The organism is Bradyrhizobium sp. CFUWI (genome assembly GCF_056429085.1).
On record NZ_JBWJZE010000004.1, the window covers coordinates 57,502 to 114,225 of the forward strand.

54 protein-coding genes (2 of these 54 cut by a window edge) are annotated in these 56,724 nt (G+C 65.7%); 29 read left to right on the forward strand and 25 right to left on the reverse strand.

Annotation, left to right across the window (positions count from 1 at the left end; genetic code table 11):
- Positions 1-210 carry the final stretch of a bifunctional helix-turn-helix transcriptional regulator/GNAT family N-acetyltransferase gene (locus AC066S_RS10725; protein WP_478269627.1) on the forward strand. Its footprint begins 720 nt before the window's first position, so 210 of the gene's 930 nt are visible here — the last part of the coding sequence; its start codon lies off the left edge, out of view; its stop codon occupies positions 208-210.
- Between the two features lie 289 nt (positions 211-499).
- On the opposite strand, the gene moaB is transcribed toward AC066S_RS10725, so the two are convergent.
- Together moaB and ypfJ are read right to left on the reverse strand one after the other, a co-directional pair.
- On the reverse strand, positions 500-1,063 hold the full coding sequence (gene moaB / locus AC066S_RS10730; RefSeq protein ID WP_126260441.1) for a molybdenum cofactor biosynthesis protein B: 564 nt from the start codon (positions 1,061-1,063) through the stop codon (positions 500-502).
- Positions 1,064-1,283: 220 nt separating this feature from the next.
- On the reverse strand, positions 1,284-2,225 hold the full coding sequence (ypfJ, locus tag AC066S_RS10735; protein ID WP_135167771.1) for a KPN_02809 family neutral zinc metallopeptidase: 942 nt from the start codon (positions 2,223-2,225) through the stop codon (positions 1,284-1,286).
- A 424-nt stretch (positions 2,226-2,649) separates the two neighbouring features.
- Here ypfJ and AC066S_RS10740 point away from each other — a divergent pair, with 424 nt between their 5' ends.
- From AC066S_RS10740 to AC066S_RS10750, 3 genes are all read left to right on the forward strand, one after another.
- Positions 2,650-3,780, forward strand: coding sequence for a DNA methyltransferase (locus AC066S_RS10740; protein WP_478269628.1), 1,131 nt, complete (start codon positions 2,650-2,652; stop codon positions 3,778-3,780).
- 189 nt (positions 3,781-3,969) lie between these two features.
- Positions 3,970-4,296 carry a hypothetical protein gene (locus AC066S_RS10745; RefSeq protein WP_126260444.1) on the forward strand — a complete coding sequence of 109 codons (327 nt, stop codon included), beginning with the start codon at positions 3,970-3,972 and terminating at the stop codon, positions 4,294-4,296.
- A gap of 125 nt (positions 4,297-4,421) precedes the next feature.
- The gene (locus AC066S_RS10750) at positions 4,422-5,108 is read left to right on the forward strand and encodes a glutathione S-transferase family protein (protein ID WP_126260445.1); all 687 of its coding nucleotides are present in this window, start codon (positions 4,422-4,424) and stop codon (positions 5,106-5,108) included.
- Between the two features lie 56 nt (positions 5,109-5,164).
- Here the strand turns inward: AC066S_RS10750 and AC066S_RS10755 are convergent, their stop codons facing one another.
- The 3 genes from AC066S_RS10755 to AC066S_RS10765 form a co-directional block, all read right to left on the reverse strand.
- Entirely contained in the window at positions 5,165-7,174 is a 2,010-nt protein-coding gene (locus AC066S_RS10755; RefSeq protein ID WP_164718937.1) for a HAMP domain-containing methyl-accepting chemotaxis protein, read from the reverse strand.
- A 327-nt stretch (positions 7,175-7,501) separates the two neighbouring features.
- Positions 7,502-7,636 (reverse strand): YjiS-like domain-containing protein, encoded by a 135-nt coding sequence (locus AC066S_RS10760; RefSeq protein ID WP_126260573.1) that lies wholly within the window; start codon positions 7,634-7,636, stop codon positions 7,502-7,504.
- A gap of 86 nt (positions 7,637-7,722) precedes the next feature.
- On the reverse strand, positions 7,723-8,166 hold the full coding sequence (locus AC066S_RS10765; RefSeq protein WP_126260447.1) for a nuclear transport factor 2 family protein: 444 nt from the start codon (positions 8,164-8,166) through the stop codon (positions 7,723-7,725).
- Between the two features lie 91 nt (positions 8,167-8,257).
- On the opposite strand from AC066S_RS10765, the gene AC066S_RS10770 reads away from it, so the two are divergent.
- On the forward strand, positions 8,258-9,181 hold the full coding sequence (locus tag AC066S_RS10770; protein WP_126260448.1) for a LysR family transcriptional regulator: 924 nt from the start codon (positions 8,258-8,260) through the stop codon (positions 9,179-9,181).
- Positions 9,182-9,281: 100 nt separating this feature from the next.
- Here the strand turns inward: AC066S_RS10770 and AC066S_RS10775 are convergent, their stop codons facing one another.
- Complete coding sequence (locus tag AC066S_RS10775; RefSeq protein ID WP_126260449.1) at positions 9,282-9,902, reverse strand: glutathione S-transferase family protein; 621 nt, start codon at positions 9,900-9,902, stop codon at positions 9,282-9,284.
- Positions 9,903-10,025: 123 nt separating this feature from the next.
- Between AC066S_RS10775 and AC066S_RS10780 the strand changes: the two genes are divergently transcribed.
- Complete coding sequence (locus AC066S_RS10780; protein WP_478269629.1) at positions 10,026-11,303, forward strand: flavin-dependent oxidoreductase; 1,278 nt, start codon at positions 10,026-10,028, stop codon at positions 11,301-11,303.
- 181 nt (positions 11,304-11,484) lie between these two features.
- Here AC066S_RS10780 and AC066S_RS10785 read toward each other — a convergent pair whose 3' ends face one another.
- Complete coding sequence (locus AC066S_RS10785) at positions 11,485-11,904, reverse strand: PaaI family thioesterase (RefSeq protein ID WP_126260451.1); 420 nt, start codon at positions 11,902-11,904, stop codon at positions 11,485-11,487.
- Positions 11,905-11,957: 53 nt separating this feature from the next.
- Complete coding sequence (mutY, locus tag AC066S_RS10790; protein ID WP_126260452.1) at positions 11,958-13,076, reverse strand: A/G-specific adenine glycosylase; 1,119 nt, start codon at positions 13,074-13,076, stop codon at positions 11,958-11,960.
- Positions 13,077-13,238: 162 nt separating this feature from the next.
- Between mutY and AC066S_RS10795 the strand changes: the two genes are divergently transcribed.
- The 9 genes from AC066S_RS10795 to AC066S_RS10835 all read left to right on the forward strand — a co-directional run bounded on the left by AC066S_RS10795 (position 13,239) and on the right by AC066S_RS10835 (position 23,513).
- Positions 13,239-13,736: a DUF721 domain-containing protein gene (locus AC066S_RS10795; protein ID WP_478269630.1), complete on the forward strand. Its 498-nt coding sequence runs from the start codon at positions 13,239-13,241 to the stop codon at positions 13,734-13,736.
- 134 nt (positions 13,737-13,870) lie between these two features.
- Positions 13,871-14,527, forward strand: coding sequence for a DsbA family protein (locus AC066S_RS10800; RefSeq protein WP_478269631.1), 657 nt, complete (start codon positions 13,871-13,873; stop codon positions 14,525-14,527).
- A gap of 218 nt (positions 14,528-14,745) precedes the next feature.
- Positions 14,746-18,210, forward strand: coding sequence for a chromosome segregation protein SMC (smc, locus tag AC066S_RS10805; protein WP_126260455.1), 3,465 nt, complete (start codon positions 14,746-14,748; stop codon positions 18,208-18,210).
- Positions 18,211-18,340: 130 nt separating this feature from the next.
- Positions 18,341-19,324, forward strand: coding sequence for a small ribosomal subunit Rsm22 family protein (locus AC066S_RS10810; RefSeq protein ID WP_478269632.1), 984 nt, complete (start codon positions 18,341-18,343; stop codon positions 19,322-19,324).
- 136 nt (positions 19,325-19,460) lie between these two features.
- The gene (locus AC066S_RS10815) at positions 19,461-20,021 is read left to right on the forward strand and encodes a LemA family protein (protein ID WP_126260457.1); all 561 of its coding nucleotides are present in this window, start codon (positions 19,461-19,463) and stop codon (positions 20,019-20,021) included.
- 145 nt (positions 20,022-20,166) lie between these two features.
- Positions 20,167-21,411 carry a M48 family metallopeptidase gene (locus AC066S_RS10820; protein ID WP_478269633.1) on the forward strand — a complete coding sequence of 415 codons (1,245 nt, stop codon included), beginning with the start codon at positions 20,167-20,169 and terminating at the stop codon, positions 21,409-21,411.
- 204 nt (positions 21,412-21,615) lie between these two features.
- Positions 21,616-22,368 (forward strand): P-loop NTPase family protein, encoded by a 753-nt coding sequence (locus AC066S_RS10825; RefSeq protein ID WP_135167764.1) that lies wholly within the window; start codon positions 21,616-21,618, stop codon positions 22,366-22,368.
- 60 nt (positions 22,369-22,428) lie between these two features.
- Positions 22,429-23,097: a hypothetical protein gene (locus AC066S_RS10830; RefSeq protein WP_135167763.1), complete on the forward strand. Its 669-nt coding sequence runs from the start codon at positions 22,429-22,431 to the stop codon at positions 23,095-23,097.
- Between the two features lie 83 nt (positions 23,098-23,180).
- Positions 23,181-23,513, forward strand: coding sequence for a GIY-YIG nuclease family protein (locus AC066S_RS10835; protein WP_478269634.1), 333 nt, complete (start codon positions 23,181-23,183; stop codon positions 23,511-23,513).
- 14 nt (positions 23,514-23,527) lie between these two features.
- Here the strand turns inward: AC066S_RS10835 and AC066S_RS10840 are convergent, their stop codons facing one another.
- From AC066S_RS10840 to petA, 6 genes are all read right to left on the reverse strand, one after another.
- Positions 23,528-24,067 carry an adenine phosphoribosyltransferase gene (locus AC066S_RS10840; protein ID WP_018323310.1) on the reverse strand — a complete coding sequence of 180 codons (540 nt, stop codon included), beginning with the start codon at positions 24,065-24,067 and terminating at the stop codon, positions 23,528-23,530.
- Positions 24,068-24,182: 115 nt separating this feature from the next.
- Entirely contained in the window at positions 24,183-26,351 is a 2,169-nt protein-coding gene (locus tag AC066S_RS10845; RefSeq protein ID WP_126260462.1) for an anthranilate synthase component I, read from the reverse strand.
- 262 nt (positions 26,352-26,613) lie between these two features.
- The gene (locus AC066S_RS10850; protein WP_478269635.1) at positions 26,614-27,225 is read right to left on the reverse strand and encodes a hypothetical protein; all 612 of its coding nucleotides are present in this window, start codon (positions 27,223-27,225) and stop codon (positions 26,614-26,616) included.
- A gap of 37 nt (positions 27,226-27,262) precedes the next feature.
- Entirely contained in the window at positions 27,263-27,937 is a 675-nt protein-coding gene (locus AC066S_RS10855; RefSeq protein ID WP_126260463.1) for a dienelactone hydrolase family protein, read from the reverse strand.
- A 246-nt stretch (positions 27,938-28,183) separates the two neighbouring features.
- Positions 28,184-30,256, reverse strand: coding sequence for a cytochrome b/c1 (fbcH, locus tag AC066S_RS10860; protein ID WP_478269636.1), 2,073 nt, complete (start codon positions 30,254-30,256; stop codon positions 28,184-28,186).
- Positions 30,257-30,318: 62 nt separating this feature from the next.
- Positions 30,319-30,849, reverse strand: coding sequence for a ubiquinol-cytochrome c reductase iron-sulfur subunit (gene petA, locus AC066S_RS10865; protein ID WP_028134854.1), 531 nt, complete (start codon positions 30,847-30,849; stop codon positions 30,319-30,321).
- Positions 30,850-31,128: 279 nt separating this feature from the next.
- On the opposite strand from petA, the gene AC066S_RS10870 reads away from it, so the two are divergent.
- The 5 genes from AC066S_RS10870 to AC066S_RS10890 all read left to right on the forward strand — a co-directional run bounded on the left by AC066S_RS10870 (position 31,129) and on the right by AC066S_RS10890 (position 34,686).
- Positions 31,129-31,587: a tRNA (cytidine(34)-2'-O)-methyltransferase gene (locus AC066S_RS10870; protein ID WP_126260465.1), complete on the forward strand. Its 459-nt coding sequence runs from the start codon at positions 31,129-31,131 to the stop codon at positions 31,585-31,587.
- Positions 31,588-31,622: 35 nt separating this feature from the next.
- Complete coding sequence (gene queE / locus AC066S_RS10875) at positions 31,623-32,255, forward strand: 7-carboxy-7-deazaguanine synthase (RefSeq protein ID WP_126260466.1); 633 nt, start codon at positions 31,623-31,625, stop codon at positions 32,253-32,255.
- A gap of 131 nt (positions 32,256-32,386) precedes the next feature.
- Positions 32,387-33,274 (forward strand): oxygen-dependent coproporphyrinogen oxidase, encoded by an 888-nt coding sequence (gene hemF, locus AC066S_RS10880; RefSeq protein ID WP_478269637.1) that lies wholly within the window; start codon positions 32,387-32,389, stop codon positions 33,272-33,274.
- Between the two features lie 26 nt (positions 33,275-33,300).
- On the forward strand, positions 33,301-34,011 hold the full coding sequence (locus AC066S_RS10885; RefSeq protein ID WP_164718946.1) for an HAD family hydrolase: 711 nt from the start codon (positions 33,301-33,303) through the stop codon (positions 34,009-34,011).
- 474 nt (positions 34,012-34,485) lie between these two features.
- Positions 34,486-34,686, forward strand: coding sequence for a YodC family protein (locus AC066S_RS10890; RefSeq protein WP_126260469.1), 201 nt, complete (start codon positions 34,486-34,488; stop codon positions 34,684-34,686).
- Between the two features lie 134 nt (positions 34,687-34,820).
- Here AC066S_RS10890 and AC066S_RS10895 read toward each other — a convergent pair whose 3' ends face one another.
- Complete coding sequence (locus AC066S_RS10895) at positions 34,821-35,309, reverse strand: hypothetical protein (RefSeq protein ID WP_126260470.1); 489 nt, start codon at positions 35,307-35,309, stop codon at positions 34,821-34,823.
- An 806-nt stretch (positions 35,310-36,115) separates the two neighbouring features.
- Here AC066S_RS10895 and AC066S_RS10900 point away from each other — a divergent pair.
- Positions 36,116-36,535 carry a RidA family protein gene (locus tag AC066S_RS10900; RefSeq protein ID WP_478269638.1) on the forward strand — a complete coding sequence of 140 codons (420 nt, stop codon included), beginning with the start codon at positions 36,116-36,118 and terminating at the stop codon, positions 36,533-36,535.
- A gap of 130 nt (positions 36,536-36,665) precedes the next feature.
- Here AC066S_RS10900 and AC066S_RS10905 read toward each other — a convergent pair whose 3' ends face one another.
- From AC066S_RS10905 to AC066S_RS10925, 5 genes are read right to left on the reverse strand one after another with little or no spacing between them, the layout of a single operon-like run.
- Positions 36,666-37,439 carry a sulfite exporter TauE/SafE family protein gene (locus AC066S_RS10905; protein ID WP_478269639.1) on the reverse strand — a complete coding sequence of 258 codons (774 nt, stop codon included), beginning with the start codon at positions 37,437-37,439 and terminating at the stop codon, positions 36,666-36,668.
- Positions 37,436-38,704, reverse strand: coding sequence for a CCA tRNA nucleotidyltransferase (locus AC066S_RS10910; RefSeq protein WP_478269640.1), 1,269 nt, complete (start codon positions 38,702-38,704; stop codon positions 37,436-37,438). The genes AC066S_RS10905 and AC066S_RS10910 overlap by 4 nt, the downstream gene beginning before the upstream one ends.
- A gap of 10 nt (positions 38,705-38,714) precedes the next feature.
- Positions 38,715-38,978 (reverse strand): DUF6111 family protein, encoded by a 264-nt coding sequence (locus tag AC066S_RS10915; protein WP_126260473.1) that lies wholly within the window; start codon positions 38,976-38,978, stop codon positions 38,715-38,717.
- Entirely contained in the window at positions 38,975-39,646 is a 672-nt protein-coding gene (locus AC066S_RS10920) for a CoA pyrophosphatase (RefSeq protein WP_135167752.1), read from the reverse strand. Before AC066S_RS10920 ends, AC066S_RS10915 begins: the two co-directional genes overlap by 4 nt.
- On the reverse strand, positions 39,643-40,254 hold the full coding sequence (locus AC066S_RS10925) for a DUF1285 domain-containing protein (protein WP_478269641.1): 612 nt from the start codon (positions 40,252-40,254) through the stop codon (positions 39,643-39,645). Before AC066S_RS10925 ends, AC066S_RS10920 begins: the two co-directional genes overlap by 4 nt.
- Before the next feature lie 256 nt (positions 40,255-40,510).
- On the opposite strand from AC066S_RS10925, the gene AC066S_RS10930 reads away from it, so the two are divergent.
- The 6 genes from AC066S_RS10930 to AC066S_RS10955 all read left to right on the forward strand — a co-directional run bounded on the left by AC066S_RS10930 (position 40,511) and on the right by AC066S_RS10955 (position 50,533).
- Positions 40,511-41,509, forward strand: coding sequence for an AAA family ATPase (locus AC066S_RS10930; protein WP_126260476.1), 999 nt, complete (start codon positions 40,511-40,513; stop codon positions 41,507-41,509).
- Positions 41,509-42,453 (forward strand): DUF58 domain-containing protein, encoded by a 945-nt coding sequence (locus tag AC066S_RS10935; protein WP_478269642.1) that lies wholly within the window; start codon positions 41,509-41,511, stop codon positions 42,451-42,453. Before AC066S_RS10930 ends, AC066S_RS10935 begins: the two co-directional genes overlap by 1 nt.
- Positions 42,450-45,254 carry a DUF4159 domain-containing protein gene (locus tag AC066S_RS10940; RefSeq protein WP_478269643.1) on the forward strand — a complete coding sequence of 935 codons (2,805 nt, stop codon included), beginning with the start codon at positions 42,450-42,452 and terminating at the stop codon, positions 45,252-45,254. The genes AC066S_RS10935 and AC066S_RS10940 overlap by 4 nt, the downstream gene beginning before the upstream one ends.
- A 124-nt stretch (positions 45,255-45,378) precedes the next feature.
- Complete coding sequence (locus tag AC066S_RS10945; protein WP_478269644.1) at positions 45,379-47,442, forward strand: hypothetical protein; 2,064 nt, start codon at positions 45,379-45,381, stop codon at positions 47,440-47,442.
- 149 nt (positions 47,443-47,591) lie between these two features.
- Positions 47,592-48,008, forward strand: coding sequence for a DUF2946 family protein (locus AC066S_RS10950; RefSeq protein ID WP_478269645.1), 417 nt, complete (start codon positions 47,592-47,594; stop codon positions 48,006-48,008).
- Between the two features lie 149 nt (positions 48,009-48,157).
- Entirely contained in the window at positions 48,158-50,533 is a 2,376-nt protein-coding gene (locus AC066S_RS10955; protein WP_478269646.1) for a TonB-dependent receptor, read from the forward strand.
- A gap of 52 nt (positions 50,534-50,585) precedes the next feature.
- On the opposite strand, the gene AC066S_RS10960 is transcribed toward AC066S_RS10955, so the two are convergent.
- Both AC066S_RS10960 and AC066S_RS10965 read right to left on the reverse strand, forming a co-directional pair.
- Positions 50,586-51,101 (reverse strand): GNAT family N-acetyltransferase, encoded by a 516-nt coding sequence (locus AC066S_RS10960; protein WP_478269647.1) that lies wholly within the window; start codon positions 51,099-51,101, stop codon positions 50,586-50,588.
- Positions 51,102-51,251: 150 nt separating this feature from the next.
- Positions 51,252-51,743, reverse strand: a complete 492-nt coding sequence (locus AC066S_RS10965; RefSeq protein ID WP_478269648.1) for an NUDIX domain-containing protein — start codon at positions 51,741-51,743, stop codon at positions 51,252-51,254.
- 107 nt (positions 51,744-51,850) lie between these two features.
- Here AC066S_RS10965 and AC066S_RS10970 point away from each other — a divergent pair, with 107 nt between their 5' ends.
- Positions 51,851-52,732 carry a metallophosphoesterase family protein gene (locus AC066S_RS10970; protein WP_478269826.1) on the forward strand — a complete coding sequence of 294 codons (882 nt, stop codon included), beginning with the start codon at positions 51,851-51,853 and terminating at the stop codon, positions 52,730-52,732.
- A gap of 119 nt (positions 52,733-52,851) precedes the next feature.
- Here AC066S_RS10970 and AC066S_RS10975 read toward each other — a convergent pair whose 3' ends face one another.
- The 3 genes from AC066S_RS10975 to AC066S_RS10985 all read right to left on the reverse strand — a co-directional run bounded on the left by AC066S_RS10975 (position 52,852) and on the right by AC066S_RS10985 (position 55,464).
- Positions 52,852-53,406, reverse strand: a complete 555-nt coding sequence (locus AC066S_RS10975; RefSeq protein ID WP_126260484.1) for a hypothetical protein — start codon at positions 53,404-53,406, stop codon at positions 52,852-52,854.
- Between the two features lie 183 nt (positions 53,407-53,589).
- Positions 53,590-53,799 (reverse strand): DUF4170 domain-containing protein, encoded by a 210-nt coding sequence (locus tag AC066S_RS10980; RefSeq protein ID WP_100176335.1) that lies wholly within the window; start codon positions 53,797-53,799, stop codon positions 53,590-53,592.
- A gap of 30 nt (positions 53,800-53,829) precedes the next feature.
- Positions 53,830-55,464: an isocitrate lyase gene (locus AC066S_RS10985; RefSeq protein WP_478269827.1), complete on the reverse strand. Its 1,635-nt coding sequence runs from the start codon at positions 55,462-55,464 to the stop codon at positions 53,830-53,832.
- A 401-nt stretch (positions 55,465-55,865) separates the two neighbouring features.
- Between AC066S_RS10985 and AC066S_RS10990 the strand changes: the two genes are divergently transcribed.
- On the forward strand, positions 55,866-56,724 hold the 5' portion of the coding sequence (locus AC066S_RS10990) for a helix-turn-helix domain-containing protein (protein WP_478269649.1). Its footprint extends 587 nt past the window's final position; the window shows 859 of its 1,446 coding nt (coding positions 1-859); the start codon lies at positions 55,866-55,868; its stop codon lies beyond the right edge, outside the window.

Here is a 56,724-nt window from a genome sequence, read left to right on the forward strand (position 1 = left end):
CGCGGGCTCGGCGTCGGCCGCGCGCTGGTCGAGCAGTGCATCCAAGGCGCGCGCGAGCGGGGCTACAGCAGGATGACGCTGTGGACGCAGAGCATCCTGGTCGCCGCGCGCGGCATCTACAAGAGCGCAGGCTTCAAGCTCGTGGCCACCGAGCCGCACCACAGCTTCGGGCAGGATCTGATCGGCGAGACCTGGGAGCGTGATCTGTGAGCTTGCTGCGGGCGAAATGCGCATCGTGGCGAGATGCACATTGATGTGCCCTCTCCCCTTGCGGGAGAGGGCGTCTCCGCAGGCTGACACAGATTCGCTTGGGTGATGGGTATGCCTCCGCGAGCGTCAGTGCATGTGGATAGCACCCCTCATCCTGCGCCGTAGCCGAAGCTCCGCTTCGGCGTTCCTAGGAACGGCGGCCGGAGGCTGCCTATGCCACCTTCTCCCACAAGGGGAGAAGGGAAGAAGTCCGTGCCTCGATCAACTGGACATCATCCGCACAACGCACTCACGCCGTCGCGCCCTGGGCCTTCGGCCTTCGCAGATGCTCGTCCAGGCGCGGCATGATCTCGACGAAATTGCAGGGCCGCGTACGGTAGTCGAGCTGGGCCGCAAGGATGCCGTCCCAGCCGTCGCGGCAGGCGCCGGGCGAGCCGGGCAGGCAGAAGATGTAGGTCGCGCCCGCAACGCCCGCGGTGGCGCGGCTCTGGATCGTCGACGTCCCGATCTTGGCGTGGCTGAGCATGTGAAACGCGATCGAGAAACCGTCCATGCGCTTTTCGAACAGCGGCTCGATTGCCTCCGGGGTGACGTCGCGACCGGTGAAGCCGGTGCCCCCGGTGGTGATGACGACGTCGACGCCGGCATCCGCGACCCAGCGGCGAACGACGTCACGGATCGCCTCGACGTCGTCGGTGACGATCTCGCGCGCGGCGAGACGGTGGCCGGCAGCGGTGAGACGATCGGCCAGCGTCTGGCCGGACTTGTCATCCGCCAGCGCACGCGTGTCTGACACCGTGAGCACCGCGATGTTGAGCGGGATGAACTGCTTGGTTTCGTCGATGGAAGCCACGACCTCACTCCTGTTTCCCCAGCCTCCGCCGTCATCCTGAGGTGCGCGCGCTGCGATGCACTTGCATCGCAGGGCGAGCCTCGAAGGATGGGCCAGGGGCTCGTCCTCCTTCGAGGCTCGCCAAAGAGGCGAGCACCTCAGGATGACGCCACTACTTCTGAATCCTAAGATGCACAATCACGCATCATAATTCGTGCTGCGTCGGGGCATGAACTCGTGGCTACAGCGCCCCCGCTCCGAACGTGTTGCAGGCCTGGACCGTGCCCTGCTGATAGCCGGTCATGAACCACTGCTTGCGCTGCGCAGCCGAGCCGTGGGTGAAGGAGTCCGGGACGACGCGGCCCGTCGACTGGCGCTGCAGCGTATCGTCACCGATCGCGCTCGCCGTGCTCAGCGCAGCCTCGATGTCACCCGGCTCGAGGAAGTTCGGACGCTTCTTCGCCTCGCGATTGACCCAGACACCCGACAGGCAGTCGGCCTGCAATTCGACCTTCACCTGGAGCGCATTCGCCTCCGCCTTCGAGCCCGCCTGCTGCTGCAGCCGCGTCACCCGCGGAATGATGCCGAGCAGGTTCTGGATGTGATGGCCGGCCTCGTGCGCGATGATGTAGGCGGTGGTAAAATTGCAGGCGGACTTGCCGGAGCAGCCGCGGAAGCGCGTCTCGACCTCGCGGAAGAAGCCGGTGTCGAGGAAGATGGTGCGGTCCGGCGGACAATAGAACGGGCCCATCGCCGACTGCGCCATGCCGCAGCGCCCGCCATTGGTGGCGTTGCGGAACAGCACGATCTTCGGCCCGGTATAGGACTGGCCCGAGGCCTGGAAGATCTCGGTCCAGCGATCGTCGATCTCGCCGAGAATGCCCGAGATCATGCTGCCCATCTCGTCGGTCGGCGCGCCGCGCTTGCCGGAGGAGGCCTGGCGGTCGGTCTGGTAGCTCGGGGCATGGCCACCGCCGGTGAGGATCTCGGCGCCGCCGATCAGGATGCGCGGATCGATGCCGAAGGCGTAACCGACGAGACCCAGGATGATGATGGTGCCGATGCCGAGCCCGCCGCCGCCGATCGGCAGGCCGAATCCGCCGCCTCCGCCGCCGCCAAAGCCGCCACCTTCGTCGCGACGATCCTCGATGTCGTCGCTGCGGCGGAAGTCATCGTAACGCATGGCGGCCTTCCTTTGGGGTCCCTGATTCAGGTTCGTCGGCTTCGTCGGACGCATGAACGCGAAAGCTCAACGCGCCACACACGTAAAATTTCCGTTGCTTTTATCAATATCGTGGTCGGCAAAAATTGCCTAGTGCGGCAACATGCCGATGCCAGCAATTTTTTCCGAGGGTCGAGCAATTTTTTCCGAGAGAAATTTGCGGCCCCATTGAAGCCATGATTGCTTCCGCGACCCAAGCAAACGCGAAATCCCCTGTAAAACACAGCGAATCCTCACGACAACATGCACGCAGAACGCGACTCGAGGCCTGCTCAGCAAAGCGGCGGGTTAAGTCGATTTTTACTTTGCCGCTTCAATGTAACGGTCAGTCGGTTGTTTGGTCCCGCGTCGCCGACAGCGTCGCCTGAGTCAGAGTTCTTGAGTCATGGTAGAGTCGCGTCGCGGGGCGTCTGCAAGGGCGCCCCGCACAAATTTTGAGTCTCCTTCGCATCGCGTCATCCTCGGCGATTGCGTCGCCGAGATGTCGAAGCTTCAGGCCGGTTCGGTCGATCTCGTATTCGCCGATCCGCCCTACAATCTCCAGCTCAAGGGCGATCTCAAGCGCCCCGACGAATCCCACGTCGACGCCGTCAACGACGACTGGGACAAGTTCGATTCGTTCTCCGCCTATGACGATTTCACCCGCGCCTGGCTGCTTGCCGCCCGCCGCGCGATGAAGCCGTCGGCGACGATCTGGGTGATCGGCTCCTATCACAACATCTTCCGCGTCGGCGCGATCATGCAGGACCTCGGCTTCTGGCTCCTGAACGACATCGTCTGGCGCAAGTCGAACCCGATGCCGAATTTCCGCGGCCGCCGCTTCACCAACGCGCACGAGACCATGATCTGGGCCGCGCGCGACGAGAAGGCCAAGGGCTACACGTTCAATTACGAGGCGCTGAAGGCCGCCAACGAGGACGTGCAGGCACGGTCCGACTGGCTGATTCCGCTCTGCACCGGCGAGGAGCGGCTCAAGGGCGCCGACGGCAAGAAGGTGCATCCGACGCAGAAGCCCGAAGGCCTGCTCGCCCGCGTGCTGTTGTCCTCGTCGAAGCCCGGCGATCTCGTGATCGATCCGTTCAACGGAACCGGCACCACCGGCGCGGTCGCAAAACGTCTCGGCCGCTCCTATATCGGCTTCGAGCGCGACAAGACCTACGCCAAGGCCGCCGAAGCGCGCATCGCCGCGGTCGAACCGTTGCCGGAAGCGAGCCTCGCCCCGTTCATGACCGCGCGCGAGGCGCCGCGGGTCGCGTTCTCCGAGCTGATCGAGCGCGGCATGATCATGCCCGGCACGAAGCTGTTTGACGCCAAGAAGAAGCTCGGCGCCCTGGTGCGGGCCGACGGCGCCATCATGTTCGGCGACAAGGTCGGCTCGATCCACCGCATCGGCGCGGTGGCGCAAGGCGCGCAAGCCTGCAACGGCTGGACCTTCTGGCACGTCGAGACCAAGAAGGGTCTCAAGCTGATCGACGAGCTGCGCGCCGAAATCCGCGCCGGCATGGCCGCGGAATAGCCGCTTCCCCTCCGTCATTCCGGGGCTCGCGAAGCGAGAACCCGGAATCCATCCAACTACAGCACAGGCGGCCCAATGGATTCCGGGCTCGCGCCAAGAGGCGCGCCCCGGAATGACGGCGCGGTTGAAAGCCGCCTCTACGAGGACTAGACTTCCCCGATCAGCCTCCGTCCTGGCCGGCCTGCTCTCATGCGACGACAGTCCGAGACATTGCTGTTGGTGCCGCTGCTGCCGATCTTCCTGGTCGGCATGTTTCCGATGTTCCTGATCGCCCTGCTCGGCTTCTTCGGCCTCGCACTATTCGGCGTGCTCGTGATCTGCGTCGGGCTCGCCAGCAGCAACGAGGCTCACGACAATTTCAATCACGACGTGATCGTGCACGGCTACGCGCGCGGATCGGAGCGCGCCGCGCGGGCCTCCGACATGCATCTCGCCGCGCGCCTCGGGCTGCGCCTGGAGGCGGTCGGCGTGGCGATGATTGTTACGGCGGCAATCGGCCTTTGTTATGCCGGCTGATCTGCGTGGCGCGCAGATACCGCCCGGCAAACTCGCCGGTTGCTCTCTCCGACCCGGTTCGGGCAAGAGAGGCGGCGCGGCAACGACGCTGCATGCGTGCCTGGCAACAAACCCTGGGGAGATCGATGCTCAAATTCTATTTCAACGGATCGCCGAACCCGACCAAGGTCGCGCTCTATTTGGAAGAGAGCGGCCTTGCTTTCGAGCCGGTGAAGATCGACACCCGCAAGGGCGAGCAATTCACGCCCGATTATCTGAAGATCAATCCGAACGGCAAGGTGCCGGCGATCGACGACAATGGGACGATCGTGTTCGACTCGAACGCCATCCTGCTCTATCTCGCCGAGAAGACCGGCAAGTTCCTGCCCGCCGCGAGCCTGCGCGGCGAGACGCTGTCATGGCTGATGTTCGTCGCCACCGGCGTCGGCCCCTATTCGGGCCAGGCGGTGCACTTCAAGCATTTCGCGCCGAAGGACCAGAACCACGACTACGCCCATAACCGCTACCAGTACGAGACCGATCGCCACTACAGGATTCTCGACGCTCACCTCGAAGGCCGCCGCTACATGGTCGGCGACAGCTATTCGATCGTGGACATGGCGCTGTGGGGCTGGGCGCGGATGCTGCCGTTCAAGCTCGGTGACGACGCCTTTGCGCGATACCCGAACGTGAAGCGGCTGGTGGACGAGATCTCGGCGCGGCCCGCCGCAGCGCGCGCGATCGCCTTGAAGGACAAGTTCACCTTCAAGGCCGAGATGGACGACGAGGCGCGCGCCAACATGTTCAAGCACATGACGACCAAGGTCGCCTGATCGCGCGACCTCACCGTCGGGCCACGCGCTTGCGCGCGGCCCTTTGCCTTCAAGACTCAGGCGGCGTGAACCGAGCTCAGGAACTTGGCGACTTCCTGCTTGAGCCGGTTGCTGTCGGCCGACAGCGAGCGCGCCGCGGACAGCACCTGCGACGAGGCCGATCCGGTCTCCGACGCCCCGCGCTGCACGTCGCCGATATTGGTCGAGACGCGCTGCGTGCCATGCGCCGCTTGCTGGACGTTGCGAGAAATCTCCTGCGTCGCCGCGCCCTGCTGCTCCACGGCGGCGGCCACCGTCGACGAAATCTCCGACAGCCGCTCGATGGTGCCGCTGATCTCCCTGATGGCGCCGACCGATTGCTCGGTGGCAGCCTGGATGTTGGAGATCTGCTGGCCGATCTCGCCGGTGGCTTTCGCGGTCTGCTCGGCCAGCGCCTTGACCTCGGAAGCGACCACGGCAAAGCCGCGGCCGGCATCGCCGGCGCGCGCCGCCTCGATGGTGGCATTCAGCGCCAACAGGTTGGTCTGGCCGGCGATGGTGCTGATCAGCTCGACCACGTCGCCGATCCGCGCGGCGGCCTTGGAGAGTTCACCGACATGCGCGTTGGTCCTGCTCGCCTGACCGACGGCCTCGCCGGCGATCCGGGCGGATTCCTGCACCTGGCGGGCGATCTCGGACACCGAGGAGGACAGCTCCTCGGTCGCCGAGGCGACCGCCTGCACATTGGCCGAGGCCTCCTGCGAGGCGCTGGCGACCTCCGTCGACAAATCCTGCGCCCGCGAGGCGGTCGTGGTCAAAGTGCCGGCGGAGGCTTCGAGCTCGTTCGACGCCGACGATACCGTGTTGACGATCTCGCCGACGGCCTGTTCGAACTGGTCAGCCATCCTGACCATGTCCTTCTTGCGGGTTTCGGCCTGCCGCTCCTCGAGCTCGGCCTGCTCGGCGCGCATGCGCTCGGTGTCAATCATGTTGTCCTTGAACACCTGGATCGCCTTGGCCATGTCGCCGATCTCGTCGGCCTTGCCGCGACCGGGGATCTCGACCGCGAGATTTCCGCCGGCAATCAGCCCCATCGCACGCGTCATCGAGGTCAGGGGACCGACGATGCTGCGGGCGATCAGGAAGGCGACGATGCCGCCGAACAGGATGGCCAGACCGCCTGCAATCTCCTGAACGGTTGTCGTGCCGGCGATCACGTCTTCGGCGTGGGTGCGCGAATCCTGATAGTCCTTCTTCAGGGTCGCTTCAGCGACCTTGAGCCGGCCGATGCTGTCAACGATGAGGGGCGCGAGGCTCTTGTGGTAGATCTCGTCGGCCTGGAGCATCGCGGCGGAGGTCGTCTCGAACGCGGATTTGTAGATGCCGAGCGCGGTCTTCACCGGCGCGAGCGTGGTTCGCAATTCGGCTGCCTGCGGGCTCTTTTCGATCGCCGCGAGCCGTTGCGCCGCCCTGTCCACACTGGCCCGGAAGTTGGCCGGCCCCTGGGTGTCGCGCAGCGCCAGGAAACGCCAGTTTGCGACCCGGACAAGGAGGACCCTGGATTCGAGGTCGGCAACGAGGGCTGCGGTGTCTTCGTCGACGGCTGCGCGCGCCGTATCGACCAGCTTGCCCATCTTGACAGCCAGCTCCTCGCCGCTCGGCAGCAACGTCGCCTTGCCCGTCCGCGCCTCGTTGACGGCGTCTCCGAGATTGTCACGCAGGCGTCGCATCTTGGCGACGTCGTCGATGAGGCCGTTGTAGAGCGCGCGCCGCTCCTCCGAGAGCGTGCCCTTGGCGCCGACCCGCAACAGCTCGGTCGCCGCAGTTTCCCGCTCTTGCGCCTCCTTCATCGCGGGTTCGTTGGCATCGTAGACGTAGCGCAGATTGGCGCGCTGGATGGCCTGAAGGTGGGTCGAGATTTCCAGCACCCGCGCCGTGCTGTCCGAGAGCGCGGATTGTCTTGCGACCTGATCCTGCACCACCCGCAAATTCCAGATGGCAACCACGGCCATCACGAGACCAACCGCCACCAGGGCCATGAAGCCTGCGTACAGGCGTCCCCTGATCCGCAAACGAAACTTCGGCATTCCCACTGTCCACCACGATGCATTTCACTTCGAGCGGCCGAACGAGTCCGGCGATCGTCACCGGCCACCCCGGCAGCCGTGAGTCGCGTCCTTGCGACCCACGCTGCACCGCGACACAATGGCGGACACTCGTTAATTGAACCTTCCCATTTTTCGCGCGCGCCAAAGCGGCGCGCACAAAATCTGCTGATTTTGTAGCCAGTTGCGCGACGCCTCGGCGTAAGGCGTGCACCCCCATGCAGATAACCGCATGGGGTTGCCAGAATGCGTGCTTGTTAGATGGTGGCCTCCCGCAATCCGCAGTGCTGAATTCCTGCCTCTTCACCTTCATTTTCGTCGGATGGGCCGCTTCAGCTGAAACTCAATCTCCGAACGAGACGTCCCGCAGTCCTGAAGCTCCCGCTCGCTCATGGCTGCGAGTTGGCAGCGCTGGCGAGAGCGCTGCCGTTGAATCCGGACCATCTCCGCCAGCGATCGGAAGACCGGCACGACCCATGCAAACCGGAGCGGACGCCTCCAGCTGGCGGACCAGATGGCGCTCAACCCGGTCAGCTCGCAGCCCTCATCGCTGCTTGCGGAAACGGGCCCAGCGCCCTCTCCGTCAGGATCGAGTCGCAGTACTCGCGGATCTCCTTGATCTTGCCGTTCTCGAGACGGAACACCAGGCAGTAGTCATTGTCGTAGCGCACGCCCTCAGGCGTGACGTTGTCGCCCTTGGCCTCCACGACGACCACGTCGCCGTCGGCGATGAAGCGGTGCGCGACCGTGCGCGTGCGGTCGCGCAGGCGGGTGCGCACATAGCCGTGCAGATCGTTGAGGATCGCCTCCTTGCCCGAAAAGGTGCGCGACCAGGAATACTGGCCGGTGACGACCCATTTGGCGTCGTCGGCAAGGCTTGCGGTGAACAAGGCGCGATCGCGCGCGGCCGGATCGGGATTGGCGGCAGCGGCGAAAATATCCTGCATCAGTTTCTTGTTGGCGGCAGCGCTCATGGCGGCATCTCCGTTTGGTGAGAACACGGAGATCTTCCGGGAGGGAAGAGAATTCTTCAAATCGATAGAGAATATGATATCTATTCACAGCATGAATTTGACTTCGCTTGACCTCAATTTGCTGACTGCACTCGACGCGCTGCTGCGCGAGGCCAATGTCAGCCGCGCGGCGATGCGGATCGGCCTGTCACAGCCTGCTACCAGCCACGCTTTGCAGCGCCTGCGCGATATCTTCGGCGATCCGCTGCTGGTGCGCACCGGCGCACGGATGGAGCTGACGCCGCGGGCGCAGGCCCTGCGCGCGCCGCTCGCTCAGGCGCTCGACCAGGTGCGCGGGCTGTTCGTGCCTGACGACTTCGATGCCGCGCGCAGCGAGCGGCAATTCCGCCTGATGATGCCGGACTTGGCGGTCGAGCTGCTGATGCCGCCGCTGATGGAGAAGGTGACGCGGGCTGCGCCCAACGTCCGGATCGACGTCGTGCCATGGCGGGGACCTGCGATCTTTCACGCCGAGTTCGCCCGCACCATCGATCTCGTGATCTCGATCGGCAACGCCTTCAAGGGCTTTCACCGCCAATTGCTCTACACTGACAGCGATGCGCTGGCCGTGCGGCGCGGCCATCCCATGACGGCGAAGCTGAAGCGGCGCGAGACGTTCCTCGCCGCGCGTCATGTCGGCGTCATCATTCGCGGCAATGCCGAAGATCTCATCGACACCTGGCTGCGCAGCAAGGGCATCGAGCGGCACATTTCGCTGGTGGTGTCGGGCTATCTCGAAGCGCTGCACGTCGCCGCGCGCACCGACCTCGTCGCCTTCGTGCCACGCCGGCTGATTGCCGCACTGTCGAAGCAACTCGGCCTCGTCACAGTGACGCCGCCGCTCGATCCCGGGATCGACGAGCAGTTCATGTTCCATCCGACCCGGGCGCAGATGGACCCCGGCTCCATCTGGTTGCGACGGCTGATGCTGGAGACGGGACGGGAGCTGGAGCAAGCCAAGCGCAAGTTCTCGTAGGGTGGGCAAAGGCGCAAAGCGCCGTGCCCACCATCTTCCGCGGCAACGAACCGATGGTGGGCACGCTTCGCTCTGCCCACCCTACAAAGCCGGAACGTTGTTACGCCTTCTGCGCTTCCATCACCTTGCGCACCGCGGGGCGCTCCGACATGCGCTTGAAGTGATCGGCGATCTTCGGCGTCGCATTGATGTCGACGCTGTCGCCTTCGAGCCAGGTGGCGATCGTGAACAGATAGGGATCGCAGATCGTGTACTGCTCGCCCATCACCCAGGGTCCCCTGAACATCTTCTGCTCCATCAGCGCGAAGCAGGCCGCCATGGTCTTCGGAACCATCGCCTTCATGTCGGCGAACGAGCTCTCCTGGGTCGCCCAGCGCGCGCCGCGCATCTTGTGGGCATGGTTGATGTGCACGGTCGAGCACAGATAGGAGTTGAACGACTGCACCTGGGCGAAGTCGAAGGGATCGTCGAGCGGCGCGAGCTTCGCCTTCGGGAAGGTCTGGGCGAGATAGGCCAGCATCGCCGGCGTCTCGGTCAGGACGCCGCGATCGGTCACCAGCGCCGGCACGCGGCCCTTCGGGTTGATCTTGAGATAATCAGGGCTGTTCTGCTGGTTGTCCTTGAAGCTCAACCGTTCGGCCGTGTAGTCGGCTCCGGCCTCCTCCAGGGTGATGTAGGTGGCGAGCGCGCAGGTGCCGGTGGCGTAGTAGAGCTTGAGCATGTCGGACCTCGTGGGGAAAATCCGAGGTTAGCGGCCCTCCGCCGCGCCGTCCATAGGCGACCTCTTCGCAGTTGCCCACCGCCGCCCGCCTGTGCCAAGACGCCTTCAATCGGAGGGGATCTCATGACCGTACTCATCGCCGGTGGCGGCATCGGCGGGCTGACGCTTGCGCTCAGCCTGCACCAGATCGGCGTTCCCGTGAAAGTGTTCGAGAGCGTCGCCGAGCTGAGGCCGCTCGGCGTCGGCATCAACGTGCTGCCGCATGCGGTGCGCGAGCTGATCGAGCTCGGGCTGCTGGACAAGCTGGATGCCAGCGGCGTGCGGACGCGCGAGCTCGCCTATTTCTCCAAGCATGGCAAGCCGATCTGGAGCGAGCCGCGCGGGCTGGAGGCCGGCTATAAATGCCCGCAATTCTCGATCCATCGCGGCACGCTGCAACAGCTGCTGCTCGATACCGCGATCGAGCGGCTCGGCCGCGACAACATTCTCACCAGCCATCATCTGACCGGCTGGACCGAGACCGCAGAGGGCGTGCGCGCCGACTTCATCGACCGCGCGACCGGCAAGGCCGCCGGAACCCATGAAGGCGCGATCCTGATCGCCGCCGACGGCATTCATTCCGCCGCGCGAGAAAAGCTCTATCCGAACGAAGGCCCGCCGATCTGGAACGGCCGTATCCTCTGGCGCGGCGTCACTCCGGCGAAGGCCTTCCTCACCGGCCGCACCATGATCATGGCCGGGCATGAGATCCTGAAATTCGTCTGCTATCCGATCAGCAAGGAGCCGGACGCGAACGGCAATCATCTGATCAACTGGGTCGCCGAGCGCCATATGCCGCCGACCTATCGGTGGCGGCGCGAGGACTATAACCGCACCGCGCGCCTGGAGGAGTTCCTGCCCTGGTTCGAGAGCTGGCAGTTCGACTGGCTCGACGTGCCCGGCCTGATCAGAGACTGCCCGCATGCCTATGAATATCCACTGGTCGACCGCGATCCGGTTTCGCAATGGACTTTCGGCAAGGTCACGCTGATGGGGGACGCCGCGCATCCGATGTATCCGATCGGATCGAACGGCGCCTCGCAGGCAATCCTCGATGCCCGCGTCATCACCCGCGAGATTCTCGCGCATGGACCGACCAGCGCGGCGCTGCTCGCCTATGAGGCCGAGCGCCGGCCCGCCACCACCGATCTCGTCCTGCTCAACCGCAAGAACGGCCCCGAGCAGGTGATGCAGCTGGTCGAGGAGCGCGCGCCCGGCGGCTATAAGATCGTCACCGACGTGCTGTCGCAAAAAGAGCTGGAAGACATCGCCGCCAATTACAAGCGCGTCGCGGGGTTTCAGGTCGAGGCGCTGAATGCGAAGCCGCCGATCGTGAGCGCAGGTGCGCGCGCTGGGGTTTGAGCGTTCGCCGCGAGCTCCTGTTCACCTCGCCCCGCTTGCGGGGAGAGGTCGGATTGCATCGAAGATGCAATCCGGGTGAGGGGGCACAGGTCTCACGACAATCTCACCCGGAGAGAGAGACCCCTCACCCCACCCTCTCCCCGTAAGAACGGGGCGAGGGAGCGAAAGAGTGGTGCCCGCCTTACTTCACAGCCCTCGCCGCCTCCAGCAGCCGCTCGCTCGCGCTCGCTGTCGCCAGCACCGTGCCGTCCTCCGCCATCAGCTTCGCCTCGACGAAGGCGATAGTCTTGCCGAGCTGCGTCACCCTGGCTTCGCCAATAATCGTCCCAGGCCGTGCGGGGCTGAGGAAATTCACGGTCATGCTGATGGTGGTCGTGTAGAGCCGGCCTTCGCTCATCACCAGCACCGCCGGCCCCATGGTGTCGTCGAGCATGGCCGAGAGCATGCCGCCCTGAATGAACCCTGCGGGGTTGCAGAACGCCGGCTTGCCTTCGAAGGAGAGCCTGATCCAGCCTTCCTCGGGACGGGCGTCGAGCAGGCGCCATCCCAGCAGCTCGGCACAGGGCGGTCTTGGAAAGTTGTCGAGTGCGGTCTTGACCATTGGCAGCCTCCGGTTCGCAACCCCGATAGCGCAACGCTGCTGCCAGCGTGCTGTCAGGAGGATCGGCGCGGTGGAAGATCCAGCGCGTGTGCGATGACCTTGCGCATGACGTTGGGCAGCGCTTCGCCGGCAAGGGTCGCGGTCGGCACCCAGCGCATGCCCTCGGGCGCGCGCGTGCGCGCCGCCGCCTTCGCCGTATAGACCACGAGCTCCAGCGGAAAATGCGTAAAGACGTGGGTGACCACGCCCACCTTGCGCTGCCAGCGTGACAATCCCTTCAACTCGGGCGCCTGCCGCTTGGCGGTCGCATCGTCCTGGCCGGCGAGCCAATCCGAGCCGGGCACCTCCGTCATGCCACCGAGCAGCCCCTTTTCCGGCCGGCTGCGGACCAGCAGCTCATCGCCACGCGTCACGACGAAAGCGGCCCCGCGCCGCAACGTACCGCTCTTCTTCGGCGCCTTGCGCGGGAAGGTCTCCTGCGTGCCTTGCGCACGCGCGATGCAATCCTCGTTCAGCGGACACAGCGAGCACGCCGGCTTCTTCGGCGTGCAGATCGAGGCGCCGAGATCCATCAGCGCCTGTGCGCTGTCTCCGGCCCGGCTGTCGGCCAGCAGCGTCGCCGCCAGTTGCTGGATCAGCGCCTTGGCCTGAGGCAGCTCTTGCTCGACCGCGAAGAGCCGCGACACCACCCGCTCGATATTGCCGTCGACCGGCATGGTGCGGCGGTCGAAGGCGATCGCCGCAATCGCCGCCGCCGTATACGGCCCGATCCCCGGCAGCGCGCGCAGGCCCTCCTCGGTGTCCGGAAAGATGCCGCCATGCGCGCGCGTCACCGCGACGGCGCAGGCATGGAGGTTGCGTGCGCGGGAGTAATAGCCGAGCCCGGCCCACATCCGCAGCACGTCATCCTGCGAGGCGCTTCCCAGCGCCGTGACATCCGGCCAGCGCACGACGAATTTCTCGAAATAGGGCCCGACCGCCTTAACCGTGGTCTGCTGCAGCATGATCTCCGACAACCAGACGCGATAGGGGTCCGACGCCTGCCCCGGCGCGGCGCGCCAGGGCAACCGGCGGCGGTGGCGGTCGTACCAGGCGAGCAGGAGGTTCGGGCGTGATGTTGCTTTCGACGGCGCGGGTTCCGGCCTGGCCTTGAGGGCAGATCTGGGGCTCATGCTCTTACCCTAACCGACGTTGAGCCGATCTCTCCACGTCATGTCCGCACTTGTCGCGGGCATCCACGTCTTTCTTCGCGGGAGAACGTGGATGGCCGGGACAAAGTCCGGCCATGACGGCGATGCGCATGTGGCCCGCCCGCCAAAATGCTATAAGGCGCCATGTCCAAATCCGGTCCCATCTTCAAACTCGGCCCCATCAGCGCCAAGCCGCTCGGGATCCTGCTCGACGACGTCTTTGCCGAGGCCTATGCCAAGCAGGGGTTCGCGGCGCGCGAGCTGGTGACGCGGTGGGCGCAGATTGCGGGAGCCGAGATCGCCGCCCATGCCGAGCCCTTGAAAATGCAATGGCCGCGGCCGGTCGAGGGGCAGCCGCAGCAGCCGGCGACCCTGGTGCTGCGGGTCGAGGGGCCGATGGCGCTGGAGATCCAGCACTCCGCCGACGTGATCCTGGAGCGGGTCAATCGCTTCTTCGGCTGGAGCGCGGTCGGCAAGCTGGCCTTCCGCCAGGCCCCGCTGTCGCGGCCCCAGGCCCGGAAGCGGCCCGCCCCGCCGGACCCCAAGAGCGTCGCCAAGGTGGCGGAGAGCCTGGGGGAGATTGAAGACGAAGAACTGAAGACGGCGCTGGCCCGGCTCGGGGCCGCCATCAAGCGAAATTGAGCCTCATTTCGCGGCCAATCTGGACCGATCCCTGTCGCGCGCCATTGCCTCAAACCACGTTTCAAGCTAGCGACAGGCCGCCCGGGAACCTTGCCAAACCTCGGGGCGAGACCACGCCAATTCGGGAGCCGACCGTGATCATCACCCGCCGCGCCTTCACCACGATGCTGTCGCTGACCGGGCTTACCGCGCTCGCCGGGCTCTCGCCGCTCCGCTTCATCTCCGACGCGATGGCGCAGTCGGCCGCCGACGTCGCCAAGCCGGTGTCGCTGCCCGACATGGCGCTCGGCCCGAAGGATGCCGCCGTCACCATCACCGAATACGCCTCGATGACGTGCCCGCACTGCGCCGTCTTCAACGAGCAGGTGTTCCCCAAGATCAAGAAGGAATACATCGACACCAACAAGGTGCGTTACATCTTCCGCGAGTTCCCGCTCGACATCAAAGCCGCCGCCGGCTCCATGCTGTCGCGCTGCATCGCCAAGGACGACGCGCCGAAATATTTCGCGGTCACCGACATGCTGTTCCGCCAGCAGAACGACTGGGTGGTGAAGAACACCACCGAGACCCTGACCCGGATCGGCAAGCAGGCCGGCCTCACCCAGCAGCAGGTCGAAGCCTGCCTGAAGGACCAGGCGCTGCTCGACAAGATCGCCGCCGACCAGAAATACGCCAGCGACGTGCTCAAGGTGGATTCGACGCCGACCTTCTTCATCAACGGCGAGAAGATCAAGGGCGAAACCTCGTTCGAGGAGTTCGCCAAGAAGATCAATCCGCTGCTGAAGAGCTGATTCGCACGCGACAGCTCTGATTCGCGCATCCGAAAGCCGTATCTTTCCCGGCATAAATCCCTTGGGAAAAGCGGCTTTCGCCGGTTGCCCTCGCTGCCCACCGCGGCCATTGTCCAGCCGCATGAGGCGCCTCGCGCGACTCGCCCGGATACCGACATTGCCTTCCATGGTATTGTCCCGGCAGGGGGATTCGCGCCTGCCAACAGAGATGCGTGCTTATGAAAATCACCCGCCTGCGCCTTCACGGCTTCAAGTCCTTCGTTGAGCCCACGGACTTCGTCATCGAGCCCGGCCTGACCGGCGTGGTCGGACCCAACGGCTGCGGCAAGTCGAATCTCGTCGAGGCGCTGCGCTGGGCGATGGGCGAAACCTCTTACAAGAGCTTGCGCGCCGCCGACATGGACGCGGTGATCTTCGCCGGCTCCGGCAACCGTCCGGCACGCAACCACGCCGAAGTGACGATGACGATCGACAATGCCGATCGCACCGCGCCGGCGGCGATGAACGACAGCCAGCTGCTCGAAATCTCTCGCCGCATCGAACGCGAGGCCGGCTCGGTCTATCGCATCAACGGCCGCGACGTGCGCGCCCGTGACGTGCAGATCCTGTTCGCCGACGCCGCCACCGGCGCGCGCTCGCCCGCACTCGTCCACCAGGGCAAGATCGGCGAGATCATCCAGGCCAAGCCCGAGCAGCGCCGCCGCGTGCTGGAAGACGCTGCCGGCGTCGCCGGCCTGCACGCCCGCCGCCACGAAGCCGAGCTGCGGCTGAAGGCGGCCGAAACCAACCTCACCCGCGTCGAGGACGTGATCGGCCAGCTCTCCGGCCAGATGGAAGGCCTGAAGAAGCAGGCCCGCCAGGCGGTGCGCTATCGCGAGGTCGCGGCCAAGGTCCGCAAGGCCGAGGCAACGCTGTACCATCTGCGCTGGATCGGCGCCCATGCCGACGTCAATGAGTCCGGCCAGACCCACGACCTCGCCGTCCGCGAGATGGCCGAGCGCACCCAGCACCAGGCCGAGGCCGCCCGCATCCAGGCGATCCGCGCCGCGGAGATGCCTGCACTGCGCGATGCCGAAGCGCGCGCTGCGGCCGGGCTGCAGCGCCTCACCAATGCCCGCGAGCTGCTCGACCGCGAGGAAGAGCGCGCCAAGGAGCGCGTCGCCGAGCTCGAGCGCCGCCTCGCCCAGTTCGAGGGCGACATCTCGCGTGCCCAGCAGCAGACCATGGATGCCGACGTCGCGCTGCAGCGGCTCGACACCGAAGACGCCGAGCTGAAGGAAGAGATCAAGTCGCGCGTCGAGAAGCGCTCCGGCGTCGACGAACGCGTCGCCGAGGCCGAGGCGGTGCTGACCGAAACCGAGCAGCAATTCGCCGAGCTCACCACCGCGCTCGCCGACCTCACCGCCAAGCGCAATCAGCTCGAGGCCAACGTCCGCACCCACCGCGACAAGCTCGCCCGGCTCGACCAGGAGATCGCGAACGTCGCCGCGGAAGAGCAGAAGCTCACCGAGGCGACCGGCGGCTTTGGCGATCTCGATGAGCTGACCGCGCTGGTCCAGACTGCGGAAGAGACGCTGGCGGCGTCCGAAGCTGCGGCGCAGGCCAGCGAAGCCGCCCACGTCGCGGCCCGCCAGACGCTGGAATCCTCGCGCTCGCCGCTGGTCGAAGCGGACAAGCGCGTGCAGCGGCTCGAGACCGAGGCGCGCACGATCTCCAAGATCGTCAACGGCGAGACCAAGAATCTGTGGCCGCCGATCATCGACGGCATCACCGTCGACAAGGGCTTTGAAAAGGCGATCGGCGCCGCCCTCGGCGACGATCTCGACGCCCCGATCGACCCGTCGGCGCCGATGCGCTGGACCAATGTCGGCCACACCGAAGGCGATCCGGAGCTGCCCGAAGGCGCCGTGCCGCTCGCCAACCACGTGCAGGCGCCGGCCGAGCTGGCCCGCCGTCTGGCCCAGATCGGCGTGGTGCCGCGCGAGCGCGGCGCCGAGCTGGTCTCGCAGCTGAAGACCGGCCAGCGGCTGGTCTCGCCCGAAGGCGATGTCTGGCGCTGGGACGGTTTTGTCGCCGCCGCGCATGCCCCGACCGGCGCCGCCCGCCGCCTCGCCGAGCGCGCCCGCCTCGTCGACATCGAGAACGAGCTGGAGCAGGCCCGCATCGATGCGCAGATCAAGCGTCAGGCGCTGGAGAACGCCGAGTCCGAGCTGCAGATGGCGGCGAGCACCGAAGGCGCCAGCCGCGAAGCCTGGCGCGCCGCGCAGCGCGAGCTCAACGTCGCGCGTGAGCGTCATGCCAATGCCGAGCGCGAGATCAGCCGCCATGCCGCGCGCAAGGCGACGCTGTCGGAAGCGCACAGCCGTCTCGCCGCCGACCGCGCCGAGGCCGAGGCTGCCTACGAATATGCCGAGGCCGGCATCAGCGAGCTGCCGTCGAGCGAGGACACCGAGACCCGTCTCGCCGCCGTCCGCAGCGACATCGAAGGCCACCGCCGGATCGCCGCCCAGGTCCGCGCCGAAGCGCAGGCGCTGGCGCGCGAAGCCGAGCTCGCCGACCGCCGCGTTCAGGCGATCCTCGCCGAGCGCACCGAGTGGCAGAACCGCAAGGAGAGCGCGGCCTCCCATATCGACACGATCCAGGCCCGCATCGCCGAGCTCACGATCGAGCGCAGCGAGCTCGAAAACGCGCCTGCCGTGTTCGCCGAGAAGCGCAGCGCGCTGATTACCGAGATCGAGTACGCGGAGAACGACCGCCGCATGGCCGCCGACGCGCTCGCCACCGCGGAAAGCGCGATGGCCGAGACCGACCGGGTCGCCAAGCTGACGCTCGAGGCGCTCTCCAGCGCCCGCGAGGCCACCGCCCGCGCCGAGGAGCGCATGGAAGGCGCGCGGCGCCGGCTCGAAGACGTCGAGCGCGAGATCCGCGACATGCTGGAGGTCGAGCCGCAGGCCGTCGCAGGCCTTGCCGAGATCGAGCCCGGCGCCGAGCTGCCGCCGCTGCACGACATCGAGGAAGACCTCGAAAAGATGCGCCGCGACCGCGAGCGTCTCGGTGCGGTCAATCTGCGCGCCGAGGAGGAGCTGCGCGAGGTCGAGACCCAGCACAACGGCCTGGTCACCGAACGCGACGACCTCGTTGAGGCCATCAAGCGGCTGCGCCAGGGCATCCAGAGTCTCAACAAGGAGGCGCGCGAGCGGCTGTTGACCTCGTTCGAGGTTGTCAACAACCACTTCAAGCGCCTGTTCGTCGAACTGTTCGGCGGCGGCGAAGCCGCGCTGCACCTGATCGAGAGCGACGACCCGCTGGAAGCCGGTCTCGAAATCATCGCCAAGCCCCCGGGCAAGAAGCCGCAGACGCTGTCGCTGCTCTCGGGTGGCGAGCAGGCGCTGACCGCGATGGCGCTGATCTTCGCGGTGTTCCTGACCAACCCCTCGCCGATCTGCGTGCTGGACGAAGTCGACGCGCCGCTCGACGACCACAACGTCGAACGCTACTGCAACCTCCTGCACGAGATGACCGGCTCGACCGACACGCGCTTCATCATCATCACGCACAACCCGATCACGATGGCGCGGATGAACCGCCTGTTCGGCGTCACCATGGCCGAGCGCGGCGTCTCCCAGCTGGTGTCGGTGAGCCTACAAGAAGCCGTGGACATTCTCGACCAGAACGTGGCGTGAGGCTGCTCTCGTCCTCCACCCATTGACGTCATCATCCGCGAAGGCGGATGATCCAGTACGCCGTGACATCTCGGTTTACGGCACTGTCTCGGAGTACTGGATGCCCCGCCTTCGCGGGGCATGACCGCGGATGATGATCGCCCCCACCCTCCCCGCCGAACTGAAGGCCGCCCTCGACGCCAAGCTGCAGGGCTTTTCCCGCACCGACGCGGCACAGCGGTCGCAGAAGATCTCGACCACTTATCGCGCCGGCGGCGGCTCCGGCGGCGCGATCAAGTCGGAAGCCGATGCCCTCGCCTACGCGCTGGCGCGCATGCCGGCAACCTATGCGGCGGTGGCTGCGAGCCTGAATGCGCTCACCGAGATCGCGCCCGACTTCGCCCCGGAAACGCTGCTCGACGTCGGCGCGGGCCCGGGCACCGCGAGCTGGGCCGCCGCGGAGGCGTTTCCGTCGCTGCAGGATTTCACGCTTCTCGACGCCAATGCCACGCTGAGCCGCCTCGCGCTCGAGCTGGCGCGCGACAGCTCGCGGCTCGCCGAGTGCCGCTATCTGCCCGGCGATGCCGGCGGAAACCTTGCAGAGGTCTCGCAAGCCGATCTCGTCATCGCCAGCTACGTCATCGGCGAACTCGGTGAGACCGAGCAGCGCGCGCTCACCGAGGCGATGTGGGCGAAAGCGCGCCACGCGCTGGTCGTGATCGAGCCCGGCACGCCCGCCGGCTATGCCCGCATCCTCGCGCTACGCCAGCAACTGATCGCGGCCGGCGCCTACGTCGCCGCGCCCTGCCCGCACGAAAAGCCCTGCCCGCTCATCGCGCCCGATTGGTGCCATTTCAGCCAGCGCCTGCCGCGCTCGCAGGCGCACCGCCAGATCAAGGGCGCCGAGGTGCCGTTCGAGGACGAGCGCTTTATCTACGTCGCCCTGACCCGCACAGCGCCCGCAAGCCGCGCCGCGCGCGTGCTGGCGCCGCCGGACGTCGGCAAGGCCGAGATCACGGCCAAGCTCTGCACAGAAGACGGCGTTGAGCTCGCGACGGTACCTCGGCGCGACAAGGCGGCCTATGCAGCTGCCCGGCGCTGGCGCTGGGGCGACACCGTCATGGCCGAAAGTTAACCTCGTTCCTCGCCTTGCCTTGAACTTGGCCGGCTCTCCGTTCGACCAAGTCTAACCCCCCTCCGCGTCGGGCTCTCATCCTGCACCAATCTGGTCTATCCTAGCGCCCGCCTTCTTTCCCCTTCAGGAGTTCTCCATGTCGACCGGCTGGATCGTTCTCGGCGTCATCGTCGTCCTCGCGCTGTTCGCCTTCAGCGCGTATAACCGCCTCGTGGCGCTGAGCCAGCGCGTCGGCCAGGCCTTTGCCGATATCGACGTGCAGCTCAAGCAGCGCCACGATCTGATCCCGAACCTCGTCGAAACGGTAAAGGGCTATGCCTCGCATGAGCGCGGCACGCTCGACGACGTCATCAAGGCGCGCAATTCGGCAATGTCGGCGCAAGGTCCCGCGCAGGTATCCGCAGCCGAGAACCAGCTGTCCGGCGCGCTCGGCCGGCTGATCGCGCTGTCCGAAGCCTACCCGGACCTCAAGGCCAATGCCAATTTCCAGCAGCTCGCATCCGAGCTCTCCGACCTCGAGAACAAGATCGCGGCGAGCCGCCGCTTCTTCAACAGCGCGGTCCAGGAATACAACACCGGCATCCAGCAGCTGCCGGCTGCGCTGTTCGCCGGCATGTTCGGCTTCACCAAGAAGGACTTCTTCGATCTCGGCGCCAGCCGCACCGAGGTCGAGGCCGTACCCCAGGTGAAGTTCTGATTGCCTGATATGTCGATTGTTCTTCTCCGTCAATCCGGGGCGTTGCAAAGCGACGAACCCGGAATCTCGATCGAGATCCCCAATCTCTGGATTCCGGGTTCAGGCCTCCGGCCTGCCCCGGAATGACGGTGATGAGGAAGCAGCCATGGCCGCCTATGGTCTCTACACGCATATCGCCTCGAACAAGTTTCGTTCGATGCTGCTGCTCGGCGGCCTGTTCGCGCTGGTTTATGTGCTGGTCTATGCCGGCGCCCTGGTCGCCGAAGTCTTCATCAACGGCAATGAGACCGTCGCGTACTATCTGAGGCATGCCTTCTCCGACCTGCTCAAGGCCGCGCCCGTTGCGACGATCGTGGCGGCGGTCTGGATCGTGATCGCCTATTTCTTCCATCAGTCGATGATCGATGCGGTGACCGGCGGCCATGACGTCACCCGGCGGGAGGAGCCGCGGCTCTACAACCTGCTCGAAAACCTCTGCATCTCGCGCGGCATCACCATGCCGAAGCTGAAGATCATGGAGAGCCCGGCGCTGAACGCGTTCGCGACCGGCCTCAATCCCAGGCAATATTCCATCACCGTCACCACCGGTCTCCTCGATGCGCTTGATGACAAGGAGATCGAGGCGGTGCTGGGCCACGAGCTGACCCATATCAAGAACGGCGACGTCCAGCTGATGGTGGTCGCCGTCATCATCGCCGGCGTGGTCGGCTTCTTCGGCGAGATGTTCTTTCGCCTGTTCACGAATTTCAACTGGAGCTCCGGCTCCGGCGGCTCGTGGTCCTCGGGCTCCTCCTCGTCGTCGCGCTCGTCCTCGTCATCGAGCGACAGCAAGAGCTCCGGCGGCGGCGCGGTGATCGTGATCATCATCGCGATCGTGCTGATCGTGGTGGCCTGGCTGCTGTCTCAGGTGGTCAAGCTCGCGCTGTCGCGGTCGCGCGAGTATCTCGCCGACGCCGGCTCCGTCGAGCTGACGAAGGATCCCGATGCGATGATCTCGGCGCTGCGCAAGATCGAGAATCGCGGCGAGCTGCCCGGCGCGACCTCGGCCGTGATGGAGCTCTGCGTCGACAATCCCCGCGAAGGCTTTGCCGATCTGTTCGCAACCCACCCCTCGGTGCAATCCCGGGTCGATGCACTGGTCAAGTTTGCCGGCGGTCATGATCCGGGCCCGCTGCCGCCGACCGAGGCAACGGACGAGCCCGAGGCCCCAGCCGACCAGCAGGACGCCCCGCCGCCGCCAAATCACGGCCCCTGGAACGATGCCGGCGGCCCTGTCGCTCCGCCGCCCGTGCCTGCACCCGGCCCCTCCGGAACTGCGAACAGCAACCCCATGGGCACGCCGGCCGGCAATTCCATGGGCAATCCTATGGGTCCTTGGGGGCGTCATTGAGCATGCGGTGTGCCGCCATGCGCGGCAGTTTCGCCGCGATTGGGAAAAACTTCAGGAATTGCCGTATCGACATGCCGAGGAATTGAATTCTCCCTTGTTTCTGCCATGTTCGCGCCCAACAGCAGACTTGGGACATCCTTGGGACATCGATTTGGGGCCCGGCCGATTGCGACCTCGCGATCGGGGGCGCGTTAGGGGACAGCAATGGCAAAGCCGGCAGTGGTTGTGGTGGGTGCGGACAAGGGCGGGGTCGGCAAGACCACGGTGTCGCGCACCTTGCTCGATTATTTCTCAGCCAACAACGTGCCGACGCGTGCCTTCGACACGGAATCGCCCCGCGGAACCCTGAAGCGCTTCCACCCCGACATCACCGAGATCGTCGACATGACGACGACGTCGGATCAGATGAAGATCTTCGATACGCTCAATGCGACCAGCCCGTCGGTGACCGTGATCGACGTCCGCGCCGGCCTGCTCTCGCCGGCGCTCGCCTCGCTGCGCGACATCGGTTTCCTCGACGCCGCCAAGGCCGGGCAGATCACCTTCGCGGTATTCCACATCCTGGGACCCTCGATCGCCTCGCTGGACGAGATCGCCGAGACCGCCGGCTTCATGACCGGTGCAAAATATTTCCTGGTGAAGAACTTCATCAACGACACCCAGTTCTTCCAGTGGGACCAGGCGACCTATAATTCCTACTTCCACCGCATCAAGGACGCCACCGAGCTGACCATCCCCAAGCTCAACGAAATGGCCTATGAGCAGGTCGAGGTGTCCTCCGTTCCGTTCCTGAAGTTCGTCGCCAACAAGGGCATCAACGACGAGGCCGCGAACTATTCCTTCGTGCTGCGCGGCTATGTCCGGCACTGGCTGGCCAACGTCTGGAGCGAGTTCGACCGCATCCGCCTGACCGACATCGTCGGTTCGAAGCCCGCCACCCGCAACAGCGAAAAATAGTTGCGCAAGCCGGGCTGATACGGCTGGATTGGTCGCCAAGTTCGACTGATATAGCTGTCGATGTCCGCAACGCCCGTCTACATCATCTGCTCGCCACGCCCGCAGGTCGGCAAGACCCTGCTGGCGCGGCTTTTGAGCGAGTTCCTGCTGCTCAAGAACGGCAACGTCGCGGCCTTCGACGTCAATCTGAAGGAGCCGTCGCTGCTCGACTACCTGCCCGGCGTCACCGAGACCGCCGACGTGATCGACACCTACGGCAAGATGCAGCTGATGGACCGCGTCATCGTCGACGACGGGCTTGCCAAGGTGATCGACCTCGGCTTCCACGCCTTCGACGAGTTCTTCAAGATGACCGACGAGATCGGCCTGTTGAAGGAAGCAGCCCGCCGCCATGTCGCGCCCCAGATCCTGTTCATCGCCGATACCGACCGCGTCTCGGCCCGCGCCCACGAGATGCTGCGCACGCAGATCCCGCGCATGAACCTGATCACGGTCGACAACGAATATGTGGTGCGCGGCGAGCTGCCGGCCGCGATGGAAGGCGGCCGGCTGCTCCGCCTGCCCGCACTGCCCGGCTTCCTCAAGACCTATGTCGACCGGCTGAACTTCTCCTTCACCCGCTATCTGCGCCAGGAGAAGGACTCCTCCACCGAGCTGCATCAGTGGACCCGGCGCAATTACCTCGCCTTCCGCGAGCTCGAGCTCAATCTGATCCTGCAACGGTCCTGAATATTTTACCCGGGTAATATTGACAGAAGCCACACGTGCCGCTACTGGGGTCGCAGCAACGCCCTCAGTTAAAAGGCCCGTCCGTGAGCATCGACCGGAAAGCAGCGATCACCGCCTATAAGGAGCGCAAGACCATTGCGGGCGTCTACGTCGTGCGCTGTGCAGCGTCGGGGCAGGCCTGGGTCGGCCAGGCGCCGAACCTGGAGACGATTCAGAACCGCATCTGGTTCTCGCTGCGCCAGGGCAGCCACACCTGCCGCAGCCTCCAGGCCGCCTGGACCACGCATGGCGAGGCCGGCCTGGCGTTTGCCGAATGCGAGCGGCTGGAGGACGAGGAGAGCGCCTATGTCAGGAACGCGCTCATGAAAGAGCGCCTGCTGCATTGGCAGGCAGAGCTGAAGGCCGAGCTGATCTGACCGCGGCAAGCGGCTCAGTGGCCTTCGAACGTCATCAGCGTGCGCACCGGCACGTCCATGGCGCGCAGCTTGGCGGCGCCGCCGAGCTCGGGCAGGTCGATGATGAAGCAGGCGGCGACCACGTTGGCGCCGATCTGGCGCAGCAGCTTCACCGCGCCTTCCGCGGTGCCGCCGGTAGCGATGAGATCGTCGACCAGGATGACGCGCTCGCCGGGCTGGATCGCGTCGACATGCATCTCCATCTCGTCGATGCCGTATTCGAGCGAGTAGGCGATGCGCACGGTGGTGTGCGGCAGCTTGCCCTTCTTGCGGATCGGCACGAAGCCGGCCGAGAGCTGGTGCGCCACCGCGCCGCCGATGATGAAGCCCCTCGCCTCCATGCCCGCGACCTTGTCGATCTTGTTGCCGGCCCAGGGATTGACGAGTTCGTCGACCGCGCGGCGGAAGGCGCGCGCATCGGCGAGCAGCGTGGTGATGTCGCGGAACATGATCCCCGGCTTGGGATAGTCGGGAATGGTGCGGACGCTCGCCTTGATGTCGTGGTCAAAGGTCATGGTTATCTCGCTCTGGTGTTTCCACCGTCATTGCGAGCGAAGCGAAGCAATCCAGGCCTTCTCCGCGGCAGCAGTCTGGATTGCTTCGTCGCTTCGCTCCTCGCAATGACGGCCCCTATTCAATCCGCCCAGCATCCAGCCGGAACGCGTTTTCAACAATACGTAGTCCCACTTCATTGCCGAGCGACATCAGCGATTCCGGATGGAATTGCACGCCGGCGACCGGCAGGGTCTTGTGCTCCAGCGCCATGGCGACGCCGTCCTCGGTGCTGGCGGTGACGGACAACACCTCCGGCATGCTGTCGCGTTCGACATAGAGCGAATGATAGCGGCCGATGACGATCTCATTCGGCAAATTGCGCATCAGGCGCCCGCCGCGCACCTGCACCCGCGAGGGCCGGCCGTGCGCGGGATGCGTCAACTGCCCAAGCTCGCCGCCGAAATATTCGCCGATGGCCTGGACGCCGAGGCAGACGCCGAACACCGGCAGCTTCTTCTCCAGCGCCGCATCGATCGTCTTCTTGATCGCAAAATCTTCCGGCCTGCCGGGGCCCGGCGACAGCACCAGCAAATCCCAGGTCTTCTGCCTGAGCATGTCGAGCGCGTGCACATGGCGGACCACGGTGACGTCGGCGCCGACCTGGCGGAAATAATCGGCCAGCATGTGCACGAAGCTGTCGTCGTGGTCGATCAGCAACACCCGCTTGCCCGAGCCGGTTGCATCGGGCGCGAAGGTCGACAGCGGCTTCGGCGGATCGCCGCGCAGCGCCTGGAACAGCGCGGCGGCCTTGACCTGGCATTCGCGGTCTTCCGCGGCCGGATCGGAATCGAACAGGCAGGTGGCGCCGACGCGCACTTCGGCGAGGCCATCCTTCATGCGAATGGTGCGGATGGTGAGGCCGGTATTGATGCTGCCGTCGAAATTCACCGCCCCGATCGCACCGGCATACCAGCGCCGCGGCGAGCGCTCGTGATCCTCGACGAATTGCATCGCCCAGAGCTTTGGCGCGCCTGTCACGGTCACGGCCCAGGCATGGGTGAGGAACGCATCGAGCGCGTCGAAGCCGGGGCGCAGCATGCCCTCGACATGATCGACGGTGTGGAACAGCTTCGAATAGGTCTCGATCTGGCGGCGCGCCAGCACCTTGATAGTGCCGGGGACACAGACGCGCGCCTTGTCGTTGCGGTCGACGTCGGTGCACATGTTGAGCTCGAACTCGTCCTTCTCCGAGTTCAGCAATTGGCGGATCTGCTCGGCATCGCCGATCGCATCAAGGCCGCGCGCGATCGTGCCCGAGATCGGGCAGGTCTCGACGCGACGTCCGTCCGAGCGCACGAACATTTCCGGCGAGGCGGAGACGAGAAACTCTCCCTCCCCCAGATTCATCAGCGCGCCGTAGGGCGAGGGGTTGATGACGCACAGGCGCTGGAAGACTTCGGCCGGCGAGCGGTCGCAGGGCTCGGCGAACAGCTGTCCCGGCACCGCCTCGAACAGATCTCCGCGGGCAAAGGCGGCGCGCGCGGTCTCGACCGTGGCCTGATATTCGCCGGGCGCGTGATCGGCAAAGCCCTGGCGCGGCGTCTTCAGGTACGGGCTCTCCGCGGTCTCGCGCGGCAGGCCCTCGGTCGACTTGCCCTTCCAGGCGAAGTCGTAGGCGAGCACGACGCCGCGGCCGGTGGCGCGGTCATAGGCCAGCAGACGATCGGGCACATAGAGCACGATGTCGCGCTGGTCCTGCTCACGCGGGCGCTTCTGCACGAGGTCCTCGATCTGGAACACGAGGTCATAGGCGAAGGCACCGAACAGGCCGAGCAGCCCGTCGTCATTGGCGAAGAAAGCGGCGATGATGTCGCGTACCAGCGACATCACGCTGGCGCGCCGCGTGCGCTGGTCCTCCTCGACCGGCGCGTCGCCGCGGACGATGTGGCCGGCAAGGCGCGTCGCGGTCTTCTCGGAGATCACCACGCAGGGCTCGCGCAGGACGTCGCCGAGGAAGGCGATCAGCACCTCTCCTCGCCGGTTGAGCGCCTCGAGCTTGAAATTGATGCCTGTGGTCTCGAGCTTGAGCGGCGGATCGGAGAAGCCGAGGTCAAAGCTCTCGTAGCGACCGGGGACGGTCGTGCCCGACGACAGCACCACGCCGCGGCGGCGGTCGAGCAGATTGATCAGGTCGTCGAGCCGGCTGGCGCCGCCGGTAAACTGCTCAGCCACGCGCGTGATCGCAAGACCGGCGCGGGTCGCATAGTCGCTTCTGGCCGGAAGGGCAAAGACGGTCCTGTTCATGTCGTCCTCTTACGAAACTTGCCGAGGGAACGCCACACAGGACAAACGATCAGGCCGCCGCACTGCGTGGGCGACCTTCGACGATTTTGGGAAAAGAAATCGCACCGGCCACCTCGTCAGGAGGTGCGCCACCAAAGACGGGCTGGGCGGACGGCGGTGCTCATGGGGCGATACTCACCATGGCGCGGGGACGGCGTCAAGGTGAGAAAACCCGCCCCCCGCGCGGCGGAGCCGTGCCGCGCTCGGCTGCCGCCCACGCCGGCTAAAGCTCCTCGGCCTGCGGCTCCCAACCGAACCTGCTCTTCTTCCGATCCCATTTGAGCACGGAATAGCCGTCGCATTCCATGCATTCCCAAAGGACGGGCTTGCCGCCCTTGTCCTTCGAAAGAGCTCCGAATTGGCGGTTCGTACGTACGGCGTCGAGAAAGCGGATCTTCGGCTTCCCGCCGTCCGGCTGATCGAGGACCAGCATGAACCTGCCTTTTGGACCCGCACACTCCTGAAACACGCCGACCACGGCGATCTGCCTCGTGGCGGCGCCGTCGAAGCGCCCCTCGATCGCAAAGGACATGCCGGCGCCCTTCATCGCATCAGCGCCACTCTCGAACAGCAGCTCCTTGGGAATGAGGTCCTTGCGGAATTCGGTCGCCTTGCACCAGCTCTTGCGGATCTGGTTCGCGGGGATGCCGCGAACTTCGGTCGTGAACGGATGGAATTCCGCGATGACCCACCAGGCCTCTTTCTTGAGGTCGCCATTCAACGTGACGAAGGCCTGCTCGGCTGCCGCCTGAACCGTCGTCAAGGCGACGACGCCGGCAATGCCGGCCACGCCCCGAACGATCAGGCCGAGCACGCGGCCCGTGAGAGACGACATCGCCATACTTCACTGCTCCCGATCGATCGCTCCGGTCTCACCCCAGATGCTTGCGGAAAAACTCCGTCGCCCTGCCCCAGGCGAGCTCGGCGGCTTCGCGGTCGTGCACGGCCTGGCGCTGCTCGTTGACGAAGGCGTGCTCGGCGTCATAGCGGAACAGCTCGAGCGACTTGCCGGCAGCCTTCATGGCCTTCTCGAAGCCGTTGACCAGCTCCGGCGTGCACCAATCGTCCTTGTTGGCGAAATGGGCCTGGAGCGGAATCTTGACGTCGGCGGGCTTGGCGGCTTGCTCCGGCGGGATGCCGTAGAACACGACGCCGGCCGCGAGCTCCGGGATCCTGGTCGCGCCGATGATGGTGACGGCCCCGCCGAGGCAGAAGCCGGTGAGCCCGACCTTGGCGCCATTGCGCGCCAGATATTGCGCGGCGCCGCGCACCGTCTGCGTGGTGGCGTCCATGAAGTCGAGCGAGTTCATCTCCTTGTTGGCGCTGTCCGTGTCGTGATACGGCACCACCTTGCCCTTGTAGAGATCGGGCGCCAGCGCATCGAAGCCAGCCAGCGCAAAGCGGTCGCACAGGCCCTTGATCTGGTCCGACAACCCCCACCATTCCTGAATCACGACCACGCCCGGCGCGTTGCCGCGCGCGGCATTGGCGAGATAGCCCGAGGCGTCCTTGCCGTCCGGACGCTTGAAGGTGATGGCGGTTCCCATGGTGTCCTCCGGTGAGTTTCTGAGGGAGCGGTTGACGGGTATTCTGGCCGCTGGACGCGCGCGGCGCAATCCACACTCCCGTCATTCCGGGGCGCGCGATAGCGCGAACCCGGAATCCATCGGGCCTCAACGTCGGTGGATGAATGGATTCCGGATTCGCGCCAAGAGGCGCGCCCCGGAATGGCGGCTCGACAAAAAAGCCCCCTTGCGGGGGCTTTTTCATTTCTCGTCTCGTCAGGCGCGGCCTCAGTGCGAGCTGGCCCAGACCTTCTTCTTGGTGAAGTACATCAGGCCCGCGAACAGGACCAGGAACACGAAGACCTGGAAGCCGAGACGCTTGCGCGCTTCCATGTGCGGCTCGGCGGTCCACATCAGGAACGTGGTGACGTCCTTGGCGTACTGGGCGACGGTGGCCGGCGAGCCGTCGTCATAGGTCACCTGGCCGTCGCTGAGCGGCTTCGGCATCTTGATGGCGTGGCCCGGGAAGTACCTGTTGAAGTAGGAGCCCTCCGGGATGGTGACGCCCTCCGGCACCTTGTCCTCATAGCCCTGGAGCAGCGCGGTGACATAGTCAGGCCCCTGCTCCTGATACTGGGTGAAGGCGTCGAAGATGAACCAGGGGAAGCCGCGCTTGTAGGAGCGAGCCTTGGTAATCAGGGACAGGTCGGGCGGCGCCGCACCACCGTTCGCCGCACGTGCAGCCTGCTCGTTCGGGAATGGCGAGGGGAAATAGTCCGCCGGCCGGCCCGCACGCTCGAACATGTCGCCCGCATCGTTCGGGCCGTCCTTGACCTTGTACTCGGCCGCAAACGCCGACGCCTGCGCCACCGAATAGCCGGGCCCACCGGGCTCGGCGAGGTTGCGGAAGGCGACATAGGACAGGCCGTGGCAGCTGGCGCAGACCTCCTTGTAGACCTTCAGGCCACGCTGCAGCGCCCCGCGGTCAAACGTACCGAAGGGGCCCGAGAACGACCATTTGTTGCCGGGCGGCCTGTCGCTGCCTTCGGACGCCTTCGCGCTGTCGATGGAGCCCGCGAACAACGAACCGGCGAGCGCCAGCACGATCGCGGTCGAGACCATCGGCGTCGACCGGCTGCCGGTCTTGGCGAGCACTGCATCCGAGATCGAGTTCGGCACCGGCCGCGGCTTCTCGATGCGCGCGAGCAGCGGCAGCACGATCAGGAAGTAGGCGAAGTAGCAAAAGGTCAGGACCCGGCCGGCAATGACGTAGATGCCTTCCGGCGGCTGCGCGCCGAGATAGCCGAGCAGGATGCAGACAACGACGAAGATCCAGAAGAACTGCTTGGCCAGCGGGCGATACTTCGACGACTTCGTCTTCGCGGCGTCCAGCCAGGGCAGGAAGCACAGGATGATGATCGCGCCGAACATCGCGACGACACCCGCGAGCTTGTCCGGAATCGAGCGCAGGATCGCGTAGAACGGCAGGTAATACCATTCCGGCACGATGTGCGGCGGCGTTACGCCCGGGTTCGCCGGAATGTAGTTGTCGGCGTCGCCGAGATAGTTCGGCATGTAGAAGATGAACCAGGCGTAGAGCAGCATGAAGCAGACGACGCCGAACATGTCCTTGATGGTGGCATGCGGCGTGAACGGCACCGTGTCCTTCTCCGTCTTCGGCTCGACGCCGTCAGGATTGTTCTGGCCGGCGACGTGCAGCGCCCAGACGTGCAGCACGACGACGCCCGCGATCACGAACGGCAGCAGATAGTGCAGCGAGAAGAAGCGGTTCAGTGTCGGGTTGCCGACCGCATAGCCGCCCCACAGCAGCGTCACGATGCTCTCGCCGACATAGGGAATGGCGGAGAACAGGTTGGTGATGACGGTGGCGCCCCAGAAGCTCATCTGGCCCCAGGGCAGCACGTAGCCCATGAAGCCCGTGGCCATCATCAGGAGGTAGATGATGACGCCGAGGATCCACAACACCTCGCGCGGCTCCTTGTACGACCCGTAATAGAGGCCGCGGAACATATGGACGTAGACGGCGACGAAGAACATCGAGGCGCCGACCGCGTGCATGTTGCGCAGCAGCCAGCCGTAGTTCACGTCGCGAACGATCAGCTCGACCGACTTGAAGGCGAGATCGGCATGCGGCGTATAGTGCATCGCCAGGATCACGCCGGTCAGGATCTGCATCCCCAGCATGAAGGAGAGGATGGCGCCGAAGGTCCACCAATAGTTCAGGTTACGCGGGGTGGGATAGGCGACGAACGAGGAGTGCATGAGGCCGAAGATCGGCAGGCGCCGCTCGATCCATTGCAGGGCCGGATTGCTCGGCTGGTAGTCGGATGGTCCGCTCATGATGCGATCCTGAGGAAATAATACGACGAGACGGCGCGAAGCTTCGGACGAAGGTCCAAAGCTCAGCCGATCTGGATTTTGGTGTCGGAAACGAACTGGTACGGCGGCACCGGCAGGTTCGAGGGCGCAGGGCCCTGGCGGATGCGGCCGGACGTATCGTACACCGAACCATGGCAGGGGCAGAAGAACCCGTCGTAGCTGCCTTCATGAGCAATCGGGATGCAGCCGAGATGGGTGCAGATACCGATCACGACCAGCCACTGATCGTGACCGGACTTGACCCGAGCCTCGTCGGTCTGCGGATCGGGCAGGCTCGCCACGTTGACGGCGCGCGCCTCCTCGATCTGCTTCTTGGTGCGGTGGCTGATGTAGATCGGCTTGCCGCGCCAGAACACCTTGATGTCCTGGCCCTCGGCGATCGGGCTGAGATCGACCTCGATCGGCGCACCGGCGGCGATGGTCGAGGCGTCAGGATTCATTTGGGAGATGAAGGGCCAGAGCGCGGCCGCGCCCCCTACTGCTGCAGCTGCCCCGGTTGCAACGAATAAGAAATCACGGCGTGTCGGATGGTCCGCCGAAGACGCTGTCGTCACGATTCCAACCCTTTCTTCTTGTGCAACCGGTGGAAACCGCTCCAGGGGGCGCCCATGAGGCCCCCGGAAAGGCTGCCGGCGCCCGCGGCCCCCCGCGGCGGCAGAACTTTGCTTATTCGCCTCTAAACAGGCGAAACAGCAGTCCAGAATCGTTCTATTGGCACCCTTGCCGGGCGAGCGCAAGCCCGCTATCGGCGCGGGGGCGTGCCATGCACGAATTCCCGGGCAGGCGATGTTTTATTGAGACATTTCCGTCCCGCAGCCAACCCGCCACTCCCGATGCAGATAGCGCTTTTCCAACCCGACATCCCTCAGAACACCGGCACGATTCTCAGGCTCTGCGCCTGCCTCGGACTGGACGCCCATATCATCGAACCGGCGGGGTTCCCGGTGTCCGACCGCGCGTTCCGCCGGGCGGGAATGGACTACCTCGGCCATGTCAGCATCGTCAGGCACGATTCCTGGTTGAAATTCGAGGACTGGCGCGCCGCGCATGGCCACCGCCTGCTGCTGTTCACGACCAAGGCGGCCACCGACTATCGCGATTTCCGTTACCAGACGTCGGACATCCTGCTATTCGGGCGCGAGAGCGCCGGCGTCACCGAGGCGGTGGTCGAGGCCGCGGATGCGCGGCTGGTGATCCCGATCAAGGCCGGGCTGCGGTCGCTCAATGTCGCCATGACCGCGGCGATGGCCGCAGGCGAGGCGCTGCGGCAGATCCGGAACCCGCAAGTCTGAAGGTTCAACAAGTCTGAAGGTTTGAGGAGAGACGATTGAGTTACGCGGTCAAGGAAATCTTCCTGACCCTGCAAGGCGAAGGCGCCCACGCCGGGCGCGCCTCCGTGTTCTGCCGCTTTGCCGGCTGCAACCTCTGGAGCGGGCGCGAGGCGGACCGGCTTGAGGCCACTTGCAAGTTCTGCGACACCGACTTCGTCGGGACCGACGGCACGCTCGGCGGCCGCTACGGCTCGGCCGCCGAGCTCGCCGATACCATCGCCGCGCAATGGCGCGCCGCCGAAGCGAGCCGCTACGTGGTGCTCACCGGCGGCGAGCCGCTGCTCCAGGTCGACACCGCGCTGATCGAGGCGCTCCACGCCCGCGGCTTCGAGATCGGCGTCGAGACCAACGGCACCATCGAAGCGCCTGATGGCCTCGACTGGATCTGCGTCAGTCCCAAGGGCGGCAGCGAGCTGGTGCTGCGCCGGGGCCACGAGCTGAAGCTGGTCTACCCGCAGGCCCTCGCCGCGCCCGAGACGTTCGAGAACCTCGCTTTCGAGCGCTTCTCGCTGCAGCCGATGGATGGACCCGAGGTGATCGAGAACACCGCGCGCGCGATCGACTATTGCCTGCGCCATCCGCAATGGCGGCTCAGCGTGCAGACGCATAAATCGCTCGGCATCAGATAGGGACAGATCTCGCAGGGTGGGCAAAGCGAAGCGTGCCCACCACTCAGGATGACGACAAAGACGTGGGCACGGCGCAAGGGAGCCTTTGCCCACCCTATGGCACTACGCATGGCAAGCGACCGGGAATGAAGATGGACAGTTCGACGATCGAAGACCGCAAGACCCGCGCCCGCACCTGGTTCGAAGCCTTGCGCGACGACATCTGCGCGAGCTTCGAGCTGCTCGAGGACGACGCCCCGCACGACCTCTATCCGGGCGAGGCCGGCCGTTTCAAGCGCACGCCCTGGCAGCGCGCCGACCATACCGGCGCGCCCGGCGGCGGCGGGGTGATGTCGATGATGCATGGCCGGCTGTTCGAGAAGGTGGGCGTGCACTGCTCGACCGTGCACGGCGAGTTCGCCCCTGAATTTCGCGCCCAGATTCCCGGCGCGGCGGACGACCCGAAGTTCTGGGCCTCCGGCATCTCGCTGATCGCGCATATGCGCAATCCGAACGTGCCCGCCGTGCACATGAACACGCGCTTCGTCGTCACCACGAAAGCCTGGTTCGGCGGCGGCGCCGACCTCACGCCGGTGCTCGACCGCCGCCGCACGCAGGACGATGCCGACGCGATCGCCTTCCACGCCGCGATGAAGGAGGCCTGCGCGCAGAACAGCGGCGTTGCCGACTACGACAAGTACAAGACATGGTGCGACGAGTATTTCTACCTGCCGCACCGCAAGGAGTCGCGCGGCATCGGCGGCATCTTCTACGACTGGCACGACAGCGGCGACTGGGACGCCGACCTCGCCTTCACCAAGGACGTCGGCCGCGCTTTCCTGAAGATCTACCCCGAGATCGTCCGGCGCAATTTCGCCAGCGCCTGGACCGCCGCCGACCGCGAGGAGCAATTGGTCCGGCGCGGCCGCTATGTCGAGTTCAACCTGCTCTATGATCGCGGCACCATCTTCGGGCTCAAGACCGGCGGCAACGTCGATTCGATCCTGTCATCGATGCCGCCGGAGGTGAAGTGGCCGTGACCGTTTCGAAGCCGCTCCCCCGCGCCATGCTGATCGACATGGACGACACCATTCTGTCGGCCTATGGCCGGCCCGAGATCGCCTGGAACACGATCGCGAACGAGTTTGCCGAGGAGCTTGCGCCGCTGCCGCCGCCGCAGGTCGCGACCGCAGTGCTCGCCTATGCGCGGCAGTTCTGGTCGACCGCGGAGCCGATCTGGCGGATGAAGCTCGGCGAGGCGCGGCGGCTCACGGTGCGCGGCGGCTTCGCCGCGCTCGCCGCCGACGGCCATCGCGCCCTGTCGGACGATCTCGCCGATCGCATCGCCGACCGCTTCACCACCTACCGCGAGGAAGCGATCTTCGTCTTCCCCGGTGCGCATGATGCGATCGACGCGTTCAGGGCACGCGGCGTCAAGCTCGCGCTGGTCACCAACGGCGCCGCCGACATGCAGCGCGCCAAGGTCGAGCGGTTCGAGCTGGCGCATCGCTTCGACCACATCCAGATCGAGGGCGAGCACGGTTTCGGCAAGCCCGAGGAGCGCGCCTATCTGCATGCAATGGAGGCGCTCGGCGTCACGCCTGCGGACACCTGGATGATCGGCGACAATCTGGAATGGGAAGTCGTGACGCCGCAACGCCTCGGCATCTATTCGATCTGGATCGACGTGCACGGCGACGGCCTGCCCGAAGGCTCGACCGTCAAGCCCGACCGCATCATCCGCTCGCTGACCGAATTGGTGCCGGGCCGGTCCTGAGCAGGCCTCCAAACAAAAAATCGAAAAACAACCCCATGCACAGTAGACGGCCCCAGCAAGATCAAGGCCTTACGGATTTTACGAAACGCCCCTGATCCGTCGGGCAAAACAGGGGTATGATGTCATCGTCGAAATTCGCGACGGGGAGGTCTTCGCGCTGCATTCGTCTGCCCGGCGAGCCGTGATGCGGTCGGGATGAGGCGTCTTCGCGCTGCATGCAATTCTACCAGCGCCTGGGCGCACCCTCGATCGCTAGGCCGTGCCGCATCTTCTGCTGCTGCAGAGGAGCGACTAAAGCATCATGGAGTCAGGCTCGATCGGCGCGGGCGATGACCTCTCTGATCTCTCCTGATTTGCGTCGCCCTCTCCGCCACCCCGCCGGCGGAATTTCCCGTCGGGGCCAGCCGGCGTGATCGGCCTGTCATGACCGCTTGCTAGGCTGCCCTGCAGATCGATCACGCGAAAGGACAATCCATGGAATTGAAAGCCGGCGATCTCGTGATGTTGAAATCCGGCGGTCAGCCGCTGACGGTTGCGGAGGTGAAGGAGAACGACGTGCTCTGCCTCTGGATGGGCATGGAAGGCGACCTGTTCCGCGAGACGCTGCCACTGGCCGTGCTGGTGCAGGTGGAAGAGGAAGATGAGGAGGAAGAAGACGACGAGGACGAAGAGTAGGCGCGCTCAAGACCGCATCCCGGCCAGGCCGGCCTGCTCGGCTCCAGCGCGTTCGATGTCTGCTGATCTGCCAATCGCGGGCAACAGCTGACATGGCTGGATGTTGCAGTAGGGCCAATAGCCGACCCGCCGCATCACAGATTTTTCACCAAGCGCCGGTGGAGCGTTGCGGCGTTGGGCTGCCTGGCGGCCCACTCCAAATTACGTTCGCCATCGATCTTCACCCAAAACGTACGAGTCGGCGCATCGCTGCCAGTGAGCGAGTTGAACGTACATGATGCCCTTTCTCGCATGATGGCACCGACGGAATCCTGAGCTTGGAAGTCGATGAGCGCCACATACTGAACCGGCGGGTGGCGCGCTGATTGCATCATGAATCTTCTGGTTGACTCGGGTACGGCCCGTTCCGGCTCGGCGAAAAATTCGTCCCACGTGATCGTTCTTCTGGAGTCTTCCAGGTCGATCCGTTGATAGGTGGAGGGATCCGCCAGCCGCTCTTGAATCGCCTTTTCGCAGGTCTGCACAAATTGAGACGTGAACGGCGGATAGCTACGCACGTAAGCATTACCGAGACCAGCGACACCGAGGACAACGAATGCTGCAATGGCAAGCTTGATTTTCATCTCTGATTCTTGCAAGTCCGCCAACTTGGATTGGAGCGGATGGAAGTAGGTTGCGCACCGTCACTCACGCATTTGCACGCGCTGACGTAAAAAACAAAGGCCATCACGCCGTTCACAACAAGAACACCGAAGTAAACGACAGCTGCGTATTCAGCGGGAAGCTGAAGAATTAGCATTGCAATGAGTACGATGCTTGCCCATGCAACATTAATCATGAATCTCTTGAACAGCACTCCAAGGGTTGGGACACCTGCGAACCAGTCGCTCAAAAGAAACACAGACTCATACGGCCTCGGGCCAGCAAGCAGCAACGAACGGACTACCGTAACTCGATTAAGGCTAAGCGTGCATTAACCGGCGCGCACAACCCTTCATTCTAGAGTGTGGTACTTTGCCGCTGGCGCGTGTGACGGCGAGTTGTCCGATTTATTCTGGCCAGAACGTCTGGTTTGGGCGTCGACGATGCCGATACGCGGTCAGGTTCGCTTTGCCCATGGCAGCCGATAGGCGAACGAACCCCGAGTCTTGTCGGCATGGGTCAACAGCTGCCGCGGACAGTCTCGAGCGGAATGTGTTCGGTTGAGTCGATGCGTACGGAGAACTCGGATCACCTCTCCCGTAGGGAGAGGTCGGATCGCATCGAAGATGCGGCCGGCGACGTGTCACTTCGGTCCCCCTCGATCAGCAGACCATTTCTGAGGCCAACCGAACTTCGCCCTCGGGCCCCCAAGCTGAAGTGTCTTTATCGCAGTTGTGTGCTATTCCGTCGCGGCGCAATCAGCCCCGCACCAAGATAAGGAGCTACAATGAGCCGATCCGTACAGGCCGCTGCAGGATTGTTTGACAGTCGGCCCTATGGCTTTGCTCAGGTCGCAATCGTCCGGACGCCGTTCGGTGACGTTGCCAATATCTCTGGCCAAGTCGCTTGGGATGCCGATCGAAAAATCATTGGTGCCGGCGACATCGGGCGTCAACTTGAAAAGAGCCTTGAAAATCTAGCTAGCGCACTGGCTTCGGTTGGCGCGACGCTCAATGACGTCGGCGCACTTCGCCTATACATCAAGCAGGAACATCTGCACGAAAGCGAGGCGATCAGTGGCGCGCTCAGGGCAACATTCGGAGACAATCCGCCTTGCGCAACGTGGATCGGGGTGCCGAGCCTTGCCAATGATGCGTTCCTGATTGAGGTGGAGCCTTCCAGCGTTTTCCTTGCGCGCGTAGTGTAAACGACCGCTTCGGGTCATAAGTTGCCCGCAGACCGTTGAGCCGGCGCCTTCCGGTTGACTCCGCAGCCGACGTTTATGAGAACGAGCCTCGATCGCGGACACGTTGCGAATGACCAGTTGGCCCGCTCGTCTACGCGACGAGCTGCCTCGCCGCCGCCGCCGAGATCATCACCAGCCCGCCGGTGATGACAGCCACATCGAGAATCGCGGTGTGGATATGCAGCGGCATCCGCTCGACGAAGGCCCTTGCCAGGAAGGCGCCGGGGATCGCGATTGCGCCGATCAGCAGCGCGAAGGCGAGCACCTGCGCGGTGACGGCGCCGGCGAGGCCGAACACGGAGATCTTGATGAGGCCGGTGCCGAGCGAGATCATCGCATCGGTCGCGATCACGGCGGCGCCCTCCAGGCCGGCGGCCATCAGGAGCGAGAGCAGGATCACGCCGGAGCCGGAGGTGCCGCCGACCAGGACGCCATAGCCGACCGAGCCGGCGGCAAGGCCGCCGTCGCCGATCCGCACGCTTCGGCGGCGGAGCACGCGGCGCAGCGGCACGCTCAGGATCAGCATGGTGCCGATCACGAGCGCCGCGCCCGCGTTGGTCAGCCGCGTGTAGCCGTAGGCGCCGAGCGCGGTGGTCAGCGCGGCGCAGGCGAGCACGATCAGCGCGCGGCGGCGGTCGGCATAGCGCAGGTAAGCGACCGCGCGGCTGCAATTGGTGAAGATGGCGGAGATCGCGATGATCGGCACCACGGGCTCGGCGCCGACCAGCGGCACCAGCACCAGCGGCATCAGGGCGCCGGTGCCGTAGCCGGCGAGACCGCCGATGATCGAAGCAAACAACGCCATCAACGCGACCAGCAGCAGCTGGAAAATCGAGATGTCGGCGAAGCCTGAGACGATGGTCACGTTCTCTCGTCGCGGTTGATGCGGGCCGCAGCTTGATCGGCGATGGCAGCGAGCGCGGCTTCCTCTAGGGGAAAATCCGCCGCAAGCCAAGCGTCCTCGGCGAGCGTCAACACATGTCCGAGCGCGGGTCCTTCGGGCAGTCCGCGGGCGATGAAGTCGGCGGCCTTCAGCGGAAATTTCGGCGCAGTCCAGCGCTGCGGCAGCTCGGCGAGCGCGTGCCAGCGCGTGGAGGCGACATCGCCGCCGCTCCGCGCCCAGCCGAGCAACACGCGATCGTGATAGCGCTCGGCACCGAGCCGGTAGAGCAGCCGCCGCGCATTGGCGTCGTCCTTGGTGGCGAGGCGCCACCAGCGGTGTCCCATCGAATCCAGCGCCTTGGTCTCGGCATTGGACAGCCGCAGGCGCGCGGCGACGCGCTTGGCATCCTCGGTCACGGCGACGGTCAGCGCAGCGAGGCGCCGCGTGCTGCCGGCGGCGAGACCAAGTTCGCGCTCGATCGCGATCATCGTCGCCAGCGGCCCGGTGTAGACGACGCCGCCGGCCAGCGTCTGCAGGAGGCCGCCCTCGGCCATGGCCAGCGCGGCCGCGGCTGCGCCCGATGCCACCAGGAGCTTCAGCGTCTCCATCCGCACCCGCTCGGCCGAAAGGCTGGCAAGGCCGGCGCGGCCGCGGATGCAGGCGAGATAGCCGTCGCGGTCGGGCTCGCCCGCGCCGAAAGCGGCGTGGATGCGGAAGAAGCGCAGGATGCGCAAATAGTCCTCGGCGATGCGCTGGTCGGGATCGCCGATGAAGCGCACGCGGCGCGCTTTGGCATCCGCAATGCCGCCGACATAATCGTAGACGACGCCCTTTGCGTCGACCGACAGGCCGTTCATGGTGAAGTCGCGCCGCTGGGCGTCCTTGACCCAGTCGCGGCCGAACGCGACCTTGGCCTTGCGGCCGAAGGTCTCGGTGTCCTCGCGCAGCGTCGTCACTTCATAGGGATGGCTGTCGATGACCAGCGTGACGGTGCCGTGATCGATGCCGGTCGGCACTCCCTTGATGCCGGCAGCCTTGGCACGTCGCATCACCTCCTCCGGCCGCGCCGTGGTCGCGATGTCGATGTCGCCGGGCACAAGACCAAGCAGCGCGTTGCGCACCGCGCCGCCGACCACCCGCGCCTCCTCGCCGTCGGCATTGAGCAATTGCAGGACGCGCGCGGTCCCGCCTGAGATCAGCCAGGGCGCATCGGCAAGGACCGGCGCGAGTAACGGCTCCGCGCTCATCGTGCTGCCCCTATTTTTCCACGCCCGGCACCAGCCGACCGTTCTCGATATGGGCGGGAATATAGGTCGAATCCGGCGGCGCGCCGGAGAACTCCGCAAGGCCGATCAGGCCGGCGATGACGAGCGCAAGCGCGACCAAAGTGAGGCGCGCGACGATCGTGACCGGCCAGGACGAACGCGCGAACACACCGGAGCGGCTCGCGACCAGGAACAGCGCATAGACGGCAAACGGGATGAGGAAAATTCCGATCTCGGTCAGAACCGTCCGGATCATGACGAATAGATCCGCTCGTAGAGCACACGCAGCATTCCGGCCGTCGCCCCCCAGATGTAGCGCTCCGCGAACGGCATCGCGTAATAGGACCGCTCCATGCCGCGGAATTCCTTGCTGTGCACCTGATGGTTCACCGGGTTCATCAGAAAGGATAGCGGCACCTCGAAGGCGTCATCAACCTCGGAATGGTTGATGGTGAGCGAAAAGCCCGGCCGGACCTTGGCGACCGTCGGCAGGATCCGGAAGCCGAACGCGGTGCCGTAGAGATCGAGATAGCCGAGCGGCTCGACGAAGTCCCTGGACAGCCCGACCTCCTCCTCGGCCTCGCGCAGTGCCGCGTCCAGCGGCGAGGCATCGGTCGCGTCGATCTTGCCGCCGGGAAAGGCGACCTGGCCGGCATGGTCGTTGAGATGCGCCGCGCGCTGCGTCAGCAGAATGGTCGGCTCGGGATGATCGACCACGGCGATCAGCACCGCCGCGGGGCGCACCGGCTGCTCGCGCGCGATGATCTCCAGCATCTTGTCGGTGCCGGGATCGCCCGAGGTGGGAATGATGTTGGGATCGTAGAGGCCGGCCGGCACGTCGAAGCCGAGCTTCGCCTTGGAGCGGGCGAAGAAATCCGCTGCACCGAGCGCAACCTGGTCGCTTTTCAGAATGGGCTTGTTCAAAGCGCGGCCCTCACCTGCTCCGCATCGGCCATGGTGAAGAATTCGCCCGCCGATTCGACGCCGAACATCGGCTGGCCATCGACCATCCGCTCCTCGCCCATGTCAACCAGATCGTAATAGAGCGCTCTCGTGACCTTGGCCCAGAGATCGGCACGGACATGCAAGTAAGGCGTCAGCCCGCCGTCCGCCGCCTGCTCGAAGCGCAGCCGGTGCGCGGCATCGCAGCTGACCCAGTCGTCGACATTGGTGCGGAAGCGCAGCACGCGATGGCCGCTCTCGCCGTCCTTCTGCATCTCGACCGCCATGAACGGCGCATCGTCGACGCGGATGCCGACCTTCTCCACCGGCGTGACCAGGAAATGCTTGTCGCCCTCGCGCTTGAGGATGGTCGAGAACAGCCGCACCAGCGCGGGACGCCCGATTGGCGTGCCCAAGTAGAACCAAGTACCATCGGAGGCGATTCGGATGTCGAGATCGCCGCAAAACGGCGGATTCCACAGGTGCACCGGCGGCAGGCCCTTCTTGCCGCCTTCGGCATTGGCAGCGTTCTTGGCGGCGGCAGTCAGCCCCTCGAGGCCGCGATCGGCGCTCTGCCCTTGGTTCGCCATGGTTTGCCCTGACTTTGTCCTTGGCACGATTGGTGCAGGTCTACGTTGTACGCGGGTGCACGGTTCCATCCGGAATAGCCCGGTGTGGAGGTCGCCACTTCGTGATGCCGTACATAACCCGAAGCCGATAAGGTGGGGATAGGTTAATTCAACGAATACATGGTCTTCCTGCAAGCCTAGCATGGGCCCATGATTTGACGCGATGCGATGCCATGACGGCCCAGGCGAGCCGCCTGGCGGCTGAAGGAGCGAGCGGATGGCGGAGAGTGTCGAGAAACTCGAGGACGGGATCGTTCGTTCGGCCGAGCAGGTGTCGAGCCAGATTCGCGCCGCGAAGGATGCGATCGCGTCCGTCATCTTCGGCCAGGATCGCGTGATCGAGAACACGCTGGTCACCATCCTCTCCGGCGGCCATGCGCTCTTGATCGGCGTGCCCGGCCTTGCCAAGACCAAGCTGGTCGAGACCCTCGGCGTCACGCTCGGCCTCGATGCCAAGCGCATCCAGTTCACGCCCGATCTGATGCCGTCGGACATTCTCGGCGCCGAGGTGCTGGACGAGAGCACCACGGGCAAGCGCGCCTTCCGCTTCATTTCCGGTCCGGTGTTCGCGCAGCTCCTGATGGCGGACGAGATCAACCGCGCCAGCCCGCGCACGCAGTCGGCGCTGCTGCAGGCGATGCAGGAGCAGCACATCACCGTCGCCGGCGCGCGCCACGACCTGCCAAAACCCTTCCACGTGCTGGCGACGCAAAACCCGCTGGAGCAGGAAGGCACCTATCCGCTGCCCGAAGCGCAGCTCGACCGCTTCCTGATGGAGATCGACGTCGACTATCCCGATCGCGACGCCGAACGCCGCATCCTGTTCGAGACCACCGGCGCCGAGGAAACGCTGGCGAAGGGATCGATGACCGCGGACGCGCTGATCACCGCGCAGCGGCTGATCCGGCGCCTGCCGGTCGGCGATTCCGTCGTGGAGGCGATCCTGTCGCTGGTGCGCGCGGCCCGTCCGGGTCCCGACGCCGGCGAATCCGGCAAGTTCATCGCCTGGGGCCCCGGCCCGCGCGCCAGCCAATCCCTGATGCTGGCGGTGCGCGCGCGTGCGCTGATCGACGGCCGTCTGGCGCCGTCGGTCGACGACGTGCTCGATCTCGCCGAGCCCGTGCTGAAGCACCGCATGGCGCTGACGTTCCAGGCACGCGCCGAAGGCCGCACGATTCCGGACGTGATCCGGCAATTGAAGACACGGATCGGTTGATGGCAGCGGAGAACGGGCACACGGCCAAGGAGGTCCTCGCGATCCGACGTGCCGATGGCGAAAGCCGCACGCTCGCAGCGTCCTTGCCGCGTCTCGTGCTCGAAGCCCGCCGGATCGCCGCCAACGTCATCCACGGCCTGCACGGCAGGCGCCGCGCCGGGTCCGGCGAAAATTTCTGGCAGTATCGCCGTTTCGTCTCCGGCGAGCCGTCGCAGAACGTCGACTGGCGGCGCTCGGCGCGCGACGACCATCTCTATGTCCGCGAGCTCGAATGGGAAGCCTCGCACACGGTCTGGATCTGGCCCGACCGCTCGCCCTCGATGGCGTTCGCCTCGAAGACCGCGCGCGAGTCCAAGCTCGAACGGACGCTGATCGTCGCCTTCGCGCTGGCCGAGCTCCTGGTCTCCGGCGGCGAACGCGTCGGGATTCCCGGGCTGATGGCGCCGACGTCGAGCCGCAGCGTCATCGACAAGATGGCGCAGGCGATGCTGCATGACGATGCCGATCGTCTCAGCCTGCCGCCGTCCTTCGTGCCTGCTGCGCTCGCCGAGACGATCGTGCTGTCGGATTTCTGGTCGCCGATCGCCGAGATCAGGACGACGCTCGCGGGGCTGTCCGGCTCCGGGGCGCACGGCACGCTGGTGCAGGTCGTCGATCCCGCCGAAGAATCGTTCCCCTATTCCGGCCGCGTCGAGTTCGTCGAGCCCGAAGGGTTCGGCGTGATCACCGCCGGCCGCGCCGAGAGCTGGGCGCAGGATTACACCGCGCGGCTCGCGCTGCACCGCGACCAGATCCGCGCCGAGACCAAGAAGCTCGACTGGCTGTTCACGACGCATGCCACTGACCGCTCCGCCGCCGAGCTCTTGCTGTTCCTGCATGCCGGCATGCAGGTGAGCAAGTCGGGCGCCCGCACCACGACCATCAAGGCGGGGCCGGCCGCATGATGGGACTGCCGCTCGCCTTCACCCAGCCGCTGCTCCTGATCGGCCTCGTCAGCCTTCCGGTGCTGTGGTGGCTGCTGCGCGTGATGCCGCCGCGGCCGCGCCGCATCGAGTTTCCGCCGACCCGCCTGTTGTTCGACATCGCCCCGCGCGAGGAGACCCCCTCGCGGACGCCATGGTGGCTGACCGCGCTGCGGCTGCTTGCGGCAGCGCTGGTGATCTTCGCCGCCGCCGGCCCGATCTGGAATCCGCAAACCGGCCTCGCCGGCAGCAAGGCGCCGCTGATGATCGTGTTCGACGACGGCTGGAGCGCCGCATCGCACTGGGATGTCAGGATCAGGGCCGCCGACGAGCTGATCGCCAATGCCGACAACGACCGCCGCGCCATCGCGCTGGTGCCGCTGTCCGAGCCGAACCGCGACATCACCCTGATGCCGGCGGGCGCCGCCCGTGTCGCGCTGCGCCAGCTCGCGCCAAAGCCCTATTCGATCGACCGCGTCGACACGCTCGCCGCGATCGAGCGCTTCCTGAAAGCCACCGGCGATTGCGAGATCGCCTGGCTGTCGGATGGCGTCGACACCGGTCGCGGCGAGGAATTCGTGGCCGGCCTCGGCAAGACCATCGGCGAGCGCAGCCTGACCATCTTCGAAGGCGGCACTTCCTCGCCGCTGGCGCTGGTCGCGGCCGAGAACGCCGCCGCGAAGATGACGGTGAAGGTGCTGCGCACCGACAGCGGCATCGCGGTCGGCACCGTGCGCGCGCTCGACCAGAAGGCCTCGCCGATCGGCGAAGCGCGGTTCTCGTTCGGCCCGCAGGACAAGGAGACCGACGCCGCGTTCGATCTGCCGGTCGAGCTGCGCAACGACATCAACCGCCTCGAGATCTCGGGCGAGCGCTCCGCCGGCGCGGTGCAGCTGCTCGACAAGCGCTGGCGCCGCCGCGCCATCGGCATCGTCTCGGGCTCGACCAGCGAGACCGCGCAGCCGCTGCTGGCGCCGACCTTCTACCTCACCCGCGCGCTGGCGCCGTTCGCCGACGTCAGGCTCGCCGACAAGGGCTCGCCGCAGCAGGGCATCACACAATTCCTGGACCAGAAGCTGCCGATGATCATCCTCGCCGATGTCGGCACCATCGCGCCGGAGCTGCGCGAGCGCATCAACGCCTGGATCGACCAGGGCGGCGTCCTGGTGCGGTTCGCAGGTCCAAGGCTGGCGCAGGCCGAGGACGACCTCGTGCCGGTCAAGCTGCGCAAGGGCGGCCGCACGCTCGGCGGCAGCCTGACCTGGGAGAAACCGCAGCATCTTGCCGCCTTCACGACCGACGGCCCGTTTGCCGGCGTCGCGGTGCCGAAGGACGTCACCGTCAGCCGCCAGGTGCTGGCCGAGCCCGACGCGGTGCTCGCCACCAGGAGCTGGGCCTCGCTCGAAGACGGCACGCCGCTGGTGACCGGCGAGCATCGCGGCAAGGGGCTGGTCAGCCTGTTCCACGTCAGTGCCGACATGCGCTGGTCGGACTTGCCGATGTCGGGCACTTTCGTCGAAATGCTGCGGCGGGTGGTCGACATGTCCGGCTACACGTCCAAGCCCGGCCCCGGAATTGCCGGCGAAGCGACCACCGAGACGGTGGCGCCGCTGCACATCCTCGACGGCTTCGGCGCCTTCGGCCCGCCGCCGGCGACCGCAAAGCCGCTGCCCGCGGATTACCGCGACCGCGCCACATCAGATCATCCGCCGGGGTTCTACGGCCCGGCCGAAGGACCGCTCGCCGTGAACACGCTTGCTGGCGCCGACCGCATCGCTGCCCTCAACACCGCGAGCCTGCGCGCCCGGCACGCCACCTACACCAATGCCGAACCGCGCGACCTGCGCGGCTGGCTGCTGTCGACGGCGCTCGGCCTGTTCCTGATCGACGCCCTCATCGTCGCGGTGCTCGGCGGCGGGATCGCCGCGCTGCTGCGCCGCCGCGCCGCGCCCGCCATGATCGTGCTCGGCCTGCTGCTCACCTCGCTCGCGCCGACGCCGTCACGCGCCGACGGCGCCACGGACGATTTCGCGATGAAAGCGACGGCGCAAACCCGCCTCGCCTATGTCGTCACAGGCAATGCCGACGTCGATTCCATCGTCAAGGCGGGGATGAACGGGCTGACGCTGTTCCTGGCCCAGCGCACCGCGCTCGAGGCCGGCGATCCCGTCGGCATCGATCCCACGCGCGACGAGCTCGCCTTCTTCCCGCTGATCTACTGGCCGATCGTGCCGGGCGCGCGCAAGCCGCCGCAGGATGCCATCAACAAGATCGACGCCTACATGAAGCAGGGCGGCACCGTGCTGTTCGACACCCGCGACGCGATCGAAGCGCCGCCCGGCGCGAACGGCGCCGCGCAGACCCCCGCCATGCAGACGCTGCGCGAGATCCTGTCCTCGCTCGACGTGCCCGAGCTCGAGCCGGTGCCGCGCGAGCACGTGCTGACCAAGACCTTCTATCTGCTGCGCGACTTCCCCGGCCGCTTCGTCACCGGCCAGACCTGGGTCGAGACCCTGCCGCGCGACGAGGACGAGGACAGCGCGCAGCGGCCGGCGCGCGGCGGCGACGGTGTCTCGCCGATCATCATCACCTCGAACGATCTTGCCGGCGCCTGGGCGGTGCGGCCCGACGGCCAGGCCATGCTGCCGGTGACCGGCGGCGACACCCGCCAGCGCGAATTCGCCTACCGCGCCGGCGCCAACATCGTGATGTACACCCTGACCGGCAATTACAAGGCCGACCAGGTGCACGCACCGGCCCTGATCGAACGGTTGGGGCAATGATGCGAGTAAGCCTGAGCCATACGCTCCGTCATTCCGGGATGGTCCAAAGGACCAGACCCGGAATCTCGAGATTCCGGATTCGGTCCTGCGGACCGCTCCGGAATGACGTTGATAGGTTGGTCTGATGAATTACGGCATCGCCTTCACGCCGCTTGTTCCCGCGATCGTGCTGTGGCTCGCGCTGGCCGCGATCGTCATCGTCGCACTGGTGCTGCTGATTGCGCGCGCGCGCGGCGCTGCCGTGCGCGTGGCCGCGCTGGCGCTGTTCCTGCTCGCGCTCGCCAATCCCTCCTTCACCCGCGAGGACCGCGAGCCGCTCACCTCGGTCGCCGCAATCGTCGTCGACAAGAGCCCGAGCCAGAATTTCGGCAACCGCAATCGCGAGGCCGCAGCTGCGCAGGAGGCGCTGGTCGACAGCCTGAAGAAGATCAAGGGGCTGGAGGTGCGCGTCGTCGATGCCGGACAGGCCGATGGCGAGACCGACGGCACCAAGCTGTTCGGCGCCCTCGCCTCGGCCTTGGCGGACGTGCCGGTCGACCGCGTCGCCGGCGCGTTCCTGATCACCGACGGCCGTGTCCACGACATCCCAGCGAACGCCGCCGCGCTCGGCTTCCAGGCCCCGGTGCATGCGCTTGTTACCGGGCAGAAGGACGAGCGCGACCGCCGCATCGCGATCACGGCCGCACCGCGCTTCGGCATCGTCGGACAGACCCAGACCATCAGCTACCGCCTCGACGACCAGGGCGTCACCGGCGAGCGCGCCAGGGTCACGATCCGCAGGGACGGCGAGGTCATCAACGAGCGCACGCTGGGAAGCGGCCAGGCCGCGAGCGTCGACGTCGACATCAAGCACGCCGGTCCGAACATCGTCGAGATCGAGGCCTCCCCGCTCGAGCGCGAGCTGACGCCGGTGAACAACCGCGCCGTCGTCGCCATCGACGGCGTGCGCGACAAGCTGCGCGTGCTCCTGGTCTCCGGCGAGCCGCATTCCGGCGAGCGCACCTGGCGCAACCTCTTGAAGTCCGACGCCAGCGTCGACCTCGTGCACTTCACCATCCTGCGTCCGCCGGAGAAGCAGGACGGCACGCCGATCAACGAATTGTCGCTGATCGCGTTTCCGACCCGCGAATTGTTCCAGCAGAAGATCAACGAATTCCAGCTGATCATCTTCGACCGCTACGCCCGTCAGGGCGTGCTGCCGATCGCGTATTTCGACAACATCGCGCGCTATGTCCGCGCGGGCGGCGCGGTGCTGGTCTCGGCCGGCCCCGACTACGCCTCCAACACCAGCATCTGGCGCACGCCGCTGGATACGGTGCTGCCGGCCGAACCGGTCGGCGTGACGGAAAAGCCGTTCTATGCGCATCTGTCCGACCTCGGCAAACGCCATCCCGTCACGCGCGCCCTGGAGGGCTCGGCCTCCGAGCCGCCGCGCTGGAGCCGTTTCTTCCGCACCGTTGACACCCGCAATTCCGTCAACCCGCCGGTGATGACGGGCGCCGACGGCAAGCCGCTTCTGTTCCTGTCGCGCTTCGGCGAGGGCCGCGTCGCGCTGCTGCTCTCCGACCACATCTGGCTGTGGGCGCGCGGCTATGAGGGCGGCGGCCCGCATCTGGACCTGCTCCGGCGGATGTCGCACTGGCTGATGAAGCAGCCCGACCTCGACGAGGAGGCGCTGCGCCTCCAGGTGCAGGGCAAGAATCTGGTGGTGGTGCGCCAGACCATGGCGGACAGCGTCCAGCCGGTGAGCGTGACCTCGCCGTCCGGCGTGTCGCAGGATCTGACGCTGAGCCAGGGGGAGCCCGGCGAATGGCGCGCCAGCCTGCCGGCGAGCGAGCTCGGCCTGTGGCAGGCCACCGACGGCACGCTGAAGGCGCTGATCAATGTCGGCCCGACCAATCCGAAGGAGTTTTCGGAAGTCACCTCCACGGTCGAGACCTTGAAGCCGCTGGCGCAGGCGACCGGCGGCAACGCCGTGCGCGTGGCGAATGGCGCCAGCATCGAGCTGCCGCGCATCCTGCCCGTGCGTTCGGCCAGCGTCTTTGCCGGGGACGGCTGGATGGGGGTGCGGATGCGCGATGCCAGCGTCGTCAAGGGCGTCGGCGTGCTGCCGATCTTTGCCGGCCTGATCGGCCTGTTGCTGCTGCTCGGCGCCTTCGCCGCGACCTGGGTCCGCGAAGGGCGCTGAACGCTCCGTTGCTCGAACGCCACATCGGCCTGCCACCCGTGCTGGGCGGGTTGGAGCGCCGTTGACATCGGCTGACGATTAGAGCGATGTTACATTATAACATCGCATAGGGACTTGGCGCCTCGCGGTGTTGGGGGTGGCATTTTCCGATGAAGTGGTTCCGGTCGAATATCAGGCACGGTGCCCGGCTCGCGTTGCTCGCGATGCTGGTGCAGTTCGCGCTGACGTTCGGTCACAGCCATTGGTTTGCCCAGGCCGCACCGCTGGCCCAGGCCACGCTCCACCAGACCGACGGCCCCAAAGACAGTGCCAAGGATCAAGCTGCGGGCGACCGCGCGGCGGCTCACAAGCAATCGCCCTCAAGCCCCGATCGCGAGCAGCCGGGCGAGGACAATTGCGCGATCTGCGCCGTGGCCGCGATGGCAGGCACGATCCTGTTCGCGACGCCGCCTCTGTTGCAGCTGCCGCAGGCGATCGACCTGCTCTACCGCACCACCGATGCCGAATTCCTCCATCTGAAATCGGCCGCCACGGCGTTCCAGCCGCGCGCCCCTCCCGCGTCCTGACTCCCGACACCACTTGATCACGCCCGCCCCTCGCCGCTTTCAGGCGATCGGCCGGAAAAAGTTGAAGTCGAATTCCGTCGCGCCGCGACGGCAGGCCGCCTCCGATCAGCAAACCATCATGCGGACGGCGCCTGACTGGAATCAGGACCATGTCATTTCAATCGCGACACGCGCAGCGTCTTGGTGGAGCAAGCCTGCTCCTGCTCGGTGCCGTCACGCCCGCTTTCGCCCAAACGCCTGCACAGGGCCAATCGTCGACCGAGATTCCCGCCGTCACGGTGACGGCACCAAGCCCGATCGTGCGCAGGGCGGTGGTGCCGTCCCGCAATCCCGGCCGTGGTGCGCGAACGGCACGAGTACGCAGCCGCGAGCAAGCGGCGGAAGCAGCGCCGGCAACTCCGGTGCCTGCCGCGCCTCAGCAGGGCGTGCTGCCTGTTGTGACCGATCAGTTCGCGACCGTCACCGTGGTGCCGAACGAGGAGATCCGGCGTAACGGCGGCGGCACGCTCGGCGATCTGCTGTTCTCCAAGCCCGGCATCACCGGCTCCGAATACGCTCCCGGCGCATCCAGCCGCCCCATCATTCGCGGGCTAGACACCAACCGTGTCGGCATCGTCGAGAACGGGACCGGCAGCAACGGCGCGTCCGATCTCGGCGAGGATCACTTCGTGCCAATTGATCCGCTGGCAGCCAACCAGGTCGAGGTCATCCGCGGACCGGCGACGCTGCGCTACGGCTCCACCGCGATCGGCGGCGTGGTCAGCGCAACCAACAATCGAATTCCGGATGCCTTGCCGTCCTGCACGGCGCCCTTTGCGACTTACGGACTCCCGACCAAGGCGCCGCTGGCAAACGTCGGATCGCCGGGCTGCATCACCGCGGAAACACGGACGGCCGTGACTTCGGTCGATCGCGGGGCCGAAGGTGCCGTGCTGCTCGACGCCGGCGGCGGTAACTTTGCCGTCCACGCCGATGCCTTTGGCCGCAAGGCCGGCGACTACAGCATCCCGAGCTACCCGTTCTTGACCGACCCGACGCTGCCGTTCAACGGTCGCCAGCCGAATTCGGCATCGCAGGCCTACGGCGGATCTGTCGGCGGCTCCTACATCTTCGATGGCGGATACGTTGGCGCGGCGATCACGCAGCACAACGCGCTCTACCACATTCCCGGTATCGAGGGCAGCGAGTTCCTGACGCGGATCGACGGACGACAAACAAAGTTCACGACAAAAGGCGAATATCGGCCGGACGCTGCGGCAATCGATGCGATCCGGTTCTGGGCTGGGGCAACCGACTATAAGCACGATGAGGTCGGGCTCGCCGACTCTGCCGATCTCACCTCCCTCGGCGTGAGACAAACCTTCACCAGCAAGGAACAGGAAGGCCGCGTCGAGGTGCAGCTTGCGCCGTTCGACGTCCGCTTTGCTGCGCTGACCACCGCCGTAGGCGTTCAGGCGTCGCACCAGAAGCTCACCGCGCCGAGTCCGGACGATCCAGGCAGCCCAATCAACGGTCTGTTCGATCCGAACAAGAACACGAAGGTCGCCGGGTACATCTTCAACGAGTTCAAGTTCAGCGAAGCGACCAAGGCTCAGATCGCCGGACGCGTCGAGAGCGCAAGGTTGAGCGGCACGGCGCCAGCCTTCGTCCCCGATGTGTTCGACCTCACCGTCGATCCCGCCGCGATCGGCCCCGCAACGGCGGTCAACCGCAACTTCACGCCGGTGAGCGGGAGCATCGGCCTGATTCACAACCTTCCTTGGGATCTGGTCGCGAGCATTACCGGCCAATATGTCGAGCGTGCGCCAAAACCGGCGGAGTTGTTTTCGCGCGGCGGCCACGATGCCACCACCACTTTCGACATCGGCAATCCCAATCTCGGCATCGAGACCGCCAAGTCGGTCGAGGCGGGACTGCGGCGGGCGGTAGGGCCGCTTCGCTTCGAAATCACCGGCTACTACACCAAGTTCAACGGTTTTATCTACCGGCGCCTGACCGGCAACACGTGTGAGGACGGCGCTTGCCAGCTCGGCCCGGGCCTCGAACTGAATCAGGCGCTCTATTCGCAGCGCGACGCGACATTTCGTGGCGGCGAATTCCAGTTCCAGTACGACGTGATGCCGGTCTGGAACGGGATCTGGGGCATCGAGGGTCAATACGACATCGTGCGCGCGACCTTCGACGACGGCACCAACGTGCCGCGCATTCCGCCCCAGCGGCTGGGCGGTGGTCTGTACTATCGCGACGCCGACTGGTTTGCGCGGATCAACCTGCTGCACGCGTTCGCGCAAAACGACATCGCACCGATCGCGGAGACGCCGACGCCTGGCTACAACCTGCTAAGGGCCGAGGTCAGCTACAAGACGAAGCTCGATCAAAGCTGGTTCGGCGCGCGCGAGATGCATGTTGGGCTCGTCGGCAACAACCTGCTGAACGAGAACATCCGCAATGCCGTCTCCTTCAACAAGGACCAGGTGCTGTTACCCGGCATCGGCGTGCGGGCGTTCGCGAACTTCAAGTTCTGAGCGTCGCTTGTGTCGGGGTCTGAAGGCCCCGGCACACCGTCTTTGCGAGTGCCTACCCCCGCGCCTTGCTCCAGTCGGGCGCAACCTGACCCGACACGCCCTCGAAGGCGCCGTCGACGAGCTCGAATACCAGGATACGGGCGGCGTCGACCGGGCCCGGCATGGTGACTCGTCCCTTCGGCACCTGCTTGAAGCCGACGCGGCTGTAATAGGGCTCGTCGCCGACCAGCAACACGATGGCGTGGCCCTTCGCTTTCGCGTCCTTGAGCGCGCGCTCCATCAACAACCGTCCGATGCCGCGATTGCGGAACGGCGGCTCGACGGTAAGCGGCCCGAGCAGCAGTGCCGGCGTCTCGCCGATCAGGATCGGCAATTGCCGGACCGAGCCGACCAGCAGCGTGCCGATGCGGGCGGTGAAGGACAATTCGAGCAGATGGTCGACGTGCTCGCGAATCCGGTAGGCGCTGAGCACGAAACGGCCTGGACCGAAGGTGCGTTCATGCAGCCGCTCGATCGACTGGGCGTCGCCGGCGGCCTCGGGAAGGACGGTGAGTGAAAGGTCGGTCATGTCAATCGCGGGATAGCATTGGAACGCGGCGCGGTCCATTGGGCAGCGAAGCCGCTCAGGTCCATTTTTGGGCGCCGATCCGACAGGTGTTCCGAGACCTCTGCTTGCTCGTGTCGAATGACAATCCTCAGGCGCAAGCACAGCCCGCCCTCACCGCCACGTCGCAATCGGTTGCCGGCCGTCGAGCACTTCCGCGATCCGCAGCCGCGTACCGGGCGTGGTCCCTTCGGGCAGCGCATTGATCGCGAAGAACCCGCATTCCACGATCTCGCGGTTGGGCGCAGGCAGCCGGTCCAGGCTGAATCGCCTGACCACGTAGACGGCGACGTGGTCGCGGCGGGAGACGTGACTGTTGAGGAAGATGCCATGCAGCTCGGCTGCACCGGTGAGGTCGATATCGCCCTCCTCCTTGAGCTCGCGCCGCATCGCCTGTTCCAAGCTCTCGCCGTGGTCGACGCCGCCGCCGGGCAGGTACCAGCCGCTGACGTAGCTGTGCCTGACCAGGAACACCCGGTTGTCGGCATCCAGCACCACGGCGCGGACGCCGAGCGTCATGCCGCGGACGATCAGGAAATAGGCGTGGAAGATTCGCCGCAGCAGCGGCTCGCATGCCCGTCGGATCCGATTCAGACGTTCTTCCATCAGGCTTCCTCGACGCCGCGGCCCAGGCTGTGCTTGCGCGTTCCTTGCGAGCTTGCCATTACAGCGGAGCAATAGCGAGGCAATCGCGCCCCATGACTCACAACAGGCTGGCTCCCTTCACGCTCGCCCATCTGTCCGATCCGCATCTCGCGCCCCTGCCGAAGCCGCGGCTGATCGAGCTCGCGGGCAAGCGCGCGTTCGGCTACGTCAACTGGACGCGCAACCGCCACAAGTACCAGCGCCGCGAGGTGCTCGACGCGCTGATCGCCGACATGAAGGCGCAGGCACCCGACCACATCGCGGTGACCGGCGACCTCGTCAACCTCGCACTGGAGGCCGAGTTCGCGCCTGCCCGCGCCTGGCTCGACGATGTCGGTCCGCCCGACCGCGTCACAACGATTCCCGGCAATCACGACGCCTATGTCCGCGCCACCTCGCACCGCTTCGGCGAGACCTTTGCACCCTATCTTACGGGCGACGACGGCCGCATCGGTTTTCCCTCGGTGCGCCGGCGCGGGCCGCTCGCGCTGATCAGCCTGTCGACGGCGGTGCCGACGCTGCCGCTGATGGCAACGGGAACGCTCGGACGCGATCAGCTCGCCTCGCTCGATGGGGTGCTCGAACGGCTCGCGACCGAGGACGTCTTCCGCGTGCTGCTGGTGCATCATCCACTGAAATCCGATGCTCGTCAGAAGCGGATGACCGACGCAGCCGCGCTGCTGGCGCTGCTCAAGCGCCACGGCGTCGAGCTGATCCTGCACGGGCACGACCACGTTCATTCGACCGTGTGGGTCGAGGGTCCCAACGGCGACATTCCCGCCCTCGGCGTACCCTCGGCCTCCGCGCTTGCGCACGGACGCTATCCGGCGGCGGCGTATAATCTGTTGAGTATCGAGAAGGACAATGCCGGCTGGCGCTGCGAGCAGACGGTGCGAAGCCTGGGGGCGGGTTTTCAGGTCGGGCAGATCAAGCATGTGAGGTTGATTTAGACGCTGTCATTCCGGGGCATGCGAAGCATGAACCCGGAATCTATCGGGCCGCAGCACGTGACGATGAATGGATTCCGGGTTCGCGCTTCGCGCGCCCCGGAATGACGGCGGAGGATGCTTCACCAGCTTCGCAAGGCCGCCACTACGGCAACCCCGAACAGCGCGGCCGCACCCAGCACGAAGCCGAACACGAACGGCCAGAAGCGCGAGCGTCGCGGTGGCGCGACGACCGGTGCCTGCGGTTCCGGAGGAACGACCATGGCACGCTCGCGCTCGACCATGCGGCGCGCGACATAATCGGTGACGGCCTCGACGATTGCCGCGGTGTCGTGCGATTCGGCGAGCACGATGCGGCCGAAACGGGTATCCTGCACGAAGCGGTACATCCGCTTGTCGCGCCCCATCACGATGTGGGCGACGACGTCGATCCAGAGCCTCGGCGTATCGCCCTGGCTGACGCCGCGGTCAAACAGGTCGATCTGATCAGGCACCTGCGCGAACAGGGGATCGAGCGCATCATTGAGGATCTCGAGCCGCGCCACCTCGGCGTCCCTGAGATCGACGACGACGCCGGTCCGGTCGGCGGCCTCGATCCGCGCACGCAGCAGCGCATCGCGCAGCCGCACCGGGCGCGGCTGGCCGGGATGGGTCCCGCTGGTCTCGGGCTCTGACATTGTCGGCCTCGTCCTCGACTTTCCGCCATTAACCTATCAGCAACCAAACCCTCCGCAAAGGCCTACAATTCCAGATACTTACGGCGCCCACACCCTTTCACCTGTGCCAAAAACAGACGATCCCACCCAGGCAGAGCCTGGATGGGACCGTCCGTCCTTGGACGTCTTCTTAAGTGAGGGCGATCAGGCCGAGACCCGCGCGGGCTCTTCCACGATCGAGAAGCGGACGCCGGCCTTGTGGCGGCTCTCTTCCGAGACTTCCTTCCAGCAGTCCTCGGCTTCCTTGCGGGTCTTGAACGGACCCTTGACCTGGGCGGAGCCTTCCACGAGCTTGTGGAAGTTCATCGACCCGAACTCGCCGCCGATCACCCAGAAATTGCTGCCTTTGGTCATTGTCAGTCTCCTGTCGAATGGCGTGATGCGTTAGCCGAACTGGTTCATCGTGTTGTGGGCACCGCCCGCCTTCAGGGCGGCTTCACCCGCGAAGTACTCCTTGTGGTCGTCGCCGATGTCGGAGCCGGCCATGTTCTGGTGCTTCACGCAGGCGATGCCCTGACGGATCTCGGCGCGCTGGACGTTCTTGACGTAGCCCAGCATGCCCTGTTCGCCGAAATACTCGCGAGCGAGATTGTCGGTGGAGAGCGCCGCCGTGTGATAGGTCGGCAACGTGATCAGGTGGTGGAAGATGCCGGCGCGCTTGGCCGAATCCGCCTGGAAGGTACGGATGCGCTCGTCGGCTTCCTGCGCCAGCGGCGTCTCGTCGTACTCCGCCTTCATCAGCTCGGCACGGTTGTACTTGCTGACGTCCTTGCCGGCGTCCTTCCAGGCGTCATAGACCTGCCAGCGGAAGTTGAGGGTCCAGTTGAAGGACGGCGAGTTGTTGTAGGCGAGCTTGGCGTTCGGCACGACCTTGCGGATGCGGTCGACCATGCTGGCGATCTGCTCGATATGCGGCTTCTCGGTCTCGATCCAGAGCAGGTCGGCGCCGTTCTGCAGCGAGGTGATGCAGTCGAGCACGCAGCGGTCGGCGCCGGTGCCGGGGCGGAACTGGTAGAGGTTCGAGGGCAGCCGCTTCGGACGCATCATCTTGCCGTTGCGGTTGATGATGACGTCACCGTTGCGGGCGTTCTCCGCCGTCACTTCCTCGCAATCCAGGAAGCTGTTGTACTGGTCGCCGATATCACCGGGCTTGTGGCTGACGGCGATCTGCTGCGTCAGGCCGGCACCGAGCGAGTCGGTGCGGGTCACGATGATGCCGTCTTCGACGCCGAGCTCGAGGAAGGCATGGCGGCAGGCGCGGATCTTCGCGAGGAAGACCTCGTGCGGCACGGTGACCTTGCCGTCCTGGTGACCGCACTGCTTCTCGTCCGAGACCTGGTTCTCGATCTGCAGGGCGCAGGCGCCCGCCTCGATCATCTTCTTGGCGAGCAGATAGGTCGCTTCCGCGTTGCCGAAGCCGGCATCGATGTCGGCGATGACGGGGACGACATGGGTCTGGAAGTTGTCGATCTTCGCGATCAGCTCCTGCTCACGGGTCTTGTCGCCTTCCTTGCGCGCCTTGTCGAGCAGCCGGAAGATGTCGTTGAGCTCACGGGAGTCCGCCTGACGCAGGAAGGTGTAGAGCTCCTCGATCAGCGCCGGCACCGAGGTCTTCTCGTGCATCGACTGGTCGGGCAGCGGGCCGAACTCGGAGCGCAGCGCCGCGATCATCCAGCCCGAGAGGTACAGATAGGTGCGATCGGTCTTGCCGCCGAAGTGCTTCTTGACCGAGATCAGCTTCTGCTGGGCGATGAAGCCGTGCCAGCAGCCCAGCGACTGGGTGTACTTGGTCGGGTCGTTGTCATAGGCCGCCATGTCGGCCCGCATCAGCGCCGCGGTGTAGCGGGCGACGTCGAGGCCGGTCTTGAAGCGGTTCTGCAGGCGCATGCGGGCGACGGCCTCGGCCGACACGCCGTTCCAGGTCGGCTGGGTCTCGAGGAGCGCCTGGGCAGCCTTGACCTCGTCCTGATACGAGGACGGGCCCTGGAGGGTGCTGATGCCGCGCGGCTGGTAGTTCATGTGCCTGATCCTTTCGCTGACGATGGCGATGGCAGCCATCGACATTCTTGACACTGCATTGCGAGATGCGTGTCAGGAGCTAAACGCGAAAACGGAAACTTCGTATAGATGGCTTGTTTTTTATTGGTGATGTCATGTAACATCAGAACATGTAATAGATGTTATTTTGTAAAGTTTGTAAATAATAGGTCAGCAAGACTGTCCTGATGGAGATCGAAAGACATGGCCGCCGAAACCGACCTTTTCTCCCTCTCCCCGTTCTTACGGGGAGAGGGTCGGGGTGAGGGGCTCTCTCCTCGACTTCGGCACTCACCTCCCCTGCGGAGCCTCCCCCTCACCCGCCACGCTTCGCGTGTCGGCCTCTCCCCGCAAGCGGGGAGAGGCAAAGAGAGGAGCCGCTGATGGCCGCCGAGTCCGGGAAGAAACTGTTCGTCGGCCCGCGTTTCCGGAGAATCCGGCAGCAATTGGGGCTGTCGCAGACCCAGATCGCCGAAGGGCTCGGAATCTCGCCGAGCTATGTCAACCTGATCGAGCGCAACCAGCGCCCGGTGACGGCGCAGATCCTGCTGCGGCTGGCCGAGACCTATGACCTCGATCTGCGCGATCTCGCCACGGCCGACGAGGACCGCTTCTTCGCCGAGCTCAACGAGATCTTCTCCGATCCCCTGTTCCGCCAGATCGACGTGCCCAAGCAGGAGCTGCGCGACCTCGCCGAGCTCTGCCCCGGCGTCACCCATGCGCTGCAGCGGCTCTACGCGGCCTATGCCGAGGCGCGCCAGGGCGAGACGATGGCCGCGGCCCAGATGGCCGACCGCGACGTCGGCACGCGCTATGAGGCCAATCCGGTCGAGCGCGTGCGCGAGCTGATCGAGGCCAATCGCAACTATTTTCCGGAGCTGGAGCAGGCCGCGGAGAATCTCCGCGACGAGCTGAACGTGCCGGCCGAAGGGCTCTATGCGGCGCTGGCCGCGCGGCTGCGGGAAAAGCATTCGATCCAGACCCGCATCATGCCTGTCGACGTGATGCGCGAGACGCTCCGGCGTTTCGATCGCCACCGCCGCCAATTGCTGATCTCAGAGCTGGTCGACCCGCCGGGCCGCGCCTTCCAGCTCGCCTTCCAGCTTGGCTTGGGCGAATGCGCGCAAGCCCTGGAGAGCATCATCGGCCGTGCCGGACCGCTTGACGACACGCCGCGCCGCCTGTTCCGCATCACGCTCGGCAATTACTTTGCAGCGGCGGTGATGATGCCCTACCCCGCTT

Coding starts and splice junctions, on each gene's coding strand:
- ypfJ (WP_135167771.1), bottom strand. CDS start 2,225: ATGCGTTACGATGACTTCCGCCGCAGCGACGACATCGAGGATCGTCGC.
- AC066S_RS10740 (WP_478269628.1), top strand. CDS start 2,650: ATGGTAGAGTCGCGTCGCGGGGCGTCTGCAAGGGCGCCCCGCACAAAT.
- AC066S_RS10745 (WP_126260444.1), top strand. CDS start 3,970: ATGCGACGACAGTCCGAGACATTGCTGTTGGTGCCGCTGCTGCCGATC.
- AC066S_RS10750 (WP_126260445.1), top strand. CDS start 4,422: ATGCTCAAATTCTATTTCAACGGATCGCCGAACCCGACCAAGGTCGCG.
- AC066S_RS10755 (WP_164718937.1), bottom strand. CDS start 7,174: ATGCCGAAGTTTCGTTTGCGGATCAGGGGACGCCTGTACGCAGGCTTC.
- AC066S_RS10760 (WP_126260573.1), bottom strand. CDS start 7,636: ATGGTCCGGATTCAACGGCAGCGCTCTCGCCAGCGCTGCCAACTCGCA.
- AC066S_RS10765 (WP_126260447.1), bottom strand. CDS start 8,166: ATGAGCGCTGCCGCCAACAAGAAACTGATGCAGGATATTTTCGCCGCT.
- AC066S_RS10770 (WP_126260448.1), top strand. CDS start 8,258: ATGAATTTGACTTCGCTTGACCTCAATTTGCTGACTGCACTCGACGCG.
- AC066S_RS10775 (WP_126260449.1), bottom strand. CDS start 9,902: ATGCTCAAGCTCTACTACGCCACCGGCACCTGCGCGCTCGCCACCTAC.
- AC066S_RS10780 (WP_478269629.1), top strand. CDS start 10,026: ATGACCGTACTCATCGCCGGTGGCGGCATCGGCGGGCTGACGCTTGCG.
- AC066S_RS10785 (WP_126260451.1), bottom strand. CDS start 11,904: ATGGTCAAGACCGCACTCGACAACTTTCCAAGACCGCCCTGTGCCGAG.
- mutY (WP_126260452.1), bottom strand. CDS start 13,076: ATGAGCCCCAGATCTGCCCTCAAGGCCAGGCCGGAACCCGCGCCGTCG.
- AC066S_RS10795 (WP_478269630.1), top strand. CDS start 13,239: ATGTCCAAATCCGGTCCCATCTTCAAACTCGGCCCCATCAGCGCCAAG.
- smc (WP_126260455.1), top strand. CDS start 14,746: ATGAAAATCACCCGCCTGCGCCTTCACGGCTTCAAGTCCTTCGTTGAG.
- AC066S_RS10810 (WP_478269632.1), top strand. CDS start 18,341: ATGATGATCGCCCCCACCCTCCCCGCCGAACTGAAGGCCGCCCTCGAC.
- AC066S_RS10815 (WP_126260457.1), top strand. CDS start 19,461: ATGTCGACCGGCTGGATCGTTCTCGGCGTCATCGTCGTCCTCGCGCTG.
- AC066S_RS10820 (WP_478269633.1), top strand. CDS start 20,167: ATGGCCGCCTATGGTCTCTACACGCATATCGCCTCGAACAAGTTTCGT.
- AC066S_RS10825 (WP_135167764.1), top strand. CDS start 21,616: ATGGCAAAGCCGGCAGTGGTTGTGGTGGGTGCGGACAAGGGCGGGGTC.
- AC066S_RS10830 (WP_135167763.1), top strand. CDS start 22,429: ATGTCCGCAACGCCCGTCTACATCATCTGCTCGCCACGCCCGCAGGTC.
- AC066S_RS10840 (WP_018323310.1), bottom strand. CDS start 24,067: ATGACCTTTGACCACGACATCAAGGCGAGCGTCCGCACCATTCCCGAC.
- AC066S_RS10845 (WP_126260462.1), bottom strand. CDS start 26,351: ATGAACAGGACCGTCTTTGCCCTTCCGGCCAGAAGCGACTATGCGACC.
- AC066S_RS10850 (WP_478269635.1), bottom strand. CDS start 27,225: ATGTCGTCTCTCACGGGCCGCGTGCTCGGCCTGATCGTTCGGGGCGTG.
- AC066S_RS10855 (WP_126260463.1), bottom strand. CDS start 27,937: ATGGGAACCGCCATCACCTTCAAGCGTCCGGACGGCAAGGACGCCTCG.
- fbcH (WP_478269636.1), bottom strand. CDS start 30,256: ATGAGCGGACCATCCGACTACCAGCCGAGCAATCCGGCCCTGCAATGG.
- AC066S_RS10870 (WP_126260465.1), top strand. CDS start 31,129: ATGCAGATAGCGCTTTTCCAACCCGACATCCCTCAGAACACCGGCACG.
- hemF (WP_478269637.1), top strand. CDS start 32,387: ATGGACAGTTCGACGATCGAAGACCGCAAGACCCGCGCCCGCACCTGG.
- AC066S_RS10885 (WP_164718946.1), top strand. CDS start 33,301: ATGCTGATCGACATGGACGACACCATTCTGTCGGCCTATGGCCGGCCC.
- AC066S_RS10890 (WP_126260469.1), top strand. CDS start 34,486: ATGGAATTGAAAGCCGGCGATCTCGTGATGTTGAAATCCGGCGGTCAG.
- AC066S_RS10895 (WP_126260470.1), bottom strand. CDS start 35,309: ATGAAAATCAAGCTTGCCATTGCAGCATTCGTTGTCCTCGGTGTCGCT.
- AC066S_RS10900 (WP_478269638.1), top strand. CDS start 36,116: ATGAGCCGATCCGTACAGGCCGCTGCAGGATTGTTTGACAGTCGGCCC.
- AC066S_RS10910 (WP_478269640.1), bottom strand. CDS start 38,704: ATGAGCGCGGAGCCGTTACTCGCGCCGGTCCTTGCCGATGCGCCCTGG.
- AC066S_RS10915 (WP_126260473.1), bottom strand. CDS start 38,978: ATGATCCGGACGGTTCTGACCGAGATCGGAATTTTCCTCATCCCGTTT.
- AC066S_RS10925 (WP_478269641.1), bottom strand. CDS start 40,254: ATGGCGAACCAAGGGCAGAGCGCCGATCGCGGCCTCGAGGGGCTGACT.
- AC066S_RS10930 (WP_126260476.1), top strand. CDS start 40,511: ATGGCGGAGAGTGTCGAGAAACTCGAGGACGGGATCGTTCGTTCGGCC.
- AC066S_RS10935 (WP_478269642.1), top strand. CDS start 41,509: ATGGCAGCGGAGAACGGGCACACGGCCAAGGAGGTCCTCGCGATCCGA.
- AC066S_RS10940 (WP_478269643.1), top strand. CDS start 42,450: ATGATGGGACTGCCGCTCGCCTTCACCCAGCCGCTGCTCCTGATCGGC.
- AC066S_RS10945 (WP_478269644.1), top strand. CDS start 45,379: ATGAATTACGGCATCGCCTTCACGCCGCTTGTTCCCGCGATCGTGCTG.
- AC066S_RS10950 (WP_478269645.1), top strand. CDS start 47,592: ATGAAGTGGTTCCGGTCGAATATCAGGCACGGTGCCCGGCTCGCGTTG.
- AC066S_RS10955 (WP_478269646.1), top strand. CDS start 48,158: ATGTCATTTCAATCGCGACACGCGCAGCGTCTTGGTGGAGCAAGCCTG.
- AC066S_RS10960 (WP_478269647.1), bottom strand. CDS start 51,101: ATGACCGACCTTTCACTCACCGTCCTTCCCGAGGCCGCCGGCGACGCC.
- AC066S_RS10965 (WP_478269648.1), bottom strand. CDS start 51,743: ATGGAAGAACGTCTGAATCGGATCCGACGGGCATGCGAGCCGCTGCTG.
- AC066S_RS10975 (WP_126260484.1), bottom strand. CDS start 53,406: ATGTCAGAGCCCGAGACCAGCGGGACCCATCCCGGCCAGCCGCGCCCG.
- AC066S_RS10980 (WP_100176335.1), bottom strand. CDS start 53,799: ATGACCAAAGGCAGCAATTTCTGGGTGATCGGCGGCGAGTTCGGGTCG.
- AC066S_RS10985 (WP_478269827.1), bottom strand. CDS start 55,464: ATGAACTACCAGCCGCGCGGCATCAGCACCCTCCAGGGCCCGTCCTCG.